A 54,971-nucleotide genomic window follows, 5' to 3' on the forward strand; every position below is an offset into this window, starting at 1 on the left:
CCTGAATAATTCATAAATTTTCGTAACGAAAGGTTAAAATGTGTATCAGATTTGAACTACCACAGATTTTTATTTTTGAGTAATAGCGAGCTATTTTGATGGAATAAAAATTGAGGACGGTCAAAGATGATGTGCAGTTTGAGCTTGTGGTAGAAATATTTATGAATTATTCAGGTTAAGATAGCATTATTTTTAAGTTTTATATTATTGATGCGTCAAACTATCAACAAGATGGTTTGAAAATATGTCTCCAAATCGAAACCATTGTTATCGAAGCTCAGCAGCTTGAATTTATATTAGTCCTAAACCAACTTTTATTTCTTCTGCTCTTTCGAGGTATTGGTAAATTTCTTCTCGTTTCGGATCAATACCTTTTTCTACAGCTTCTTTGCTTCTATTATACTGATTTTTAGTAAAGTTAATAAATCTTTTGGCTCTGGTGAAAGCATCTTTCTGGTCTTGCTCCGAAAATGTTTTCAGTTCGTCTATAACTATTTGTGTGAAGTTGCCTTTGTTAGATTCCCAAAGTTCCAAAACTTCCTTTTTTTCTTTTTTTGTTAGATTATAGTCTAATTTGAAAACTCTATCAACATTTTTAATTTCATTTTTTGAAACATCATCATCAACACCTGCAATTGCAATCATTCCTGCATAAACTGCTTGTTTAAAATTAAATTCTGCCATTTTTTTAGTTTTATTAAATATATTTATTAAGTTTATTTTTATTCAAATATTTTATACATCATTAAGTATCAGTACAATTACTTATATTTATAATTGATTCAATCATGAAAATTTTGCATTATTTTTTTAAATGTAAATATATATATAAAAGTCGGAAACAAAATTTTTATTAAAAAAAAATGCTTTTTGAAGTGTGAAAATTTCATCATTTCAAATTTTGTTTTCAATTTTAAATGAAACTCAGTTCTGTCCATTTATATTTTTTTTGATTTCCATCTTTACAGAAAATTGTCTGTTTTAATAAAAATATACTGGAAAATGTTAGAATTTATGTATTAGCAAGAATTAGGCAAAAAAAAGGAAAGGGATTTTTATCTCTTTCCTTTTTTCTAAAATTTGACTTGTTGAATTATGGAGCTAAATTTGGCAAATATGGATAAATTGCTGGATTTAGGTAATGTGCACAAACATTTGGAGTGAAACTTGAATGCTGTTCAATGTAAAAGTGAGAACAAGCTCTGTATCCTGTTTTTGGTTTATACCAATCTGCAAAATTTGCACCATTGCTTTCTACCCAATCAATAAATTTGAGATGCCCGAGGTTCATTTCAAGAACATTTACTGTTGAATCAACCACATCATTTACATTGATAGGACATCCTGACTCAATTGTATAATCAAAGTATGAACCTACATTTATTCCCCAGGCAAATTGTTTCCTGGAGTCCTGTAATCGTCATCCGGAGTGCTACATGTACCTAAAACTGTGGTGGCATAATCTGGCAAGTGTATTTCTAAACAACGACCAAAGGATGTAAAATTCTAAATAATAAAAGGATTCCTATTAGTAAGATTCAAATCGGTAGTTAAAACTCTTGAAACAAAATCAATATTATTAGTGAATAGTTACAAAATACTTTATACAAATAATTTTCTTTTATTTCAATTTTAATAATCAAAGTGTAAATTTTAAATTATTTTTGTAACTTTTTGTAAAAACTTTAACTATGGATAACTTTAGCTTTAGCTATATCGACATAATTATTCTTGTACCCTTGCTATGGGGCGCATATAAAGGGATAAAAAAAGGTTTAATTATTGAAGCTGCAAGTTTGGCTGCATTACTAATTGGAGTATATGGGGCCTCGATTTTTTCTTCATTGACCAAAGGAATTTTGACAAATACCTTCAATTTTCATTCGGAATATATGAGTATAATTTCGTTTGGAATTACTTTTATTTTGATTGTATTTGTGGTTCATCTTATTGCTAAGGCTATTGACAGATTGGTTAGTGCCGTATCTCTGGGTTTTTTCAATAGAATTGCAGGATTGATTTTTGGTGTTGCGAAATTTGCTTTTTTTATCAGTATAATAATTGCTATTTTCAACAAATTCGATAAAGATTCAAAAATTATTAAACCCGAATTGAAAGAAAAATCTTTTCTTTATGAACCAATTTCGTCTTTAGCTCCTATGATTTTTCCTTATTTGAATTTTGACAATGGTAAATCTGAAAAATCTGTTGAAAAGGAAATTTGATATTTGTTCTTTAAGGGACTTCTAAAAATGCAAATTTCTTCGTTGTTTCAAAATTTCAAAATCCTCATTTACATTAGTAAACTACGGTTTTGAAATTTCTTACGCCTTGAAATTTACTATTTATAGAAGCCCCCCTTTAGAATAAACTTTCCAATTTCAAAAAAATGGAAAAATAATTTCTTATAATTATAAATATATCAGCAGAAATAAACTCGTGTAAATTAATTTGAAAATTTATAACTGTTAGCATTCTTTCCAATCGCCATTTTCTTTTATCAATGCAATGAGTTCTTCAACTGCATTTTCTTCAGGAATATTTTTTTTCACAACCATATGCTCTTTATACAAAGATATTTTGCCTTTTTGGGTACCAACGTATCCGTAGTCTGCATCGGCCATTTCGCCTGGTCCGTTCACAATGCAGCCCATCACTCCAATTTTTAAGCCTTTAAGATGCCCTGCTTTATTGCGAATTTTTGCAGTAGCAGTTTGTAAATCAAAAAGTGTACGCCCGCAAGAAGGGCAAGAAATGTATTCTGTTTTTGTAGTTCTGACTCGGCAAGCTTGCAATATTCCAAAGGAAAATGAATTAATTTTTTCAGGATTGGTATCAGAGTTTTCTTCAATTTTGTTTTGAATGAAAATTCCATCTCCAAATCCGTCAATAAATAGTGCACCTATGTCAGCCGAACTTTTCAGCAATAGCGATTCGAAAGAATTCTCTGAATAAGAGCGATTAATTATTACCGGAATTGGGATGTCTCTTATTTTTAATTCATTGAAAAAAGCGCGTTGGTCGGCAATGCCATTCGTGTTAGTCGTTTGGAGAATAAAAACACTTGTTTTATCCTTTGAGAAATCCTCAAATACTATTTCTGAAAAATCGGAATATTTAAGTTTGACAAAATTTATTTTTGCAGATTTTATTTTTGCCTTGGTAAATTCATCTAAATCGTAAATCGGAAAATAATTTTCATTTTTTTCAAAGGAAGAAAGCCAATGTTTATACGAACAGATGATTTTCAAATTTTCAGGGAGCGTAAAACCTACCTTATTTATATCAATAAAAACATATTCAGCAGCAAAATCATTTTTTGTCCATTGGTTTCTATTTTTATCAAAAAAATATCCAATTTTTTGAAAATCCGATTGTTCGATTTTTATTGAACTAAAATCGGCAAGCACAACTGGCACGTTTTTATTGCCGATATTCTCAATATTTCTACTTAATCTTTTTTGATATTCGTAGGGATTGTATGCTATTTTCGAAATTGGTTTTATGGATTCGTGATTTTTTAAATTTTGAAAATTATCTCGCAATTTTTTCGCAACCGGAATTTCTCTTTCAGGGTCTTCGGTGAGCGATATTCTTATAGTAGCACCTATTCCATCGTTAAGTAAAGTTCCAATTCCGATGGCAGATTTTATCCTACCATCTTCGCCTTCGCCAGCTTCTGTAACTCCAAGATGGAGCGGATAATTCATTCCTTCTGCTTGCATTTGGCTCACTAACAAACGATTCGCCTGAACCATAATTTGTGTGTTGCTGGCTTTCATTGAAATCACGATATTATGAAAATCCGTGTCCCGACAAATTCGTAAAAATTCCATCGTAGATTCTACCATTCCTTTTGGGGTGTCGCCATATTTGCTTAAAATCCTGTCGGATAAAGAGCCATGATTTGTCCCAATGCGAATGGCTGTATTATTTTCTTTGCAAACTTTCAGTAATGGCAATAGGTTTTGATGAATTTTTTCTATTTCAAGTTTATATTCATCGTCTGTAAAATCTAATTTTTTAAAGTTTTTCTTATCAACATAATTTCCAGGATTTATCCTGACTTTATCGACATTTTTTGCAGCAACTAATGCTGCTTTCGGATTAAAATGAATATCGGCAATCAAAGGATTTGTGTATCCTTTTTTGCGTAGTTCAGATTTAATAATTGCCAAATTATCAGCTTCTTTCACTCCTTGAGCAGTGATTCTAACGAAATCGGCACCTTCATTAAATATTTTTATAGTTTGCTGAACTGTCGCTTCTGTATCCATAGTATTTGTGTTTGTCATCGACTGAACACTGACAGGATTATCTCCGCCAATTTCTTTTTGTCCAATTTTTACAATTGAAGATTTTGAGCGGGAAAATTCAGTAATACTATTACAATAATTGTTTTTTAGAGTTGAGTTCATTAGCCTGTAATAACGAAATTGCAAATAATCAATAAAAAATCACTAATCCTTCACTCTCCCAAAAGCAAGAGTTCTAAGCATCCATTTTGGCAGAGCTTTTTCAGGGTTTCTTTTTCTTAAATTTAAATACCAGCCCAATTTTTTCAGGATAGGGATTTTATGGGTTTCAACGAATTCTATCAAAGTGCCATCCGGATCTTCTATGTAGGAAAACTGTCCGGCAGCCTCGCCCATATCAAAACTGTTGCTCGAATCGACTGTGAATTCAAATCCCTTCGAGGCACATTCTTTTTTAATATCCTCAATCCCATTTACATCGAAACATAAATGTATGAATCCTAAATCTCCCCAAAATCTATTTTCAAAGATTTTTCGGGCTTCGTAATCTATTGCTTGAATAAGTTCTATGCTTGTTGCACCCAACAATTCGCTAAATGCGCCTTGTCGTTTTTTGCTATGGCTTAATAAAATGCGCCGAAATTTTTTGTTTCCACCTGGCAAATTTGCAAAGTCAGGAAACACTCCAATCTCGTCGTAAATAATATTGTCGTATTCTAAAATATCGACATACAATTTTTTAGCTTTTTCGATATCTGAAACTCCAATAATTGCTCCTGAACAACCACCTGTGAAATGCTTCGATTTTGAAAACCAATCTTTCGATTCTTCTATTTGAAAAATATTACCTAGAAAATCCCGCAAATAAAAAACTCGTTCTCCTGCCGGATTGATTTCAATTTTGCCAATTATTTCGAGCTTTTGTTGACTAAATTTTTCAAAAGCAATAGAAATATTTCTGGTTTTTATTTTTGCAACATAAATTCCTAAATCTCCGGTTTGTACTTCAAAATCAGGAGCTTCTGCTTTTCGTTTTGTGTATTGCCAAATTTCAAATCCACCACCGCCATTTATATTCATAGCTAAAACTGCATGTCTTTCCTGTGGCTCTCCTCCAGTGTATGGAAGCATTAGGCCGGCAGTTGCAGCTTCGTCAAAAATAGGTATATCCATTCCGAAGGCTTTTCTATACCATTTCCATGTTTTATAAACATCGGGGTTTCCAATGCCAATTTGCTGTATTCCACTTATTATTTTCATTTTACTTTTTGCTGTTATTTATTTTGATAAAAATATTAGAAATTATAAATTGGGAAAAATCTTCTGTAATTTAAAGATTCTTTCAATAAATAATTAAAATTTTCAAAGTAATATTCTTGAATCATAATTCACCTTAAAACTATCGAAATGAAATTTGTAATTCATAATTACTAATTCATAACTCTCTATGTTGATTTAACTTTCAAAGCAATTTTTTCAAATATGGCTGGGAAAAATCTTCGTATATGAACTAATAAAACTTCTTTGCCTCCAATATTTACTTCTTTTTTGTTTTTTTTGATTGCATCAATTATTTGTTGTGCACATAATTCCACCGGAATTCCGTGTTTTTGACCGCCGTCCATTTTTCCATATGGTTTCCCATTGCCCGAGAGTGCATTTTTTGAGATATTTGTTTGCACACGCCCAGGTATCGCAATTGTAACTTTAATATTTTTCTTTTTTAGTTCGAGCCTGGCAGTTTCATAAAATCCATGAAGGGCATGTTTCGATGCAGAATATGCCGAGCGTAGTGGAAATCCAAATTTCCCAACTATGCTACTAATTGCAACAATATGCCCGCTTTTTTGTTTTATCATAGTAGGTAAAACGCTTTTAGTGAGGGTAATGGAAGAGAAAAAATTCACTTCCATTAATTTTCGGTCGTTTTCGATAGGTGTTTCTTCAATATACGATCTCTGGCTCATGCCACCGTTGTTTATCAGCAAATCTATTCTCCCAAACTTTTTTATTAACGAATTTGTAAGCTCATCAATATTTTTTGTGTCAAGTAGATCGAAAGCTGCAATAAATATATTATCTGCATTTTCTGCACAATTATTTTTTACTCTTTCCAATTCGTTTTCCCGGCGTGCCGAAATTATTATTTTAGCTTTTTCTTTGCTAAATAAATATGTTAAAGCCTCGCCAATTCCGGACGAAGCTCCTGTTATCCAAACTATTTTTCCAGTGTAATTCATTATTCTTGCAAAAGTAATTTTTCAAATTAGATATTTTGAAACTTATGGAAAATATTTTGTTGTACTGGTTTAAATATTAGAAAAATGGAATTACTTTGTGAATCATTTATCTTATTAATAATTCTGCAAATTTTGTGAATAAATATAAAATCATAACCAGCGATGATGGTTCAAATACAATTTTTCTGCCTGAGTATAATGAAAGCTACCATTCAACTTTTGGTGCAATTCAAGAATCGATGCATGTTTTCATAAAATCAGGTTTTTTAGAGATAGAGAAGCAAGAAATTTCTGTGTTTGAGCTTGGTTTTGGGACAGGTTTAAATACCCTATTAACATTTATTGAGGCTGAAAAACTTGGGAAAAGTATTGATTATCATGCAATTGAATTGTTTCCTCTAAAAAAAGAATTGGTTAAACAACTTAACTATTGCAAATTGTTAAGTCAAGAATGCGACCAAATTTTCAATAAAATACATGAAGTTGCTTGGAACCAAAGCGTAGCTATTTCTGACAATTTTAGTTTAACAAAAATAATAGCAAATTTCGAGAATTTTGAGTTTGCCGAAAAAATTGATCTTTTTTATTTCGATGCTTTTGCACCGGAAGTTCAACCCGAACTTTGGACAAACTCTATTTTCGAAAGAGTGTTCGATAACATGAATAAGAATGGAATTTTGACTACTTATTCTTGCAAAGGTTCTGTAAAACGAGCTTTAAAATCGGCAGGATTTCAAATAGAGAAAATTCCTGGACCAAAAGGTAAACGTGAAATCTTGAGGGCAAGGAAAATGTGAATTTGTAAATTTAATTGCAACTATTTTTATATCTTGCATCTATAATTTGAATAATTAAAAATATGGTTGTTGATCAACAATTAGTTACTGGCTGTAGAGCTGCTGATGAGAAGTCGCAAAGATTGTTGTACGAACAATTTTCTCCAACTATGTTTGGAATTTGTTTGAGCTATTGCACGAATCGTCAGGAAGCAGAAGATTATTTACAGGAAGGATTTATTACTATTTTTAATAAAATAGATAAATATTCGGGTGAAGGAAGTTTTATTGGTTGGATGCGAAGAATAATGATCAACACCGTTCTTATGGGGTTAAGGGCAAAAAAGATTGAAAATAAAGTTGTAAGCATTGACAAAATCAACGAATTAAATATTGATTCAAAAAGTTTTGACAATTCGGAATATTGCGGCGAAGAAATTAAGTCAACAATATTAGATGCCGAGTTTGACTCAAAAGAGATTCTCGAAATTGCTCACACCTTGCCCGAAGGATATAGAGCTGTTTTTAATCTTTATGTTATTGAAGGATATAAACATAAGGAAATTGCAAAAACTTTGGGTATAAAAGAATCGACATCGAAAAGTAAGCTTTTACGTGCAAGAAAACAACTTCAACAAAAGTTATTTGATATAAGCATGGAAAGGAAGAAAAAAAACAAAAGGAAATTAGTTTACGCATTTGCACCTTTGGCTATGAATGAAAATTTTAAATATATAGACGAAATATTAAAAAAAGCATATACTAACTTGCAAGCTACACCCACGAAAAATTGGTTGGATTTGAAGCAAAAAATGCAATCGTATGGGAATAAAACTTCAAGTATAGAATCTGCCCAATCAGAAATATCTAATTCTGGCATTGAATTACAAAATTCATTTTTAAGTTCAGTAAGTAATGCTGGTTCTACTTTTATTAACTTTTTAAGCACTCATATTATTTCAACTCTTAGCATCGTAACTGTTGCAACTATCGGAATAACTTACCTCTCCTTGGAGAATACCAATGATATTGAAAATAGTAGTATCTCAGTAAAAAATGCTGAAAACAAAAATATTATTGAAACAAAAAACCAAAATATTTTATCTACGGAAAATTCAAGTGTGAGCAATACGGAAAACGATATTATACATACAATAGAGGATAAACCTGAACACTCCACAAATATTGGCTCAATCAATGAAAATATTTTGCCCGATAATGTGATTATCGATACAATAAAAGTTCCAGTCAAAAAAACTATTTATAAGACAAAAACCATTAGAATTACTGATACAATCAGGAAACAAAAACAAATATTTAGAAACAAATAGTGCGATTTAAATACGGATTATGTTTGCAATGTTTTCTGAAAAAAAAACGAAATCTGATATGCAAAAAGCTAATCATTTTTATTTTTTAATATTAATGATTTTTTTATTTGTAATAAATTCAAATGCGTCAAATATTAAGAGTGTTTTTATAGGCTATGAACAATTTGTGATTGAGCCTGATACCATAATAGTTTACGATACAATTTATACATACGATACAGTTTTTACTTATCAAACAATTCATGATACAGTTTTTTACTACGATAGTCTATTTGTAGATGAGATTGAAAAAATGAAAAAAATAGAACATAAAAAAGCTGATTTGCGGGCAAACTGTTACGACAATTTTGATTTTGATTTTAGAAATTCAATAATACAGAAAAATAAAATCGAAAAATCGAATATTGATATCATTTGGGCTTACGGTATTAAAAGCTATAGAGCATCGTTTCCTGAAACAAATGATTTATATAAATTTCGGGAAAAAGCTATTCAATCTGCAAATAGCTTGAATATTGGTTTTAAATATAATTATAATATATGGAAGAAACTGTCGCTTAGTAGCGGATTGTCATACTCATTATCTCATGATAATTTTTCCTTCAGCTACGATAATCTGAACATTGATACATCTTTGGTAGCAGATATTTTTGAAAATATCCATAGCAATGTCGATTCAGTTTATTTCATCAATATTGATTCATTGTTTTCAATGGGCGATACTATTTGGGAAACATTTTACGACACTTCCTATTCATATACTTTTGATACCAATTATGTTGAAAAATATGATACAGTTTTTATAAATCATTCGAAAAATGCAATAAATAAAATAGAATATCTTCAAATTCCATTAATTGCTTCATGGTATTTCAATTTCGGAAATCTTAACTTCTCGTTAAGTAGTGGTATCATTAATGAGTTTTTAATCAGGCATAAAAAATACGAAGTTTATTTCGAAGACGATTTGTATTCAACAAAACTTCAAACAAAGAATGAACTTCAAAGCTATTCATTGTCGCTATATATCTCATGTCTTGCCGAATACAAGTTTTCAACTCAATGGAGTTTTTTAGTTGAACCTTATTTTAAGCAATCAATTTTCAACTTATATAAAAATGACGATTATAAATTAAAAACAAACATATCTGGCTTAAAAACAGGCTTAAGGTATTATTTCTGATATAATTATGAAAAGATTTGTTCTGATATTTGCTTTAACTATAATATTTTTTAAAGTTTTTGCATACCAATTTAAAATTGAGGGATTTGTTACCGACACTTTCGGCAATGATATTAATCATCACGAGGTTTATATCTATTCTTTATCTATGGCAGATGTGGAAAAAGTAGAAACAAATAAATCCGGCTATTATTCAAAAGTTTTTAACATTCCATTTGGCTACTTTCCAAAATTTTATGTTCAGTCATGGTCAAACTGCAATGGAGATTATTACAACCAAACCGAGACTTGTACTGCGTATCATGGTACAATAAATCTTGACTTTGAAGTTTGTAATCAGCATATTCCGCAACATGTCCATATTCCAAATTTTCAAATGGAAAAAATCAATAATCTTTCATACGGATTTATCAATACATCCTTTGGTTTTACTGACTCGGTTTATTGGTCATTTGAGTTCGATACAATTTCAACTGAATTTATGCCAATTATCAATTTTCCTGAAAAAGGGCTCTACGATATTTGTTTACAGATTTTTGATCATAATGATTTTAATGGAGAAATATGTGAAACTCTACCTATTGGCGAATTTGAATCGGCAGTAGGTACTGTTAAACATAATGGTATAAACTTGCAAGTCGGTATCATATATTTGTATCAAAGATGTAAACCCAAAACATTTACCTGGATTTCAAAATACGAAATTGTTAATGGAGAATTTGAAATTCCTCACATATTTTACAATCATTTTTACATTCAGGCAATACCGCAATTTGACATAAATTTCCCATATTTTCCAAAATATCTGCCTACTTATGTCGGAAATTCAGGAATATGGCAGAATGCAGACTCAATTACGATGCAATCGCCAATTCCACCTTTTACTATCGAACTAAATTCTTATGACGAAATGTTTTATGGAAGTGGTTCAATCTCCGGTACAATAATTCGGCATGATTCAGTTGATTTTAGTTTAGTGCCTATTTGGCTTACATATAACCATTTGCCTCCAGTTACAGTTTATTTATTGAATGATAATAATGAGATACTGGATTTTAGGTTTTTGGAAACATCTATGGACTTTGAGTTTTTGCAAATTCCATTAGGAAACTATCGTATAAAAACAGACGTTTTTAATTATATTCCTATTATTCATCAAATTAATTTATCGGAAGAAAACAAAAATTATATAGTCCCTGATATTAGAATTTATCAAGATGAGATATTGCTAAACACAGAAACAAACCTGAGTAATTTTTATTCATTTAATATATTTCCTAATCCTTCTAAGGATTTCATTCGCATAGAAAGTTCAGTTTTTTTACTTAGTGTAAAAGTTTTTGATCTACAATCTGTAGAAATATTTTGTGCTGAATCTATTAATTCGAGAACATATAATCTGGACATAAATGCCTATGAATTTGGCATTTATATTGTTGAATTAGAAACATATAATAATCAAAAATACAGAAAGAAAATAGTTAAAATAAAAAATTAGTGCAACTATTTATTAAACTTGCATCTTAAGGCTATAAACAAAAAATAAACGAATATGAAAAGAACATTTTTTTTACTAGGATTAATTTTTGCTGCAACAATTACCTTTGCACAAATCAACGGTGGACACGGTGGACACGGAAATCATGGAGGAAACGGTGGCGGCGGTAACGGCGGCAATGGCGGAGGTCCTGGTGGACCCGGCTGTGGAGATACCATCATTGTTGTAAGCGATACAATTATTTATTTGCCCGGTGATACAATTTTCACGCATTTTGGCGATACGATTATTGTTACTGATACAATTTTCGGACACGGCAATCATGGTGGACATGGCAATCATGGAGGACACGGTCATAATGTTGGCGATTCTATAATTTACCTACCCGGCGATACAATTTTCTGTCCTTCCGGTGATACTTTAATAGTATCAGACACAATTTTCAGTCATGGTTGGCATGGACATGTTGGTCTAAATGCAACAGATACAATTGTTCATTTACCTGGCGATACTATATTTACGCACTTTGGCGATACAATAATTGTTACTGATACAATTTTCGGACATGGAGGTTATGGAAACCACGGTGGACAAGGCGGACATGGAAATCATGGTGGACAAGGCGGACATGGAAATCATGGCGGACAAGGCGGACATGGAAATCATGGTGGACAAGGCGGACATGGAAATCATGGAGATCATGGTGGAAATGCTCAAATCTCTGATTCTTGTCTTTGTGAATACTACTCATCAATGGTAGAAACAACAAATCAGATGATTGATGAACAAAAAACAGCTTTAAGTATTGTAAACGAGATTACTATAAGCGGATTAAAATCATATCCAAATCCTGTAAGCGACAATCTGAATTTAGAGCTTGTTTCTGATATTTCATCATCAGCAAATATTAAAATATACTCCATCACAGGAAGTGTTTTATATAACGAAAATGTTGAGCTGCACCAAGGTGCAAATTCATTCCATATCAATGTGAAATTTATTCCACAGGGAAGCTATCTTATTACTATATCAACCCAAAATTCTTTGGAAACTTTACGATTTGTAAAATAGATTAATTGTTTAGAGTTATGAAAAAGGCTGTCTTTTATAGGCAGCCTTTTTTTGTATCATTAAATTTGTTTAAATAGTCAGTGTCGGGTACTTGAAGTTAATAATAAGCTTTCTCTGATTTTCGAGTTATTGTACACACGGATTGCAAATCCGCGATAGCTGGGGTTTAGCAAAGGTAAAAATTATTTTTTACAATTAAGGGTGGTTTTGTGTTGTTGGACGCACGGATTACAAATCCGCGATAGCTGGGATGCTTTAAGCTCGCACTAAAGAGAGCTTTCTATTGTTTCAATAACCAGAAAGTGCCATTTCTATCTAACTACTGATTTGATGATGATATTATCAAAAAATGAGAAAACTCATCATTGCTAAATCCTTTAATATTATTCATAGATAAGGAAGAAATATAATATTCGCCACTATTTAAATTCAGACATCGTATTTTAATCGCACAATCTTTTTTATTAGAATATATTTTACATTGGTATACAATATTTCCATCTGAATCGAAAAACAAAACTTTATCTCCTTGCCTAGCATCACAATTCATGACTGTATCTAGGCTTGGATATAGATTAGCAATTTCTTTTTGGGGAATAAAGAAAAAAAGTTTACCAGCATCCATTAATAACTGACGATGATAGTTATCAATTATTTGTTTTTCTTTATCAAATTCAGATTCATAAAAACAACTACAGGATGAAACAAGTAAAACAAAAAAGATCCATATAAACTTTGAAGAAAATTTAATCATTAGTATTATTTTTAGTTGGATTTGAATACATGTCGATATTAAAATTATCTTTTATCCTAAAGAAATTAATAAAACCACCCTGCTAGCGCGGATTTGCAATCCGTTCGTCCAAAATAGATAGAACCCAAAGATTTAAACGTAAGTCTTCAGTTGAGACATTTCTACAATAATTTCTATCAAATTAGGCAATTCCGCATAATTTAGTGCAGAACTAAATAAATAATCCTGCGGTTCTTGTACTATCATTTCTTGCACCGGATTTTGATGAATGTAATTTAGTTTCTCATAAAAAAATCATTAGTATAAATCACCTTTGCATGATTACTATCTTGCCAGAGTTTATACTTCTGCTCACGTTTTAAGTGCTCACAATATTTTTGCATAATGGCAAAAGCCACTCCCTTCTACTTTCCGGTTCGTTCTTTATTTGCCCAATTATCTTTTTCGATGTGAATTTCTTAAAATCTCGCAAAATATCTGAAAGACAAAAGCCTTCTGCTGCACTGCAAATCAAATGTAAGTGGCTGTGCATTAAAACCCATCCATAAATTTCCAGGCCTTTATTTCTCTGACAATATTTAAGTGAATCTACAATTGCCATTTTATGGTTTTTATGAGTAAAAACATATAGCCAGCCAACAGTTGTCATAGTGATAAAATATTCTTTGTCAGGTTCGTACATTTTATATTTATCAGACATTTAGCAAAGATAAATATATTTCTTAACAATTTAGCTTAGCACGTGTTCTTTGACGTATGGATTGCAAATCCGCACGAGCTGGGTTTAGGTAAAAGTCAGAATTACTAAATAGGGACTTTAATTAGGGTAAACCAAAATACTTGAATTGATCATTTTAATTTGGTATGCCTCGCCCGGCTTCATATTTCCAATATTATTAATTGAATAAATAGGCCAATAGACTTCTCCATTTTCATCCTTAGCAATATGAATGTTTGTTGCTATTGAATTGAACATCAAGCTAATTGAAGCTTCCGATTGTCGCAAATAGCCAACAATACTCCAACCCTGATTTAATGAAATTGGAGTGTTTTGCGGCTCCACAGCATTTCCAATAATTATAGTGCTTGTAGTCGCATTCATTTTTATTTGATAGCCTCTGCCAATAATATGATTCCCAATACTATTTACATTAAACTGTGGCCAAAAAACCAAGCCAAACTGGTCTTTTATTATTTCAAGTTCTTGAAGAATATTTCCAAAAATACTATCTAAAGTTGGTTCAAATGGATCAATATATGTTGAAAATAAATTCCAGCCCGAATCTATCTGAACAGATTGAGTTTGGTATGAAAATGCAAGTAGTTCTTCCAATCCACTTAAGCCATTTGTAGCGAAGGTGTTAGAGTTTGGGTAATTGTTTGTATTGTATGTTGCCTGAGCGTCATACTCCATGTTATTATTTGGAGTCCAAATTTTCCATTTGAATTCTTCGTTTTGAGAGTAACCATCATTCCCGAGACTTTCGCCATAAGTGGGTAACACAATTGATGTTCCTGCCCACATAGAAAAACCACCACAAGCCAAAAATCCCAACGAATCATAAAATACACCAATATAATCACCAATCGAAATTTGATTCCCATCAATAGTTAAGGCTGCTGTTTCAGGAATAATAATATTATGAATAATACCTGTATTAGCAAAAAACCAAGGAACTATGTTCGTGTAGGTACATGAACCATCATCGATTGTTGCATTTGGATTATAATTGTCTGCGCTTGAATCGGTGCAACCAAGAACATCGATAGAAATTGTGTCGCCTGTAATTGATAGAGTAAAATCGCCTGATGAATTATTATATCCATAAACTTTCACATAATAAGTTCCTGCAAATAAAGTGTCGAATACAATTTCGGATTGTAGTAAACAAAAGTCATCATTGTGGGCAATGTAATTTGAATCGCTGCAATTCTCCCAAATTTGAAGTTGAGTGTCATAATTGGAGCCACACAAAGAAACCACAACATTTGAATAAATTCCATCTACCGTAAAACTATACCACCATAAATAATAAGGAGATATTGAATTACTAACTGCGGGTTCATTTACATTTCCATAGATAAAAGAATTTGAACAACTTTCTCCTGCTTCAGTAATCCAACAATTGCCATCATCAACATTTGCATTCGGATTATAGTTAAAGGCAATTGGGTTTGTACATCCAAAAATTATTGAGTCGGTATCTAAAGTTAAATTCAAAATAAAATCAGTAGATTGTGGTGCAGGATAGCTTGATACAATAGCATAATACGTTCCCGGAAAAACTGCAATATTCTCGAAAGAGCCACCATTATATCCATATGCAGAGCTAATACAATTGTAATAATTTTCTGGACAATCATCTAATATTACCATCCCCGCCCAATCTCCAACAACAGAGCCACTTAAAGCGCCGGAATCTGATACTACAAATTCATAAACAATATCATCGCCGTTGAGCCAAGTTCCTCCACAATCTAAATTTTCGAAGTCGTCTCCATAATTTTCGGTAGTGCCCTGAAAATTAATTACCGGTAGATTTAAAATATATGGTATTTCGCAAGTTTCGCCTGGCAGATACAAAATGTTTTCTGCAGTAAAGGATAAAGTATCATTATTGTTTATTTGGTCGCCAGGCAATGATGTATAAATTGAAAAATTATAAACTTGATTTACAGAAAGATCGGCAATTGTTGAGAAGTAGAAATCGAGGGTATCCATTGGCAAAATTGTATCGCTGACGGTTTCACTAACTATAATAGTATCGTTGATGGAATATATTACAATAAAATTGCTGGCAGGATTTGAAGCAAAATTTGCTATTTCTACATTCACCATTTCAGAGTTTGTTAAATTATAGCCTGTAGTTGGTGAGTTAGCTGCCACAATGCTAAGGTCGTTAGTTGGTACAGAAACAAAAACAGTATCGCAAACCAAATTGCTTTGACAATTATTCAATGAAGTATAATAAATTGTTCCGTTCCATCGGCGTGGCGAAAATGTCTGCCCAAATGGATATTCTTTCCCTGCACCAGTAGTAATTTGCAAGTTTTCGTCTGCAAAAGTTTCTAAACTTGATAGAGTTGTATAATTCATCTCAATGGAATTGGTCGAACTTATGTATAAAGCATAAGTTTCTCCTGCATTCAAAAACAAGTTGCTTATGTCGATATGAGCCGGAACATCTGTACCAAGACCGGTGATAGCTTGGCTTTCTAAAAAGGTCCATGCTGTGGCATCTGTCTCAAAACCTAAATATGTGCCAGCTTTATAGTATATTTCAATTGTAGTTTCACCTGCATCAATATTTAGATCAAATCCATTAATAATTATGCTATTAATTATCGAAATATCAAACATATTACCATGGTGGTCGTTGTTGGCCGAAAAGATTGTGCTAAGAATGTTGGGAAATGTTCTCGATGCTTGAACAAAATATTCTGTTGTAGATAAAAGTATTGGAGTTTCAAATATGTTTGTAATTTGCAGAAATGAAGTGTCAATGCCGCTATACCATAAATGAGAAATTTCAGGATCGTTTGGCAGCAATTCTATGGTTGCAGTTTGTCCTGAAAAAATATTATAATTTGAGGCTGATGGAGCAGTTGGGTTCAGGTATGAAGTAATTGTTTTTTGTAGGGTATCATTCTGAAAAATTGGATCATTAGCTAAAAAAATAAATGTAGTAATTTCGAAATCTATTTCCGAAATTGTACTCAAATCAATAGATGTGCTAAAAGTATGATAATAAATTTCGCCAGGTAGAACTATGGCAGTTATAGGTTCTATTATTGCAGGAGCACCATCAATACTCATTCCCGCAATGAATCCTCCATTGATTTCCTCTCCATTATTTCTTATTTTAATAATTGTGTTTTCTTGCCCAAGTCCACATCCCGAGGAAGGAAATTCAATTGACAAAAGTTCGGCATCGTAGTGAGGTTGAGCGAAAAAGTCTTTGCAAAATTCATTGTTGTAAAATGCCGAATCGCCTAACATTTCTGCCGAAGCACAAATAGTGTTAAATCCTCCAGGAATCACTAAATTTGGCATTGTGATAGTATCAGAATCTAAACTTGCCAGAATACCTGTCCAATTTTGAGAAACTATTGTTCCATTATTAACTTGATATTTTAGTAAAATGGAACTAACTGTATCTGTTCCAAAATTTGTAATTACAATTTCTACCGGAATAATATCGTCAACAATTTCAATTTCCAGAGGATTAAGAATGGCTGTAATACCAACATCTAAGGCTATATTATCAACAATCTTGATATTGTCTATCGAAATGTCGCTTTGCCAGGTTTCGTTCACACCATCGCCTATTGTAGCCCGAAATCTGATAATTAGATTGTCAATGCCTGCATAATTTGAAAGATCAATTTCGGCGAATTCCCAACTACTTCCCTGGCTGCCAGAAATGTTCCATACATCATTTGTCCATACATCATCATTTATATCGATATGCAGAATTCCCATTCCGGCACCGAGCATATGATAATTGAAGCTAATTTGAGGTGAACTTAATAATGAAAAATCGCACAATGTGAGCAAAGAGGCTTCATCGCCAAAGATACGAGGTGAAGAAGATTCGGTATAAAAATAGAAATTGCCTGAAAATGCAGTATCGGGACCTGTATTTAATGAAGGCGTAGTTCCTGAATTTAATGTCCAATCAAAATCGTCTTCACTTGATTGAAGGAAATTTCCTATTCCGGTTTCGAAACTTTCTGTAAAAGGAAAATTATTTATTTCATCAATAATAATAAAATTCAAAATTTCAGAGAGTGTATCATTCAGCAAATTTTCATCGCTAATACCATTTGGTGAGCTTGTCCAGATTTGAATATTATGTGAAATTGAATTAAAATTATAGGAACCAATATTTATACTATCTTCTTGGTTTCCAGCTGATAGATTCCCATTCCAGTAAAATGGAACGCCTATATTTCCATCTGCTGACCAATTTATTGTTGCTGAATTTAATGTACTTAATCCATAATTCTTTAAAGAAATCAGTATGTCCGAATTGCCAGTAAACATTGGCAAATCTTCTAATGCTGAAACGCCTGCGTCATTTGAAGAAGGGCTATGTATATATAAGGTATAGTCCTCTGTTTCGCCCCAGGAATAATTTCCGCAAGGAGAAATTTCTGAAACTGAGTTGAAATTTGCATTTCCTCCAATTTCTGCCACAACTATGCGCATTCGTAAGGAATCTGAAATTGCCGAAACCGGAACTTCAATATTTTTATTATATGTAGTTGTGGGATTAACCAATTCTAATATTGCGACTTCTTCATTCTGATCATAGAAATTTCCGTTTCCGTTCCAATCAATAAAAACTTTGCCTCCTTTGTTGTAATTTCCGCCACAAGTGCCAATTGTGATATTCAAATTATATTCATTTAATGGAAATAAATCTGTTACCATGTAGGTAAAATCTGAATATGTTGCACAGATTCCGGCAGTATTATTCGATAAAGTATTAAAAACAACTTCATCAATTTCAGAATCTACGGAACTATTTGCCTGAGAATAGCAATATTCGGGATCGAATGATAATTGCACATTGGCAAAATATTCTACTAAATTTCCATCGGGAGGTAAATCGGGATTTGGGTTTGTATTGTCGCTATAATAATATATACTTTGAGCTCCAATGTTAGAAGGACTACATAAAAATTCGTCAGTGTTTAAGTGCCAACCAGTAGTATTTTCATCTATTGCAATAACTAAATTCGACACATTGCTGTAATAAAAAGGACTATCGAAAACAATTTTCATCATATTTTGTGATGTGGAAACAAATCCCGAAAAAACCGGATTTAGGGCAGAAATTGAAATCCAATCAGTATGATTTTCAAATGTGTCTTTTTCTGTAGTCCCCATATAAACATTTATTGAATCAGTCCAAATTGAGCCAGAATATTCGAAAATTATGGAGAAAATTGTACCTGATATTTCTATACTTGTTTGAGGATAAATTATTTGGCTATAAGTATATCCGTAATATGGCTCTATCGGTATATGTTGATTTACAATAGAATCGTTACCAATTGAAACATTTTGCGTAAATGCGGTATTTGATAGAAAAAAGATGAAAGTTGTAATGAAAATTACAATAATGTAATGGTATAATTTTTTCATTTTCTGAATATTTATTTATTCTAATTTTCAGTAATATAGATAGTTCAATATAAAATATTTCATTAGTAAAAGTAGTAATAATTTTAGCATTTCAGTATATTTTTAATTCAGACTTACATTTTAATCTGCATTATATAAGCTTTGAGAATTTTGTTCAATTTTCTTTTTAATAAGTTTAATGTTTTAAATTTGCAGGCAGAAAAAATTACTTCATAGATTTGTTTAATTTTATGAAATAAAAAAATAATTAAATAAAAATTGTTTTAAAAATTAATTTATATACTTTTGCACTCCCAAATTATTATTGAAATTTTATTGAGATGTACGCAATTGTAGAAATATTAGGTCAACAATTTAAAGTTGAAAAAGACAGCAAAATATTTGTTCATAGAATCGATGCGGAAGCAGGCGAGCAAATTGATTTTGAGAAAGTTTTATTGATAGACAACGACGGAGATGTCAAGCTTGGACAACCAACTATTGATGGTGCAAAAGTATCGGCAAAAATTCTTTCGCATATGAAAGGAGACAAAGTTCAAGTTTTCAAGAAAAAGAGAAGAAAAGGATATAAAGTGTTAAACGGGCATCGTCAGTATCTCAGTCATATTCAAATTGCTGAAATTGTATCGTAAGTTTTAAATGTAAAATCTTAAACACAAAATAAAATGGCACATAAGAAAGGAGCTGGTAGTTCAAAAAACGGAAGAGAGTCGGAAAGTAAACGACTTGGTGTAAAAATTTATGGTGGTCAGTTTGCCAGAGCTGGTAACATTATTGTTCGTCAACGAGGAACAAAACACAATCCTGATGTTAATGTTGGAATTGGAAAAGATCATACTCTTTTTGCTTTGACAGATGGTATTGTTGAATTTAGAAAAAGAAGAAATAATAGATCTTATGTTTCAATTGAGCCTATATATTCGACGGTTGAAGGAGAAGTAATTGTAGAAAATGAAATTACCGAAGAAGTTGTTGAAGAAAAAGTTGAAACCCCCGAAAATTAAGAGCAAACAGAATAAAGAATAACTTATTCAGAATAAAAAATCTCCTGTATTGATAATAGACTTGTCATAGCAGGAGATTTTTTTATTTAGGATAATTCTTGTAATTTCTTCAATTATAGAAAAATACATGTCAAATTGTTTAAATTTGAATTTGCAATATTCAGTTTAGAGATTTGTCAAGAATTTAATGAAATAAAATTATGCTTACAGTAAAATTTATCCTCGACAATAAAGAATTATTAATTGAACGACTATCAATCAAAAATTTCGATGCAGAGGGAATTTTTGATGAGGTGATTGCAGCAGATTTGCAAAGAAAATCGACACAACAAAAGTTAGATGAGATTTTATCGAAACTGAATAGCTCATCGAAACAAATTGGTCAATTATTCAAATCAGGTAAAATTGAAGAAGCAAATAAAGCAAAAGCGGAAACTGCTGAATTAAAAGAATTGTCGAAAGATTTGAACAAGCAATTGCCAATTGTTGAAAAAAAACTTCATGATTTTTTAACACTCATCCCCAATATTCCTCACGAAAGCGTCCCAAGAGGCAATAGCGAAGCAGATAACACAGAAATTGCAACTGGTGGGAAAATGCCAGAAATGTGCGAAAATCCTTTAGCTCATTGGGATTTGGCAAAAAAATATGATATAATAGATTTTGAATTAGGAAATAAAATTACCGGTGCAGGTTTCCCTGTTTATAAAGGAAAAGGAGCAAAATTGCAAAGAGCTCTAATCAATTTTTTTCTTGACGAAGCACAAAATAATGGATATGCCGAAATTCAACCTCCAGTTTTAGTAAATGAAGATTCTGGTTTTGGGACAGGCCAATTGCCCGACAAAGAAGGTCAAATGTATCATGTTGGAGCCGATAATCTTTATTTAATTCCAACCGCCGAAGTTCCTATTACAAATATTTACAGAAATGTAATTTTGAGTGCAAATGATTTTCCGATAAAAAATACTGCATATTCGCCATGTTTCAGACGCGAAGCGGGTTCGTATGGAAAAGATGTGAGAGGGCTAAATCGTTTGCACCAGTTCGATAAAGTAGAGATTGTAACTATTGCTCATCCTGAAAAGTCGTACGAAATTCTTAAAGATATGGTGAAATATGTTTCCAAATTGATTGAGAAATTAGAACTTCCATACAGACTGCTAAAACTTTGCGGAGGCGACCTAAGTTTTACCTCGGCACTTACGTTCGATTTTGAAGTTTTTGCAGCAGCACAAAAAAAATGGCTAGAGGTAAGTTCTGTTTCAAATTTTGAAAACTATCAGGCAAATCGGCTAAAACTCAGATTCAAAGAAGAAGGCGGAAAGAAAACAAAATTGGCACATACTCTTAATGGAAGTGCTTTGGCATTGCCCAGAATAGTTGCCGCCCTTCTGGAGAACAATCAAACAACCGAAGGAATAAAAATCCCAAAAGTCTTGCAAAAATATACCGGATTTGAGATTATTTCGTAGAATTATTAGTCTGAAAAATCAGATTGAAATTTGAATTTTATTGAATAAAAATTTGGTTTATAGCAACATTTACAATGAATGTTGATACTCTCGAAAATGCCTATTGTTTCATTGGAATGTTCCAGGATTGTTTCTTTGTAAAATCGAATAATTTTGGTATCTAATCAGTGTGTTTAAAGTGCTGAATTTATGATTATTGAAGTTTATTTTAACCGCAAAGAACGCTAAGTTATTGAATATTTTTTCTTTGCGAAAAATTACGATTTACATAGCGACCTTTGCGCTTATATTATTTATTTTGCTTTAGTTTAGCATGATACAATTTATTGTCATACACTGATTAGTTACTAATTTAGAAATATTTTTATCGTAAACTCAGAAGTGCTATTTTTAAGAAATACTGCCATTTCGCTCATAAACTTTTAAAAAGACAACTCATTGTATAAAATATTATTCACACAAGTTGCTACATATTTTAAATTATTTTGGCTACACTCATAGGTTTGCATTTTGTGGTAATCCAGAATTAATTTGACTTATTCTATTGGATTAATTTCCTTAAAGTCTAATCCGACTGTTGAAATTTTCAAATATTTTAGTATTTTCCCATTTTTAAATGAAAAATTATGAAATGGAGTTTATATATAGTACTGATGATTTTTGGAATATCTTGTACGAATAGTAATAAAAAAAATACTGTAGATTTTTCCGAAGTAAATGCCACAGAGTCAGATACAACTGTCATAGGTTCAAAATCTGTTTATATCGCAATAGCATCGATGACATCGCCAAAAGAAACACATATCTACTATAGCGATTTAATGAAATATATCTCAAAAAAAGTTGGATTTCCAATCTATATAAAGCAAAAAAAAACATACGAAGAAGTAAATTCTCTTTTAGAAAATTCTGAAGTAGATTTTGCATTTATTTGTTCGGGTGCCTATGTCGAAGAATACAAAAAGAGTGAAATCAGACTGTTAGTTGCACCTGAAATTGAGAATAAAACCTTTTACAATGCCTATATAATTGCTCACAAAGATTCTAAAATTGAAAAGTTCAAAGATTTCGAGGGCAAAAGTTTTGCTTTTACTGATCCGCTATCGAACACAGGCAGACTGTACCCAAAAAAGAAACTATTTGAGCTAAAGAAAAAGGAAGAAAGTTTTTTTCAGAAGACAATTTTCACATATGGACATGATATTTCAATTCAAATGGTAAATCGTGGGATTATAGATGGAGCATCTGTTCATGGTTTGATTTTTGATTATCTCTCATCTCATAATCCCGATAGAGTAAAAAATATTATGATAATTGAAAAATCTGAGGAATTTGGAATGCCGCCCATAGTAAGCCCAAAATCGATTACAAATAGCTGTTTCGATAGATATCAGCAGGTTTTTCTTGATATGCACAAAGATAGTATAGGAAATGCAATTTTGGAAAAGCTTAATATTAATAGATATGTTACAGTTGACGATTCTATATATAATAGTGTTTTTCAATTAAAAGAATATATTGAAAATGCTTCGTCAGAAAAAAGTAATTAGCATTCCACTTTTTTGGAAATTTGCTATAATATCGACCCTCATAATTGTTGTTTTTGGATCAACCAACATATATCTGTTGTGGTCTTCTGTCTATACTTCATTCGAAAAAGAAATAGACAAACGATGCAAGGTGTTAGCCAGAATTGTTTCTGAAAAGGCTTTAACACCAATTGTTTACGATGACAGATTGAGCTTGTATAAAATATTTGATGATATTACACAGAGCGATCCAAGCATATCTTATATTTTTATTTTAAATAATTCTGGAGAATTAGTCGCACAATCGTATGGCACAAAAATTCCGGGAAGTTTGCTAAAAATAAATTCATTGAAATCGGGCGAGTATAATATAAAGGTTATAAAAACTCAAAATTATAAATATCCGGTAATTCGAGATATTGCTTATCCAATCTTAAATGGCGAGGTAGGAGTTGTAAGAATTGGAATAGCCGAAGAACACATTCAGCAAGAAATGATAAAAGCATCGAACAAATTGCTTATCATGATAATTTCATTTTTCGTTTTTGGACTATTAGGAGCATTTTTCTTTTCATATATAATAACTTCTCCAATAAAAAAAATTAGTCAAAAAGCTCAGGTAATTGATTTGGGACATATAGATTCGGAAGATTACAATATTCAATTATCTAAAGTAAAAATTCCATTCAATTATACAATTGATGATGAATTAGATATGTTAGTCGAAAAATTTTCTGAAATGCTTATCCGATTGAAAAATAGTTATTTAGAGATAAAAGAAACAGAAATAGCATTGATTCAGGCAGAGAAACTTGCTTCTCTTGGAACTCTTTCGGCCGGTGTTGCTCACGAAATAAATAATCCAATTTCAGGAATAAAAAACTGTATTAACAGAATCATTAAAAACCCAAAGAATATTGAGCAAAATGCCAAATATATTGTACTTATAAATGAAGCTATTGAAAAAATAGAAAAAGTAGTGAAGCACTTATTGAGCTTTAGTCGAAAGCAAGAAATTGTGCTCGAAAAAGTAAATTTAAATTTGATTATTGAAAAAGCCATTCTACTTACAAAATTTAAATTACAAACTAGCAATATTCCTATAAAGATAGTATCAGACAAAGAAAATTTTGTTAAAGGAAGTTCTAACCACTTAGAACAAGTATTTGTTAATTTAATATTTAATAGTGTAGATGCTATTACTGAAAGAAAGGAGAAAGATCCATCTATTGATGGGAAAATTGAAATAGAAATCAAAAATATTTCCGACAAATGTTTTGTGCATGTTATGGATAATGGCAATGGAATCCCTAAAGATATTCAAAAGAAAATTTTTGATCCGTTTTATACCTCAAAAAGTGTAGGAAAAGGTACTGGCTTGGGTTTGTCTGTAACTTTCAATCTGATAAAAGAACATGGCGGAGAAATTCGATTTAGGAGCACAGTAGGCTTGGGCACTGAATTTGTAATTGAATTGAATAGTCATTCAAATTAATTAATTTATGAAGATATATGTTGTAGATGATGAACGAATTATAAGAGTTTCTCTTGCCGACGAATTACGAGATTTCGGCTTTGAAGTTTACGAGTTTGCAAACGCTAATTCAGCACTCATGCAAATGCAAAATGTGTTGCCAGACATTGTCATAACCGACCTAAACATGCCAGAGGTTAATGGTATAGAATTTCTGAAAAGAATAAAAAAATATAATCAAAATATCTATGTAGTTTTAATGACTGCATATTCCACAGTTTCTACAGCTATTGATGCAATGAAACTTGGAGCCTACGATTATATAGAAAAGCCTTTCGACAATAAAAAAATGCTCATGATTTTAGAACATATCAATGAGCTTAAACAGGTAAAAGATGAGAATAGAACACTAAAAATAAAGTTGAAGCGCGACTACGATTTTTCATCATTTATCGGAGCCAGCCAACATATTTTAGATGTTTTTAATTTGGTTAAGATAGTTGCACAAAAATCAACAAGTGTGCTGCTCGTTGGCGAAACCGGAACAGGAAAGGAATTGCTTACAAATATTATTCATTATAATAGTGATAGAAGCAAAAAGCCATTGATAAAGGTAAGTTGTGCTATTTTAAGCCGAGAAATATTTGAGTCGGAGCTTTTCGGGCATGAAAAAGGTGCATTTACCGGTGCTATTGCCGATAAGGCTGGAAAATTTGAAATAGCAAATGGAGGAGTACTCTATCTCGATGATATTGATGATGTTCCTTTAGATTTGCAAGTCAAGCTATTAAGGGCTCTTGAAGAAAGAGAAATTGAAAGGGTAGGAGGGAATAAGATTATAAAAATTGATATTAGGCTTATTGCATCAACAAAAAGGGACCTTAGAAAAATGGTTGATGATGGGGAATTCAGAGAAGACTTATTCTATAGATTGAATGTTTTTCCAATAAACTTGCCACCATTACGTGAAAGACCCGGCGATATTGTTAAATTGACAAAGCATTTTGTTTCCATTTTTTCTAACGATAGTGAGAAACAAATTGATAACGAAGTGTTTGAGGTTTTGAAAAAGTATCCTTTTCCGGGTAATGTGAGAGAATTACGTAATCTAGCCGAACGTTTGACACTTTTAAGTATGGAAAATAAAATTGATGATAGTATAATTCCATATGAAATTAAATTTCCGGGATTCAAGCCCACTTATTTCACTTTCAACGAAAAGTCATTAAATGATATTCTTGAAGAAGTTGAAAAAAGTGCTATTCTCAGTGCATTAGACAAATCTCGTTGGAACAAATCGAAAGCTGCAGATTTATTAGGGCTTCCTGCATCAACACTTAAATCGAAGATAACTAAATTTGATTTGTAATTTTCCCTTTTGAAGTTTTTAATTTTGAACTGTTTTGGAAATTGTACAGTGTGAATAGAATTCTATTTTCAGTACCCTTAAATTGGAATATTTGAGCGACAAAAACTCGTCAATATCGACGAAATTTAGTCGCTTTTTTGTTTCTTTTAATTCCGTAAAAAAAAATAATATAAAAGAATAAATTATTTTTTCCTTTCATACCGAAACATTGAGCTTATCATGCCATTGCTCTATTTTTTTTATCTTTTGTAGGCATATTATTTGAATGCAGGCATGCAATTAAATTTTTAATAAACTAAATTATTAAGTATGAAAAAGTATTATGTGTTTTTAACAACCATTCTTTTTTTGAGTGCCTCATTGTTTATAACAAGCTGCTCTGATGATGATGATGACCCAGTAGTTGATCCGGGTGAAAGTTCAACAGAACTTCTTGTGAAAAAGTTTTCTGAAGCTCCAACCTTAGATGGTACTGTAGATGATATGTGGGCTGAAGCTCAAAAATTGGTTGGAACTACTGAAGTTCCAAACTTAGCAGCAAGAGGAACTTATTTGAATGGCGATGGTGAAGGTATTGAGGAAGATCTAGGATTGTTTGATCCATATACAGGAGAAACTTATGACTATACAATGCGTGCAGGCTATTCAGGAACTGACATTTATTTTTTATTAGAATGGGAAGATGCTGATGATAGTAAAGACAGACAATCTTGGTATTTCGATGCTGATGATAATTTGTGGAAAGGTGAACATAAATATGCTAACCACGATAATGACAAATTTTACGAAGATAAATTTGCATTTTTATTCCCTATTGGTGAAGTATCTGGTTTCAATGCTTCAACTTGCTATGCAGTCTGTCATCAAAATTTGACTCTGGAGAATCCAAAAGACAAACATACAAGACATTATACTCTTGTTGATGGTGAAAAAATTGATATGTGGCATTGGAAACGTGTAAGAGGAACGTATCTTGGACAGGTTGATGATCAAATGATGAACTATGCTGATCCTACCGGATCTTCTGCAAATGGAAGACATGGAGATGGAACCGGACAAGGTGGATATTCTGGAAATTCACAAACTTTAAATAATGGTGTTGCTGACGTAAGTGTACCATTGTATATTATACCTGATAAAACTGATTACTACTGGATTAGCCAAGATGATATAGACGATGGAACGGCAAAAATGGTAACTGCCGTTGATAACTTTGGTGTATTAACTTATGATGGTGGTACAATAGATCCTTCAACAGGTGGATATGAACAAGGAACTGGTGTAAAACGTTTCCCAAGTGTTACAACAAGAGCATTCACTTTGGGCCGAGCTGATATTGATATTCGTGCAATCCATACAGGAACTGGCTGGGTTTGCGAATTCACTCGAAAATTAGACACAGGCGATGAGGACGATGTAGTATTTAATATTGAAGAAGAAATAGCTTTTGGTTTAGCTATTTTTAATAATGCAGCAATTGCTCATGCTGTTAAGCCAAATTTAAATATGAAATTTGAGCAATAGTTTGTTAATTAGTTAATGAAAAAAAGAACCTGCGAGGAGGGCATTATTTATCAATCGCAGGGTCTTTTTTGAAAATACAAATTTGCCGATCTATTTTAAAGAGAGCTTTTCATTTATAGTCATGATAAGATCGCAGAATTTATATACACAGTTTAATAAGTTAGTTAATTCAAGTTTCGCACTTTCAAAATTGCAAAAAATGCTAATTTCAATGGTTTGTAAATCTACCAATTCTATTGGTTAAAACTCTTTTAAAATGAACTTTACTCCAGGAATTCCAATTGTTGATATAATATTGTTTTTTCTTTAATTTTTTAATGATAAAAAAGTAACGAGTCCAATAGCTATCGGAATTGTTTCGATTGAAACAACTAAAGGAATAACTATTTAAACTGAATTTAATTATGAAGAGGAAAAATGTACTATGTGAAAAAATCTTATTATTTGCACAGAGTTATCCAAAACGGCTTACTTTTTCAAGCATATCTATATCTAATATCTCAAATTCATTGCCATTAGATTTAATTATTCCATCATCTTTAAATGTTTTTAGAATTCTTATCATACAAGCTTTTGAAGTAACAGTGAAATCTGCCAGTTCCTGCCTCGACAATAATGCATCAAACGATTTTTCTTTAAAGATAGTTCTCGATAAATACAACAGACCATCTGCTACTCTGCCAATGGCTTTTTTTTGCGATAGTTCGTAAAAACGATTCAAGGTATTGGTTGCTCTTCTTGAGAACTCTTTTATAAATCCGTCCGAAAAATCACGATTGTTGAAAACCAAGGATTTAAAATCGTTTTTGTTGATATAACATACCTTCATATTAGAAAGAGCTGAAACAGAGTAGCGTGAAACTTCTCCGTAATACAGACCCGGTCCGTTTAACATTGTTACAGGTTTTGAAATTGCATGGACTAATTCTTTCCCACTATTTCCTTCAATGTAGATTTTTGCAAAGCCGCTTACTAAAAATGCAACATATGAAATTGGCGAACCTTGTTTTATAATTGTATCTCCTGCCCGATAATTAGTTTCAAATCTATTTTTATTAACCAAATTAAGTTCATTTTCAGATAGATGCTTGAAAATATCACATTTCAGATCACAATCTATGCAATTAGTTGAAATCATATCTTCCATACAATAATGTAATAGTTAAGGATGTAATATTCAAAAAAATTAAAAAACCTTATATGGTGTCTCATTTTATTAGTTCATTACAACATTAATAATTTATAAATTTTAAGTACAAATATATATAATAATTTATTCTCATTGATATATATCAACAAAAATATGATAAAAAATATTAATATTACAAAATAAAATATGTAATACACATATTATTATCATTATTAATGTGATAATTGTCAACTAATTTTCTTGCTTCATGAGGTTTTTATGATTAACATTGACATCGTTTTGTTTAATAAAAACTGCACTATAAATGCAGGTAGAGTATATTGATTTTAAATTATTATTAACTAAAAATTAGATTATGAAAAAGTTTAAAAGTTATTATTTCTTCAGTTTTTTAGCTATTACATTTTTTAGCTTATACATTGTAGGCTGTACTGGAGATGATGGACCAGCTGGACAAGCTGGAATGGATGGTGAGGATGGTACTGCAAACTGTCTTACATGCCACAACGAAACAATGGACCTGAAAACCAAAATTTTACAGTGGACAGAATCTGGGCATGGTAGCGGAGATTCTTATGCAAGAGGTTCAAGCTCAAGTTGTGCAGAATGTCATGCTCATGAAGGTTTTATGCAACTTATTGCTGGCGAGGAAGTAACAGGTGCTGCTTTTCCAACCCCTGTTGGATGTAGAACATGCCATCCTATTCACCAAGCATTCACAATGGATGATTATGCTATTAATACTGTTGAGGCGGTTACACTTAGTGGAGAATATAGTGTTGGAGTTGAAGTTAATATAGGAACCGGTAATCTTTGTGTTAACTGTCACCAATCCAGACTTCGTGAATACGGAATAGAAATTGATGGAACTGGCGACCTTACAATAGCAAGTCATTTTGGCCCACACCACGGACCTCAAACTAATGTTTACGTTGGTGCTGGATTATTCGAAATTCCAGGTTCTGTAGCTTATACCAACTCAGTACATGCTAGTACTATCGACAACGGTTGTGTAACTTGTCATACAAACGAAGGAAATCATACTTTTGAAGCAAGCGAGGACGCATGTGCTGTATGTCATACCGATTTTGATGATGATTTTGATTACCGAGGTGTTCAAACTGATTATCATACAATATATGATACCTTAACAAGCTTATTATTAGCAGAAGGATTGATAGAGTGGGTTGAAGAGGATGAAATGTACGAAGCTATTTCAGGTGAAGTTACTACTCATAACAAAGCTGGTGCTCTGTTCAACTGGGTAGCTCTTGGAGCAGAAGACGGCAGTTTCGGAATTCACAATACCGCATATTCAATGGCTGCTCTACAAAATTCAATTGAAGTATTTAATTAATCTATGGCAACTGTATATTTTTGGATTACAGTATAAATGTTTTAACATACATAGATAATTTTGCATTGGCAAGGAGTAAAATCCTTGTCTATGTATTTTTAAAGCAAAAATTTTGTATCCTTTTAAGGATTTTCAAATAATAAATATGTAGATATAAACCTGTATAAATAATGTAATAATCAATTGAAATTTATTATGAAAAAAAATTATTTAATCAATGGATTTGTTTATGCAATAATTTGCTTTGCTTTGTATTCTTGCGAATATGAAACTGTTCAACCAATGGACCTTCAGCAAACCGATCCAGTTAGTTTTTCAGAACAAATAGCTCCTATTTTCGAAAACGCATCATGCACTAGTTGCCACAGCGGTGCAGTATCGCCTGATTTGACAATTGGAAATTCATACAACAGCATCAGCAGTGGAAATTTAGTTGATGTAGACAATCCTTCGGAAAGTATAATTGTTATGAAAATAAATGAAGGACATGGTACAGCAAACGACGTTTCGCCACCTGACAGAGCATTAATTCTACAATGGATTGAAGAAGGTGCACTGGATAATTAAATAAGCTTTAATTAAAATCTATTAGAAATGAAAAAAAAAATAGCTAACAGTATAAGTATTTTGTTGATTTTAAGTATATTATTTTCTGTATCAACATTTGCCCAAGGTGAAAAACCAAAGAAAAAACCTGTGGATGATAAACCTGTACGCTTTGCTTGGAACGGTGAATTATTGATAGATAATCAAACACCATTAATGCAAAATCCAAAAACATTGCAACTCATTATTCATCACCGTTTCGGAACATTTGGAAATGGCATGTCTGACCTGTATGGAATATATGCACCCTCGAATATCAGGCTTGGTCTGAATTATGGTATAAGCGATTGGCTGACCGTGGGTTTTGGTACTGAAAAGAACAATAAAATGCAGGAACTTAATTGGAAAGTCAAGCTTTTGAAACAAACCAAATCTGGCCGGATTCCTGTTGATATAACATACTTCGGTAATGCGGTAATTGATGGCAGGGATGAAACTTTTTTCGGTGCTACCTATTCTTTCACAAATCGGTTTAGCTATTTTAATGAATTAATTGTATCAAGAAAAGTTACAGATAAAATATCCATATTGCTTGCAGGCTCATACTCACATTTCAATATGGTTGATACTGCTACAACTAATGGAATAGGAAATGATAAAGCCGGTTTGACGTTTGGTGGTCGATACAATTTCCTTAATGATTTGTCATTTATTTTCGAATATGATTATCCATTTGATATTAAGGGAACTGAAGAATATCCGGCAAAACCTAACCTTGGTTTTGGACTGGAAGTTAGTACCAGCACGCATATTTTTCAGATTTTTGCAGCACAATATGATAATATCATCAATCAGAAAAATTTTGTTTTTAATCAAAATGATATGACTGATGAAGGATGGTTGTTAGGTTTCAATATCATAGTCAGGTTTTGATGAATTAAATTTTTTGGAACAGAACAAACTAATAGGTTTTAATATGAACAAAAAGCAGAAAGCTAATGAATCGTCAAGAAGGAAATTCCTTAAAATTGGAATTGGAATTGGTGCAGGTTTAGCAACAGGATTAGGCAGCAGAGAATTGCTGGCTTCAGATTCAGAAATAGAAAAAAAAACAGGGAAGAAAGTTAAATTGTTAACAGCGGAAGGTAAGCTGGTTGAAGCTGATGAATCTTCAATAAGTTATAAAACTGTAAAACCTGCTCTTGGTGAAGAAGCGAAAGAAGGATTGCCTAATAGGAAATTTGTAATGGTAATAGATCTGGCAAGGTGCAAAAATGCCAGAAAATGTGTTGATGCCTGCCAAGAAGGCCATCATTTACCCAAGGATCATGAGTGGATAAAATTATATCTTTTACAGGATTCTGAAGCTACTGCACCATATTGGTTTCCTCGTCCTTGTTTTCATTGCGACAGTCCTTTGTGTGTTAGTGTTTGCCCTGTGGGTGCAACATACAAACGAAGCGACGGAATTGTGCTTGTAGATAATCAAAGGTGTATAGGATGCAAGTTCTGTATGACAGGATGTCCATATTCAGCACGTGTATTCAATTGGACTGAGCCACATGTTGAAGAAAAAACAAAAGAAGAAATAGGGCCTTACTCGCCGGAAACAAATTTTCCTCCTGTTGAAGGTACAGTTGGGAAATGTGTTTTTTGTGCCGATAATCTCAGAAATAATAAATTGCCACGTTGCGTTACTGCATGTCCTATGGGTGTTATTTATTTCGGAGATGTACTTGAAGATACGGTTACAAACGGCTCAGATACTATACGTTTAAGTACATTACTAAAAGACAAAAGTGGCTATAGGTATCTTGAAGAATTAGGTACTCAACCCTCAGTTTATTATCTGCCTCCGGTAAATCGTAAATTCCCGGTTGAAAGAGGTTTTAAAGGTCTTGAGCCGGAAGTAAAGGAAAGGTATTCAAATACTCAGTATATGAACAAACAAAAAGACAATGAATAATTCGAAAGTTGATCAGTTATTGAAGGAGTTTACACCTGAGCTTGAGAACACATCTAAATCATGGTACTTTATTTTCCTAATTTGCATATTGATTTTTGCTTTTGGAATATATGGACTTGTTACTCAAATTACCGAAGGCCATATTGTTACTGGTATGCGCGATCATGTAGTTTGGGGAGTTTATATAGTTAATTTCATTTTCTTCATGGGATTAAGTTATGCTGGAGCACTCATTTCCGGTGTTTTACATTTGTTTAAATCAGAATGGAGAAAACCAATTATAAGGATGTCAGAACTAATTACAGTTATTTCACTGGTGATTGGTCCGGTATTTATCCTCTTTTGTATCGGACGTCTCGATAGGTTACATTATCTGATTATTTATCCTCGAATTCAGTCTCCTATTACCTGGGACGTAATTGCTATTTCTACAGATATTATCGGGTGTTTTATATTTCTCTATTTGTCATTTATTGAAGATTTTGCTTATCTTAGAGATTATAAAAACCTGAATGTTAAACCATGGAGAAAGAAGATTTATAGAATTCTTTCTTTAGGCTATAAAGGTACTATCATACAAAAAGCACGCATAAAAAGATCTAAAAATATAATGGCTGCTATGATCATTGCAATTGCAATTATTGTATATTCGGTATTAGCCTGGATTTTTGGTGTTACACTTCAGCCAGGCTGGCATAGTACTATTTTCGGACCTTATTTCGTTATTGCAGCAGTTTATTCAGGGACAGGGCTGTTAATTATAATTATGTGGATATATCGTGAAATTTATCACTTAGAAGAGTATATAACCCTGAAACACTTCGTTAATATTGGCACTCTGTTGCTTATTGTTGGTGCATTTTACGGATATTTTACTTTTAGCGATTATCTGACCAAATGGTACGGTTCAGTAAAAATGGACAAAAAATTAATTGATGCTCTTTTTACAAACTACTATGGGTTGTTTATATTAGCAAATTATGTAGGAGTTTTAGTACCTATAGTTGTAGTTGGTTTCCGTCGCTTTCGCAACATACGTAATATTACTATTAGTGCAGTAATAACTGTAATTGCACTTTGGGTTAACCGTTTTCTAATTGTGGTGCCAACACTTGAAACTCCTTACATTCCAATTCAGGATACAAGGTCTGAATGGCTAACTTATTCATCTACATGGGTGGAATGGTCATTAACAATGGCCGGAGTTGCGGTATTTTGTATGTTATTTATGCTGGCAACTAAACTGGTTCCAATAGTTTCTATATCGGAGCTTGCCGAAGAAAATGAGCGTGGATTAATGCGTGAATAAGCAAAAAAAAGAAAAAATGAGAAATCAATATTATATATCACAATTGTTCTTTATTCTGTGTTTTTTTACAACAATTGTTATGGTAGCTGAGACAGAGGCTGAGGAAGTTGAAATACTTGAAATATATTCAGATATGTCTTATCTAAAGCAAAGTGACGGAAACATGCAGTTTACTGTAGTGTTTACATTTGATGGAGAAGAAGATACTGAAGCTGTATCGAATGTACCTGTAAGTTTTTATACAAATGAAGATGAACCAGTTAAAATTGCTGAGGTATATACAGATATGACTGGTACAGCAGTTCTTCGAATTGCTCCTGATTATAAATTTCCTTTAAATTATGATGGCTATTTTTATATTAAAGCTGTATTTGATGGAAACGAGAAATTTGAAGGTAGTGAAAGCGAGATTAGCTATATTGATATTTCCTTGGATTTAAGTTTTGATGAAATAGAAGGAAAGAAGTATATAGTTGCAAAAGCGTATAAGCTGAACAAGAGTGGAGGAATTGAAGAAATTAATGACGAAGATGTATTTTTTTATGTGCCCCGCATGTTTACCCGATTACCAATTGGCAGTGGCTATTTGGAAGAAGGAAAGGCTTTGTTGGAATTTCCTACAGAACTACCTGGAGATACAATCGGAAAAGTTACAGTAGTAGCAAGAATTGAAGACCATTCCGTTTTTGGAAATGTAGAGAAAATATCTTCAGTAAAGTGGGGTATTGAAAAAATTAATACCTATTCTGAAGACCATCGTGCTCTGTGGACAGAGATAGCTCCTAAATGGATGATGATTACGCTAATGATCATGCTTTCAGGAGTTTGGGGGCATTACATTTATACAATTGGTCAGTTATTTAAGTTAAAGAAAGATGCTTAATGCTATATAAATATTATTAAACTTTAATTAATGGAGGTAATTATGAAATCTAAACTTAGAATTATGTTAGTGAGTACTTTTGTACTGGCTTTGTTTGTTGTGATGCAATCTTTTATTGTATTACAGGAAAAACCGAAAGAGTGGAAAGTTCCGACTAAATATCAGAAAATGGAAAATCCTACAAAAGGGGATGCTGATCTTAAAGTTGGGAAAATGCTTTACAATAAAAATTGCAAGTCATGCCACGGTAATAAGGGACTGGGTGATGGCCCTAAAGCAAAAAAACTTGATACTTTCCCAGGTAACTTTTCTAAAGACCTGAAAGGGCAAGCTGATGGATCGATATTTTATAAGTCATTATTTGGCAGGGATGAAATGCCCAATTATGAAAAAGATATTCCTGATGAAAATGATATGTGGAATATCATTAATTATATGAGAACTTTTGAGAAGTAATTAAAAACTGTCTTATCAAATGGAGTTGCATGGTTTTGCAACTCCATTTCTCTTTTATTATTAAAATCTAAACTAGTGTTAAGTATGAGAATCTTTCTTTATAAACACATCCTAATTATATTTGTGTTAGGTGCATTAGTTGCAGTTGCCCAAGATGCTGAAACTTCGACAGAAGTGCCTGACTATGTTATTGAAAACGAAGGATGCCTTAAATGCCATGGGGAGCCAAAGTTTAACATGTACAACAGTGATTCTTCCTTGGTTTTTAAGAAACAAATGCACCACATAATTAACAAGGAATTGTATTATGATTCCTTAGCTGTTCATCGTGAATTTAAGTGTATTGATTGCCATTCAGACGAATTTTACGACTTTCCTCATTCGTTAGATGTCAGGTTTGAACCTCCATATACATGTATGGATTGCCATGAAGGTGATGAAGATTATATTCAATTTAATTTTGAAGGAATTGCTGATGAATATATGGCCAGTATACATCATACCACTTATAATGATGATTTTAGCTGCTGGAAATGCCATAATCCACATGGTTATATACTACATGCCAGGAATGATAAGAATGTAAAAGAAATAGTTAAATATAACAATAATGTTTGCCTTAGCTGTCATACTAATGTTGACAGGTTTGAACTGATTTCAGATCATAAAACAATGGATATAATAAGCAATCATCAGTGGCTTCCAAATCAAGTTGCGCATTTCGAAAGTGTAAGATGTATTGATTGTCATACAAAAGTAAGTGATACTACATTGATTGCACATGAGATACAGGGAAAGGATAAAGCAGTAAAAAATTGTGTTGAATGCCATCAACAAAATTCGCATTTGATGGCCAGTCTTTATAAGTTTAGATTAAAAGAGAATAGAATGCAGAACGGTTTTATGAATGCTGTTATTCTAACTGATTCTTATGTGATCGGTGCAAATAGAAATCTGTCACTAAATAAGGTAAGTATCCTGATTTTTATTTTTACACTCGGAGGAATTTTATTACATGTAATTTTAAGGGTTTTTACATCAAAAAAATAAGAAATCATGGCAGATGAAAAAATATATTTATATCCTGTATGGATCAGGATATGGCATTGGTTTAATGCTTTGTCGTTTATTACACTTACAATATCAGGTTTGAGCATGCAATATTCAAATATTGATTTCACAATATTACCTTTTGAATTATCAGTTACACTACATAATTTTTCAGGTATTGCTGTAATTATTCTGACTACTTTTTTTATTGTTGTAAATCGTTTCACCCGAAATGGTGATTATTATAATATAAAGTTAAAATCTCTGGCTACAAGACTTACAAATCAGTCGAAATATTATTTATTTGGAATATTTAAAGGAGAGTCATGCCCATATCCTGTTAGTTTGGAAAGGAAGTTTAATCCTTTACAACGGCTAGCATATGTATTGGTTATGTATATATTCTATCCTGTTTTAATAATTTCGGGAATAGGATTATTTTATCCGGAATTAATACCTATGAACTTCTTAGGATTGAACGGCATATTATTGACAGCAATCTTACATGCAACATTGGGATTTATATGTTCATTGTTCCTTATTGTACATGTATATTTATGTACTATGGGTAAAAAACCAGGTTCGCTTTATAAAGGTATGATTACTGGATACCATCAGTAGTATTCATTTTATTAACTACTCCCGGACCAAATAAACAATTCCAGGAATTTCAATTGGATTATCATTTAGGTCTTTGCCAGAAATTATGTAATAGTACATTCCGTTTGAGGCTGGCGTACCATCGTAAATATTTCCATCCCAACCTTTATTTGTATCTGCCCATTCATATATTTTTTCACTTCTTTTGTTAAGAATTATACAACGAAAGCCGGAAATTGAGTTTGTTTTTACTGAAAATACATCATTTTTGCCATCACCATTTGGTGTGAAAATGTTTGAAACTTCTGCAATTTTGCCATTTCCTGCAATAATTTCACTTATTTCAAGCGAATCGGTACAACCTGCGTTGTCTGATATTTTTAGTTTCACAATATATTTTCCTGCATTCAAATATAAATTTTCAGGATTTTTATTGTTGGAATAATTTCCGTCTCCAAACTTCCATTCATAATTAATTTTCCAGTTACCCGAAATAGCCTCTCCGTTTATAGTTGATTTATTTCTAAAATATACAATTGTTGGAATTGTTTTTTCGTAATTAGAAATCTCGAAATCGGCTTTTAGTTTTGGTGGCTCAGTCAGTTTTTTAGAATTGGATGAACTACAACCATTTTGGTTTTTCGTAGTTAAAGAAATAGTGTGTTCGTTGCTATTTTCCCAAAACAAACTAATTGTATCTTTAAAAATGTCGCTAAGTCTATTTCCCGTAAGGATGCCATCGTCAAAGTCCCATGAGTAGTTTCGTATCTTTGGGTCTTTTATCAAAATTTTTGCAATTCCACCAAAGCATTTTATTTTTTCGACTATAATAAATTCGGAATTAGGAATATCCAAAAAATCAATTATCACAGGATTTTCTGTACTGCAAGCAGAATTCGTTTCAGTCCAAATGATTTCTTTTTTGCCAAATTCTGCTGAACTGAATTTTGTTTTCGTGCTGGTATGATTTTGAGCTACAATGTTTTCGGGGAATTTCCAAAATCCGGATTTGCCTTGAGAATTAAGCGTAATTTCAAGTCCGCAAATTTCCTGCGATTCAATTTTTTGAACTTCAGGAATTTCTACAAATTCAATTTCAACTTTTGCAGAAACAGATTTTTCATTCAGGTTTTCAGTCCAAATAAATTGATAAACACCATATGAGTTTGCCTGAATTTTTGCATTTGGGTCGCTATTTGCATTTTTATATTTGTCTGAATTGAATTGTATATTTTTTGAACTACAAGTCCAAATTGCTTTGGAATTTTTATTTGTAAGAATTGCATTCAACTGAAAATCTTGCCCGCAAATTATTTCATTTTCTCCGGCAGAGGTTTTCAGAAGTTTTGTTTTTTTCTGGTTTTCAGAAGTTTGAGTAGGAGATTTTTCAGTATCCGGTTTTTTCGATATAGTAGATTTAATATTTGGTTCATATATTCTATTTTCCACTGCAACATTTTGGTTTTTCAATGGTCTTGAATTTGTAATTTTATTTTCCTCAGAAAAATTGCTATAAAAAAACATCGAAGAAACTATAGCTATTGCGGAAATTCCTAAGATTAAAAACCGATATTTTGAAACAAAACCAGCCTTAGGCTTTATTCCTCTTGTAGCCTTTATTTTGTCTAAAACACGATTGGGAGCTTCAGGAGAATAATTCTCGAATTTGTCTCTAATCGTTTTTTCAAATCTATTTTCAGTAATGTCTTCCATTTTTCAAATCAATATTATTGCTTGTTGGCAATCTTTAGTTCTTCCAAGATTTTTACTTGAAGGTGTTTTCTTGCCTTTGCAAATTGTGTTTTCGAAGTACTCTCAGAAATATTCATTATTTCGGCAATTTCACGATGTTTGTATCCTTCAATTGCAAAAAGATTGAACACCATTTTGTATCCTTGAGGCATGCTTTGAACAATTTGCATTAGCTCGTTTGTCGATATTTTCGAGATTATTTCGTTTTCGAAAATCAAACTGTCGCCAAAATTTTCTAAATCGTAATCGTCTGAGTGGCGTTTATTTTTCTTATAAAAATTTATTGCTGTGGTAACCATAATTCGCCTTAGCCAACCCTCGAAAACTCCTTCGAATCTAAAGTGCTTCAAATTGTCGAGTACTCGTATAAACCCATCGTGTAAAAGATCTTCTGCTTCCATTTTGTTTTTGGCATATCGCAGACAAATACCAAATAATTTAGATGAAAAGCGTTTGTATAATTCATCTAAAGCTTTTTCGTCATTTTTTAAACATCCTTTTATTAATTCTTTTTCCTTTAGCATTTTTCAGCTTTACCAATTGACAATTTGCTATTGTAAATAGTTGTACGTGATTATGGAAAGAAATTGGAAATTCGAAACTAAAAATCTTAATAATTGTAAATTTCTATATCTTTAGATTATTGAAAATCTGAAAATTAGCAAAATATCTAAGTCAAATAAATTAAGCATTATTTCCGAAGCCCACTAAAATCCCAAATCCCCAATTTCTAATTTCCAATTTCAATTTCAACACTAACCGGACAATGGTCTGAATGAAAAACCTGAGGCAAAATTGAAGCCGATTTTATTCTATCTTTAATTGTTTCAGAAAGCATAAAATAATCGATTCTCCAACCAAGATTTTTCTGTCTGGCAGCGGCGCGATAGCTCCACCACGAATAATTGTGAGGCTCTGAATTAAATAATCTGAAACTGTCGAGAAATCCGTTTCCAAGAAATTTGCTAAGCCATGCTCGTTCTTCAGGCAAAAATCCGGAAGTTTTTTGTTGTCTTTTTGGGTTGTGAATATCGATTTCTGTATGGCAAATGTTAAAATCGCCGCATACAATAAGATTTGGCCTTGTGGTTTTAAGTTCGTTGATGTAATTGTAAATATCGTCGAGAAACTCCATTTTAAATTTCTGCCGAATATCTCCGCTTGAACCGGAAGGAAAATAAATATTTAATAAGGTCGTATCTCCATAATCGCAGCGGATAACACGACCTTCGTTATCATATTTTGGATTTTTCATTCCGTACTCGTGAAAATCCGCTTGAGTTTTTGTAAAGATTGCAACTCCGCTGTATCCCTTTTTTTGTGCTGAAAAACAGAAACATTTATAGCCAAGTTGTTCAAATTCAAGTTGTGGTATTTGCGAAATTTGTGCTTTGCTTTCCTGAATGCAGAGAATATCGGGATTTTCGGTTTTTACCCAATCTATCAATCCTTTCTTTACCGCTGCTCTAATTCCGTTTACATTATACGATATTATTTTTGCCATGTCTAATTGTTTTAATTCAATATTATAGACAAAAATAGATTTTTCAATTAGAATATAATGTTATTTCTTTTCCGGAAATTTTCTGAAAATTGAATGAATTCTAAAAGATAGGTTCAACGCACAAATGGTAAATGTTTTTATCTATGATCAGGATTTCTTTTCCCAACCGTGAAGTATAATAGACGAAGGAAAAAGTAAATGTCAACACAAAAGATTAGGTAAAGATTAAACATATAGTTTTCTCTGTAATGCGATTCGAAAATTCCACTTCCGTTTAAAAATGAAATGGCAATAATCACAACTGCCAAAATTCTAATAATAGTAGTAGAAATCTTTGTAATATTTAATTTTCCAAAATATTTTTTATTTCGTACCAGAGCAGCAATGTTATAGCTTACCATTACAAAACAATGCAAAGCCGAAGCAGACCGAAAGGTTGTATCTTCATCAAAATATCCTTTTAAGACAACTGGAATGACACAAAAAACTGCAACTATACATGCTAATTCAACCATCATGTAAAATCGAACCAAATTCACTTTGTCAAGGTCTGTCCATTTTTCAACTTTTGGATTCAATATGGAAAAAAGTGCAGCAAAACCCGCTATTGTAACAGATAATTCACTTAATGTTAAAAGTTCTTCCATAAGTTTTTGGGCACTTTTGTTTGTAAATAATTAATTTGTCAAGTCTTTCAATGAATTGTTTTTTATATTTTTAGTTGACTTTTTTTATTCCAATAGAGAAATAAAGCAGGCGTAGGAAAAAGTATATATCAACTACAAAAATTAAGTACATATTAAACATGTAACTCTCTCTATAATACGATTTAAAAGTACCCAAACCATTTAAGAGGGCTATTACAATAATTACAATTGCCAGGATTCTGATGACAACTGTAGAAAATCCTGCAATGTTCAATTTCCGTAAATGTTTTTTGTTACGTACAAGTGCAGCATAATTGTAAACTATCATTGTGAAAAAATGCAGCACAGAAACAGAGCGAAATGTTGTTTCCGGCTCAAGATACCCTTTTAAAACTACGGGTATGATACAAAAAACTGCAACGATACATGCTAATTCAACCATCATGTAAAATCGAATCAAATTCACTTTGTCAAGTTCCGTCCATTTTTCAATTTTAGGATTTAATATCGAAAAAAGTGCGGCAAAACCGGCTATTGTAACAGATAATTCACTTAGTGTTAAAAGTTCATCCATGAATATAAATGCAATTTTTTACATCAATAATTAAACTTGTAAAATTTTTCTTCCAAATCTTTTTTCAATGATACAGTTTTTTGTAATATTCTCCAAATAGTGAGGATATAATAATTCATATACGTGACAAAAATGTGGGATTCTGCCACTTATTGTAACAAGTTTTTGCAAATTTATGTCTCCCAATTGTTCGCTTGTTCATTTGCATATTTGTCAATAATTGACTTCAATCTTTCATTTCAGAATTTCAATTTATCCATGAAGCTGGTGAAATTTCTGCCAAATATTTTGCTATTGTCCTTCAGAAAAATTGATAAATTTATAAAATAATTCTAACAAATTACTATTAACTAATTTGCAAATGAGTATTACAAATTATTGGTTTTTTGACAAATAAACTCTTTTATGACTTTGCTGAAGTTTTACTTAATAATAGGAAATCTCTATAAGCCTTAAGTAAATTGATTGCAAAAAGAAGCATGTTTTTGGTTTCGTACAAAATACCGAAATATAGCATGCTATTTTTAGTTCCTGTATCTTCACTTTTGATTTTATTAATTTGTTCTTTTCTATAATCATCAAGAAGTTCAAGAATTTCTTGCTGTTTTGAAATTGCAGTTTCAACTTCCGAGAATTCTTCGCTTTCAATTATTTTAAGCATTTTTTGAACAAATTCATTCAAGTCAAGTTTTACTTTTATTAGATTATCAATTTGGTATTGTGCCAATCCGGGATGATTATTGTCGATATGCATAAAGCTAGGATTCGATATAAATGTCATGCAGTGTGCCATTTCTCGAACATAGTCCAAAATCTGAACATAAAAAGGTCCGGATTCTATCGAATCGTCGCGGAAATTTTTGAGTGTTTTAAAAATGTTGTCTTTCAGTTTTTTGGCATTCGTATTCAATTGATTCACTTCGTTTTTTACACTAAGAAGTTGCTTGCGGTCTTCGTTTATCAATCCTACTATTGTTTTGTTGTATAAGTCAGAAAACTGGTTTATATTATAAATAATTTTTGAAGAACTTTTCTGTAATACTTTACTTTTTTCATAAACAATATTTTCTTCTTCAAGTTCTTTTTCTTTTTTGCTTTCTTTTTTGCTGTGAATTAGATGAGTTCTGTAAATAACCAAAGCGGCAAGAGCTATTAACAAAGTAATTGCAACAATTCCGCCCCAATTGATGATTAGTGCAACAACAAATGATACAGTAAATGCAATTAATGCAGTAAAGAACCAACCTCCAATAATGGTTAAAACGCCGGTTACTCTATAAACTGCACTTTCTCTGCCCCAGGCACGATCGGCAAGCGAGGTTCCCATTGCAACCATAAATGTTACATATGTTGTAGATAATGGAAGTTTCAATGATGTTGCAAAAGAAATCAAAATACTTGCTACCACAAGATTTACTGAGGCTCTCACTAAATCGAAAGAGATTTTATCATCATCTGATTTTTCCTGCAAATAACTTGATTGGTCAAATTGCTTATCAATTTTTTGGGAAACCGTAGCCGGAATCAATTTAGTTACATATTTATTCAAATTTAGTCCACCTCTCACAACCGATCGTGCGAAAATACTTGAGCCAAATCTTTCTTCCCCTTCATCTTGTCGGCTTAAATCGAGAGAAGTTTTTACAACCGATCGTGCTTTTTTTGATAGCCACAATGTAATTACCATAATCAAACCCGCGATTATAAGATATTCTGTAGGTGTTTTAATTTTCCCTGTGAGCATGGACATCGAAAAAGTATCAGGATTTCCAGCATCTGCAATCCATGCTTTATACGACTCGAATCCTGCAAGTGGAACTCCAATGAAATTTACTAAGTCGTTTCCAGCAAATGCCATAGCTAAAGCAAATGTTCCAACTAAGACGATGGTTTTCAAAACATTTAGGCTGAAAATCCATGAAAATAATTGCAAAAGAACAGTCCAAATAATAAAACTATAGAGTAATATTAATAAGGTATTTTCACTTATCCAGGCTTTCATTTCACTTGTCATGAAAGAAGTCCCTTTGGCTCCTTTTATCAAAATGAAATATGTAATAGCAGAAATTGCAATGCCTCCCCAAATTGAGCCATATCGTTTCACATTTTTCTTAAAATTAAAAGAGAATATCAACCTAGTAAAATACTGAACAATAGCACCCACCGAAAATGCCACAACAACAGATAACAATATGCCGGAAATAATAGCCATAGCTTTACCTGTATTGATATATTCGGTAATCTCAAGGGCATTTGGGTCGTTCGTAATTTTGATGATTGAAACTGCTACAGCTGCACCAAGAAGTTCGAAAACAATCGAAACCGTAGTTGAAGTTGGCAAACCAAAAGTATTGAACATATCTAATAATATGACATCAGTTATCATGACTGCAAGAAATATTATCATTATTTCGGAGAAGTAAAAATGCTGTGGATGGAAAATTCCCTTTCGTGCAATTTCCATCATGCCGCTCGAAAATGTAGCTCCCACAACTATTCCAAGACTCGCCACTATCATTAGAACCCAAAATGGAGCCGATTTAGACCCAATAGCAGAGTTCAAAAAATTTACCGCATCGTTGCTAACTCCTACAATCAAATCGGAAATTGCAAGTGCAAATAAGACTACAACCAAAATAATGTAAAATGTCGTCATAATAATTACTATTTAATATTTTTTGCAAAAGTAAATAGTTGAAAATTACGTATGTTAATTTAATGTTAGCATTTTATTAAATCTTTTTGTGATAAAATTCAAACTCTGTATATAATTGAAAGTTAGGGATATATGATTTTGGTTCAAAAAATGAGGATTGATTTACTCAGAAAATGGTATCAATACTTTATTTTTGATTTCAGTTTTTTCACTTTTCTTTATCTGCCGAAAATGTATATTTGTAAGCAAATTGTAATTACAAATTCATTATGAAGTTTTCATCGCCAAAGCAATTATCGATTTTCATTTCTGTTTTAATATCCGTTGCATTTCTAATATTAGTTAGTGTTTCTCATTTCTTAGAAATTTCTCTTTGGGTGTATTTGATATTAATTTCACTTTTTGTCTTTATACTATTCTATGTTTTACTCTTATTTTTATTCAAAGATTTTATTACAAATAAGATAAAGCCTATTTATAAAATAATTCATAAAATAAAGGATAGTAGCTATTTATCCAATGAAAAGCTTGAAAGTGGAGACATTATTTCGGCAGTAGAAAAAGAAGTAAAAGAGTGGGAACATCTAAAAACCAAAGAAATAGATAGTTTAAAAGCAAATGAAAAATACAGAAAAGAATTTCTTGGTAATGTTTCTCACGAACTGAAAACGCCAATTTTTAATATTCAGGGATATATTTTTACACTTTTAGATGGCGGACTTGAAGACAAATCGATAAATCGGAAATATCTTGAACGAGCAGAGAAAAGTGTAAATCGATTGGTCAATATTGTTGAAGATCTTGTTACAATTTCTTTCATAGAATCGGACGAGATAAAACTTAAATTCGAAAGATTCAACCTAATTTCTGTTATTGAAGAGATTTTTGAAATGCAGGAAGTGAGGGCTTCTGAAAAAAATATTTCCTTGAAATTCTCCAACAAACTTACAAAGCCGGTTTCTGTATTTGCTGATAAAAAAGGAATATTTGAGCTTATCAGTAATTTGATTATTAATTCGATAAAATACGGAAACACAAACGGAAACACAGAAATTGAAATATTTGACATGGATAAAGTTGTGGTAGTCGAGGTTAAGGACGATGGAATTGGAATAGCCGAAAAATATCATCATAGAATATTCGAAAGATTTTTCAGAATTGAAAAAAGCCGTTCAAGAAATGAAGGCGGAACAGGGCTTGGCCTTGCAATTGTAAAACATATTATCGAAGCACACAATCAAACAATTAGTATGAATAGTGCTGTTAATCAAGGCACTTCATTTACTTTTACTTTACAAAAAGCTATTTGATTACTTATATATCTCAAAGCATTTTTCTCCAAAAAGCCAATTTAATAAAGCAAATTAATTTCTTATTTTCGCAAATTGATTTGTTGAATAGAAAAAATAATTTTATTGATATGAAAAACACAGATAATCTGACACTTGTAAAAGAGAAAGCACAACAATGGTTGGAAGGAAGTTATGACGAAAAAACAAAAGAACAAGTAAAATATTTGCTTCAAAATGATGAGAAAGACTTAGTCGAATCTTTCTATAAAGACCTTGAATTTGGAACTGGTGGTTTGCGAGGAATAATGGGAGTTGGAACAAACCGCATGAATATTTATACTGTTGGAATGGCAACTCAGGGATTGTGTAACTATTTGAAACAAAATTTCAAAGACAGGGAGCAAATAAAAGTTGCAGTAGCATACGATTGCCGCAATAATAGTCCTCTATTTGCCGAAACTACAGCCAATATTTTTTCTGCAAATGGAATAAAAGCATACCTTTTTGAATCTTTGCGACCAACTCCTGAACTTTCGTTTGCAATTCGTCATTTCGGATGCCAAAGTGGGGTGGTAATTACAGCTTCTCACAACCCAAAAGAATATAATGGTTTCAAGGCATATTGGGACGATGGTGGGCAATTAATAAATCCGCACGATGTGAATGTTGTTGAAGAAGCACGTAAAATTACTGATATAAATGAAGTTAAATTTTCCGGAAATAATGACCTTATAGAAATTATTGGAAATGAAATTGACGAACTTTATCTCGAAAATGTAAAATCGCTTTCATTGTCGCCCGAAGTGATTGAACAACAAAAAGATATGAAAATAGTTTACACTCCAATTCATGGAACTGGGGTTAAATTAGTCCCCGAAATTTTGCGAAAATATGGCTTCACTAATATTTTTAATATCAAAGAGCAAGATAAAGTTGATGGTAATTTTCCAACAGTAGTTTCGCCGAATCCAGAAGAACCAGCAGCTCTGAAAATGGCTATTGAGCGAGCACAAGAAGTTGATGCAGAAATTGTTATGGCAACAGATCCCGATGCCGACAGAGTGGGAATTGCTGTGAAAGACCTAAACAATAATTTCACTTTGCTAAATGGAAATCAGACTGCTGCAATTTTGATTTATTATCTGCTCAGAAAATGGTCGGAGAACGGAAAAATTAAGGGTAAGGAATACATTATCAAAACAATAGTTACAACAGAGCTATTAGTCGATATTGCCAAAAAGTATAAAGTTGAATATTTCGATACTCTTACCGGATTTAAATTTTTTGCCGATATTATGAAAAAATTGGAAGGCAAAAAAACTTATATCGGAGGCGGTGAAGAAAGTTACGGTTACCTTGCCGGCGAATTTGTTCGCGACAAAGATGCAGTTATGGCATGTGCATTAATTGCAGAAGCCACAGCATGGGCTAAAAATCAAGGCAAAAAGTTAATCGAATTATTGATAGAGATTTACATCGAATTTGGTTTTTATAAAGAAAACTTAATCTCAATTGTTAAAAAAGGAAAAGAAGGAACAGAAGAAATTAAAAAAATCATGGATAATTTCAGAAATAATCCTCCTTCACATATTAACAATTCGAAAATTGTACTTATCAAAGATTATCTTTTACAAGAAGAAAAAGACCTTAATCTAAATACTTCAAAAGCAATAGAATTGTCAAAATCAAATGTTCTACAATTTTTCTTAGAAGATGGATCTAAAATATCAATTCGTCCTTCGGGAACAGAACCTAAAATAAAATTCTATTTCGGAGTGAAAGAAAAACTTGAACGAAAAGAGGATTTTGAGACAGTGAATAGAATTTTAGATGAGAAAATTGAAAGTGTAATTAAATCGCTGAAACTAAGGTAGTTTATGAAACTTCATGGGTTTGCAAAATTGTTTTTTTGATATAGAAATTTAACAATAAAAATCTGATTCATTGTCAAACTAAAACGATAAACATAGCAATTTGAAAAAAATAATAGAAATATTCACAGGTTGGAGAAATTTGTTTTTTGGCAATCCGGAAACCAAAGAAATGGCTGAAGCCAGAATGAAAATCTGTACGAGTTGCGATCATGCCAGCGAAAAAATATATTTACATTGCAGTGCCTGTGGGTGCTATATTCCTGCAAAAGCAAATAGCAAAGAATCGGATTGCCCAATGAATTATTGGGATAACGAAGAATACAATAACTAATATTTACGACATGAAATCATTTAGAAAAGAGCTTTGGTATAATACATCAAAAAGAAGAGAGTTGATAAATATAACTCCTGAAATTGATAGTTGTGTTTATGAAAGCGGCATTCAGGAAGGCTTTGTGCTTGTGAATGCAATGCACATAACAGCAAGCGTTTTTATAAACGATGACGAATCGGGTTTGCATCAGGATTATGAAAACTGGTTAGAAAAACTAGCTCCTGAAAAACCATATTCGCAATATCATCACAATGGATTTGAAGACAATGGCGATGCACATTTGAAGCGTACAATAATGGGGCGAGAGGTTGTTGTTGCCATTACTAATGGAAAATTAGATCTTGGCCCATGGGAGCAAATTTTTTATGGAGAATTTGATGGAAAAAGACGAAAAAGGGTCTTGGTGAAAATTATTGGTGAATAGCAAATTGTGAAATTCTTTTTCATTACAACAGTTTTATCTTTACGAAAAGATTAATGAAATATTAGTCAAACTTATTTCAGCTTATAAATTGAAGATTCCTTCAATCAAAACTTCGTAATCATAAAATTTGTTGAATGGTTTTTAGAATGCATCATCATCGAAGTCATCATCTTCATCAAAGTCGTCATCTTCTTCAAAAAACTCCTCATCTAATAAATGATCGTTTAAAGCTGCCATTTTGATGGCTGAAATTGCTGCTTCAGAACCTTTGTTCCCAAATTTCCCACCGGCACGGTCTTGGGCTTGCTCAAGATTATTGGTCGTTAAAACTCCAAAAATTACAGGGATATCAGCATCTATATTTACTTGGGTGATTCCGTTTGCTACTGCTTGACAAATATAATCGAAATGAGGAGTTTCGCCTTTGATAACGCAAGCTAAAACTATAATTGCATCAAATAGTCTGTTTTCTACAAGGGCTTTTGCTGCATATGAAAGTTCAAATGCTCCAGGAACTGAATATTTTTCTATTGCTTCTTCCGTCGCGCCATATTGGATGAGTGTATTGCAGGCTCCTTCATAAAGTGCTTCGGTTATTTCTTTATTCCATTCAGCTACAACAATCCCAAACGAAAAGTTTTCGGCTGATGGTATTAAATTAAAATCGTTATTAGTACCATTACTTTTGTTTGTCTGCATAATTTATTTCCCTTTTTTTAAGATAATGATTTATTAGAACAAAAAAAAAGTACCAAAATTGTCTTGATACTTTTTTTTCAGAAAATTAATTCAATTATTTCATTTTAGCTCTTTGAATATATTTTTTAATATATCTTCCTTCGTTAGATTTTTCGTATTCTATATCAATTCTTTCATACAATTGCAGGGCTTTCTCGTAGTCGCCAAGTTTCTCGTAAACCAAACCTGCTTTCATTAAATAAAGTGGAGTTGTAAATTCGTTCTCAAACTTTGAAGCTTTCAGGTAATAATCTAAGGCTTCGTCAGTATTTTCGAGTTCCATATTTGCATCGCCAATTGCACCGAGCGAAACGGGCTCTAAAATATAATCGTCAGAATCAAAAGTTTGTAAGTGCTCAATTGCCGATTCGTAATCTCCGAGTCTTAGGTAAGAAATTCCAGCATAGTAATTTGCTAAATTCCCAACTTTAGTAACTCCAAATTCATCTATAATATCAAGAAAACCAAGATTATTTCCGTCTCCATTTAAAGCCAAATTAAAAGAGTCTTTCTCGAAATATTGTTCTGCAAAGAAAACATTTGCTAATGCTTCTTCTTGCAATGGTTTGATATACAATTTGTTGTATGCTAAATAGCCTCCAACTATAATTACAATAGCAGCTACAATAATCGATAAACTTTTCTGATTATCCTCAATGTACTGTTCCGTCTTACTTAATGCATCCTCTACTATTTCAAAGTTGCCGTCCGTTTTTTTCTTCGCCATTTCAATATTATTTTTCTTAAAAAGTTCGCAAATATAATTCTTTTATTTCTAACAAATAATTTTTAGTTTAATTTTAAAAAATATTTTAGCTCAAAGCAAGAAATTGTGATTGTGTAAATAGTTTTTTATTTGAGAATTCGACATGGTTTTATTACAAATATTGTTTATTTTTCTGGGATATTTCACTAAATTGTAGTTTTCGATAAATTCGTAATTCTTATTTAGATAGTTTATATTTTTGAATTCGAACCTTTTGCAAACAATTTTCTCTGATATAATAAATATTAATAATTTTACCATTTTAAGAAGACTAATTTTAGTTCGGTTTTATAGAAAAGTTAATAAAAGTTAGAGAGTGTTTTATGTTTTTACAAAATCTATCATTAATAAATTTCAAAAATTACGATATTGTCGAAACCCAATTTTCGCAACGAATAAATTGTTTCATTGGAAACAATGGTGTTGGAAAAACCAATATTTTAGATTCTATTTTTTATCTGTCGTTTTGTAAAAGTTGTTTCAATTTTTCGGATTCGAGCAATATTAAACATAAAAGAGATTTTTTTGTAATTCAGGGAACTTATAACAAAAATGAGAAATTAGAAAAAATCTATTGTGGTGTTAAATTAAACCAGAAAAAACAATTTAAACGAAACGACAAAGAATACTCAAGGCTTTCGGAGCATATTGGGGTTATCCCTCTTGTGATAATTTCGCCAATGGATAGCAACCTTATTGTTGGAGGCAGCGACGAAAGACGGCGATTTGTCGATACTGTTATTTCGCAATTCGATATTAATTATTTGCGCAATTTGATAAAATACAACAAAGCTTTAACTCAACGAAATGCCTTTTTAAAATCTATATCGCAAAAACCAAATTTCGATAGCGATTCAATTGAAATTTGGAACGAACAACTTGTGTTTTATGGTGAGAAAATACATGAAAAAAGGGTCGATTTTATAAATAGATTAATTCCTCTTTTTCAGAAATATTACGATATTATTTCTGAAAATAGCGAGATTGTCGATTTAGAATATTCATCGCAGTTGAACGACAGTGGCTTAGAAAAACTTTTGATTGAATCGTTAGAAAAGGATAAAATTCTTCAATACACGACTAAAGGTACCCATAAAGACGATTTGGTTTTTAAACTCAAAAATTTTCCTCTAAAAAGAAATGGCTCACAAGGACAACAAAAAACATTTATTGTGGCTCTGAAACTCGCACAATACGATTTTATGAAAATGACAAATGATTATAAACCAATACTTTTGTTAGATGATATTTTCGACAAGTTCGATGCAAAAAGAGTTAAACAGATTGTAAAATTACTTTCGGGAAACAATTTTGGGCAAATTTTTATTTCCGATACCAGCCAGGATAGATTGCATAAAATACTTTCTGAAATTGATATTGAAAATATAATATTTAATATCGAAAATGGAATTATTACACAGGCTGACAGTTTCGCAAACCAATGAGTCTAAAATCACATTCTGTTTGCATTCAATGTTATTATAATTACTAAAACATTGAATTTTAAATAAATACATAGTTGAAAAAATAAATGAGAAGAAACAATACAGTAGCTGTAAAATCAATTGTTGAAGAAATACTTCAAAAAAACAAATTAGATAATAAACTGAAAGAAGTTAGGCTAATTAAAAATTGGGAATTTATAGTTGGAAAAATTGTTGCAAATGCTACTACAAATCTATATATAAAAAATCGTTGTCTTTTTATTCATCTCAGTTCATCGGTTGTTAGGAGCGAACTTCAAATGTTGCAGACAACTGTAATTGAGGCTGTAAACAAATATGCCGGAGAAAAAATTGTTGAAAAAGTTGTTTTACGTTGAAAAAGGATGAACCAGGGATTTAAGAATTTGAAGATTTAGGGAGACTTCTAAAAATACAAATTTCTTCGTTGTTTCTAAATTTTAAAATCCTCATTTACAATAGCAAACTGCGGTATTACAATTTCTTACGCCTTGAACTTTACTATTTTTAGAACTCCCCTTAGAAATGAATAAAATCAAATCTCCAATTCTCAAAACTATTTCGGAGCAATTCGATAAGAAATATATCCTACAAAAACAAATATTATATTTGGTAGCCAAACAGCAACAAGCGGATTAAGGCTGCCATTTATAGCAAATTGAGACGAAAACCTCATAAATAAAATGTAGCTAAAACTTATTGCAATTCCTAAACCGATGTGTAGTCCAATACCTCCTTTCACTTTTCTTGATGCAATAGTTACGCCTATTAAGGTCAAAATAAATGTAGAAAAAGGGTAAGCAATTCTATTATATTTTTCAATCAAATAACTTTCAATATTGCTTGCACCTCGCACTTTTTGTTGTTCAATAAAACTGTTCAGCTCGTGAATGTTCATTGTTTCAACAATGTTGAGCCGGCTGCTGAAATCTTTTGGTTTAACCGTAAGGCTTGTGTCAATTTTTTTCCCTTTTTCAAAACGCTCATCTAAGCCATCAATATGCCTGATAAAGTAATTATAAATATCCCATTTTTTTGTTTCCTTATTCCATTTTATATAGTCGGAAGTAAGTTTTGAAACTAATTTTTTATCTTCAAATTTTTCGAGCGAAAAAAGTTGCCCGGTGTGAGTAGTAGTGCTGTAACTTTCCATATACATATAAACACCAGGCAAGATTTGTTTGTGAATATGCTTATCGTAGTTTCGGTACGGATTTTTCAAATATTTTTCAGCAAATTCGAGCCTGTTTTTATTTGCAGGAGGAATAATATAGCTATTCAAAATAAAAGAAAACAATGCAATAATAATTGCCGAAAGCAAATATGGAAGCATTAATCGCAGAAAGCTTACACCACTGCTTAAAATTGCAATAATCTCGGTATTGTATGCCATTTTCGATGTGAAAAAAATTACTGCAATAAAAGTAAATAGAGCACTGTACAAATTCACAAAGTAGGGCACAAAATTCATGTAATAATCAAAAATGATTTCAGACAATGGAGCTTCTTTTTCTATAAAATCATCAATTCGTTCAGTGATATCAAAAACAATGGCGATGCTGATTATTAAAATTATTGCGAAAAAGAATGTCCCAATAAATTTTTTAATTATATAAATGTCTATTTTTTTTAACATAAAAAAGATAACAGTTTGTTGTGTCTTTTATTTTTTCAATTCTTGTTGTAGCCAATTTCTAATTTCAACTAATTCGTTTGGTGTAATTGCATGATCTGCATCATACTCTTTATATTCCGTTTTTATTCCAAGCTTTTTCAAAGATTTATGAACTTCTCTGGCATCTTCAATGAGTACAATTTTATCGTTTTTGCCATGACCAACAAATGCAGACAGATGAGAGTATTTTTCAGATGTTGAAATTTTTTCACTTAAATCTTCGCCAAGCTTGCCACTCAAAGCTACTATGCCATTTATTATTTCGGGAAACAAAATCATAAATTCGAGCGACATCATTGCACCCTGACTGAATCCCAAAATATATACTTTGTCGGGATTACAATTATTTTTTTCAATATAGTCCTGAACAAAATTTTTCAAAGCATACAAACTTTCTGCTGCTTGCTGTTTGTCGTAATCGTGAACTACACCATCCTTAAAAATCAATTCGTACCACGCAAATTTGCCTTTTGATAACTCAATTGGGGCTTGCATGCTTACAATTGTAAAATTGGAATCGATGTCTGAAAATACCTTAGAAAAATTTCTTTCATTGCTTCCAAAACCATGAAGCAAAAGTAGCAATGGTTTTTTCGCTTCATTTTTTGCTTTGGCTGGAAAAACATCATATACAAATGGGTGATGTATTATCGACTTTTGAGGCTGTCCACAGGAAATTCCAAAGATTATAATCCCAATAAGAAAAACTACAAACAGTTGATTTTTCCACAACTTTAAATTACAGACTGTTTTCATTATGTTTTTTTAACATTAAATTTTTATCGGTAATTGAAATTGAATATTCAAATAGAAACTGAAATTTTCTTTAGATTATTAAGTAATTTATTTCAAAGTCTAAACTTTACAGCATTTGTCATGTTTTTTTTCCATTCATGAAATTCGCCCGAATTAATTTTTTCTCTCGCTTCCTTTACTAACCACAAATAAAAAGCAAGATTGTGAATACTTGCAATTTGTGCTCCGAGAATTTCTTTAGAAACTATCAAATGTCGCAAATATGCCTTCGAATATTGAGTATCCACAAAACAATTGTTTGCCGGATCGATAGCTGAAAAATCGTTTTCCCACTTTTTATTTCTAATATTTATGATTCCTTCGCTGGTGAAAAGCATTCCATTTCTGCCATTTCTGGTTGGCATAACACAATCGAACATATCTATTCCCAGTGAAATAGCTTCCAGAATATTTTCAGGAGTCCCAACACCCATCAAGTAGCGTGGTTTTTCTTCGGGAAGAATGTTGTTCACAAGCTCAATCATTGAATACATGTCTTCTGCCGGCTCGCCTACCGACAATCCTCCTATTGCGTTTCCTTCGCAATTGAAAGAGGCAATTTTTTCGGCAGATTGTTTTCGTAAATCTTTGAAAACACTTCCCTGAACTATAGGAAAAAATGTCTGTGAATGAGCATATTTTGGCTCAGTTTTGTCGAAATGTTCAATGCCTTGCTTCAACCATTTGTGAGTTAGCTCCATAGACTTTTTCGCATATGAATATTCGCAAGGGTAAGGTGTGCATTCGTCAAATGCCATAATTATATCTGCACCAATAATTCGTTGAATATCTACGACATTTTCAGGTGTGAAATTATGTTTTGAACCATCGATATGCGATTGGAAAATTACTCCTTTTTCGCTAAGTTTTCTCCTTTCGGCTAAGGAAAAAACCTGATAACCACCACTATCGGTCAGTAGTGGTTTTTTCCAATTTATGAATTTATGTAGCCCGCCTGCTTTTTCAATAATATCTATTCCAGGTCGCAAATAAAGGTGATAGGTATTTCCAAGAATTATTTGCGATTTAATATCATTTATCAACTCTCGCTGATGAACTGCTTTTACAGTTCCGGCTGTCCCGACAGGCATAAAAATTGGAGTCTCAATTTTTCCATGATCAGTTTCTATTAAACCCGTTCGTGCCTTCGAATTATTATCTTTATTTAAAATATTAAATTTCATTTCTATATTTTTTCGGGAGGCAAAGATACAGCATTTTTTTTGTGATTTTTTTGTATTTATATTGATATCTGATATGGGAAAATATGGATATGATCTCTAAACAGCAAGTTTGAAAATTTTAGCAATTTACTGAAGAATGAAAAAAAATAAAACTTTTTTCTCTCACATAATCAGGCATATACAATCATTTTCTGAAAATACGCTCAAAAAACATGAAAGATATTTTGGCTTTTTGTTATTACTATATGAAAGGCATTAGTTTTTTGAAAAAACATTGAATGAAAAAATTAGAAAAAAGAATAAATACTATTCAAAAGATTATAGAATTTCTTGCAAAC

The 54,971-nt window shown here is 31.9% G+C and carries 47 protein-coding genes and 1 pseudogene; 28 read left to right on the forward strand and 20 right to left on the reverse strand.

Annotated features, from left to right (window positions below):
- Positions 1–291: 291 nt before the first annotated feature.
- A complete protein-coding gene (locus HN894_13865; protein ID MBT7144411.1) occupies positions 292–684 on the reverse strand; it encodes a hypothetical protein in 393 nt (130 codons plus the stop codon).
- Between the two features lie 409 nt (positions 685–1,093).
- Complete coding sequence (locus HN894_13870; GenBank protein ID MBT7144412.1) at positions 1,094–1,321, reverse strand: hypothetical protein; 228 nt, start codon at positions 1,319–1,321, stop codon at positions 1,094–1,096.
- 370 nt (positions 1,322–1,691) lie between these two features.
- On the opposite strand from HN894_13870, the gene HN894_13875 reads away from it, so the two are divergent.
- The gene (locus HN894_13875; GenBank protein MBT7144413.1) at positions 1,692–2,225 is read left to right on the forward strand and encodes a CvpA family protein; all 534 of its coding nucleotides are present in this window, start codon (positions 1,692–1,694) and stop codon (positions 2,223–2,225) included.
- Between the two features lie 243 nt (positions 2,226–2,468).
- Here the strand turns inward: HN894_13875 and ispG are convergent, their stop codons facing one another.
- From ispG to HN894_13890, 3 genes are all read right to left on the reverse strand, one after another.
- Complete coding sequence (ispG, locus tag HN894_13880) at positions 2,469–4,418, reverse strand: (E)-4-hydroxy-3-methylbut-2-enyl-diphosphate synthase (GenBank protein ID MBT7144414.1); 1,950 nt, start codon at positions 4,416–4,418, stop codon at positions 2,469–2,471.
- Positions 4,419–4,460: 42 nt separating this feature from the next.
- Complete coding sequence (locus tag HN894_13885) at positions 4,461–5,516, reverse strand: VOC family protein (protein ID MBT7144415.1); 1,056 nt, start codon at positions 5,514–5,516, stop codon at positions 4,461–4,463.
- A 185-nt stretch (positions 5,517–5,701) separates the two neighbouring features.
- Positions 5,702–6,496, reverse strand: coding sequence for an SDR family oxidoreductase (locus tag HN894_13890; protein MBT7144416.1), 795 nt, complete (start codon positions 6,494–6,496; stop codon positions 5,702–5,704).
- A gap of 134 nt (positions 6,497–6,630) precedes the next feature.
- On the opposite strand from HN894_13890, the gene mnmD reads away from it, so the two are divergent.
- The 5 genes from mnmD (at position 6,631) to HN894_13915 (ending at position 12,355) form a co-directional block, all read left to right on the forward strand.
- Entirely contained in the window at positions 6,631–7,293 is a 663-nt protein-coding gene (gene mnmD, locus HN894_13895) for a tRNA (5-methylaminomethyl-2-thiouridine)(34)-methyltransferase MnmD (GenBank protein ID MBT7144417.1), read from the forward strand.
- Positions 7,294–7,355: 62 nt separating this feature from the next.
- The gene (locus HN894_13900; GenBank protein ID MBT7144418.1) at positions 7,356–8,603 is read left to right on the forward strand and encodes a sigma-70 family RNA polymerase sigma factor; all 1,248 of its coding nucleotides are present in this window, start codon (positions 7,356–7,358) and stop codon (positions 8,601–8,603) included.
- A gap of 94 nt (positions 8,604–8,697) precedes the next feature.
- Positions 8,698–9,786, forward strand: coding sequence for a hypothetical protein (locus HN894_13905; GenBank protein MBT7144419.1), 1,089 nt, complete (start codon positions 8,698–8,700; stop codon positions 9,784–9,786).
- 7 nt (positions 9,787–9,793) lie between these two features.
- Positions 9,794–11,284, forward strand: a complete 1,491-nt coding sequence (locus HN894_13910) for a T9SS type A sorting domain-containing protein (protein MBT7144420.1) — start codon at positions 9,794–9,796, stop codon at positions 11,282–11,284.
- Positions 11,285–11,338: 54 nt separating this feature from the next.
- A complete protein-coding gene (locus tag HN894_13915; protein MBT7144421.1) occupies positions 11,339–12,355 on the forward strand; it encodes a T9SS type A sorting domain-containing protein in 1,017 nt (338 codons plus the stop codon).
- 319 nt (positions 12,356–12,674) lie between these two features.
- Here HN894_13915 and HN894_13920 read toward each other — a convergent pair whose 3' ends face one another.
- The 3 genes and pseudogenes from HN894_13920 to HN894_13930 all read right to left on the reverse strand — a co-directional run bounded on the left by HN894_13920 (position 12,675) and on the right by HN894_13930 (position 19,263).
- Entirely contained in the window at positions 12,675–13,109 is a 435-nt protein-coding gene (locus tag HN894_13920) for a hypothetical protein (GenBank protein MBT7144422.1), read from the reverse strand.
- A 132-nt stretch (positions 13,110–13,241) separates the two neighbouring features.
- Positions 13,242–13,809, reverse strand: a pseudogene (locus HN894_13925) (transposase).
- 117 nt (positions 13,810–13,926) lie between these two features.
- Positions 13,927–19,263 carry a hypothetical protein gene (locus HN894_13930; protein MBT7144423.1) on the reverse strand — a complete coding sequence of 1,779 codons (5,337 nt, stop codon included), beginning with the start codon at positions 19,261–19,263 and terminating at the stop codon, positions 13,927–13,929.
- A gap of 320 nt (positions 19,264–19,583) precedes the next feature.
- Here HN894_13930 and rplU point away from each other — a divergent pair, with 320 nt between their 5' ends.
- From rplU to HN894_13965, 7 genes are all read left to right on the forward strand, one after another.
- On the forward strand, positions 19,584–19,895 hold the full coding sequence (gene rplU, locus HN894_13935; GenBank protein MBT7144424.1) for a 50S ribosomal protein L21: 312 nt from the start codon (positions 19,584–19,586) through the stop codon (positions 19,893–19,895).
- A gap of 33 nt (positions 19,896–19,928) precedes the next feature.
- Entirely contained in the window at positions 19,929–20,267 is a 339-nt protein-coding gene (rpmA, locus tag HN894_13940) for a 50S ribosomal protein L27 (protein ID MBT7144425.1), read from the forward strand.
- 200 nt (positions 20,268–20,467) lie between these two features.
- Positions 20,468–21,742 carry a serine--tRNA ligase gene (serS, locus tag HN894_13945; protein ID MBT7144426.1) on the forward strand — a complete coding sequence of 425 codons (1,275 nt, stop codon included), beginning with the start codon at positions 20,468–20,470 and terminating at the stop codon, positions 21,740–21,742.
- 626 nt (positions 21,743–22,368) lie between these two features.
- Positions 22,369–23,292, forward strand: coding sequence for a phosphate/phosphite/phosphonate ABC transporter substrate-binding protein (gene phnD, locus HN894_13950; protein ID MBT7144427.1), 924 nt, complete (start codon positions 22,369–22,371; stop codon positions 23,290–23,292).
- Entirely contained in the window at positions 23,267–24,766 is a 1,500-nt protein-coding gene (locus HN894_13955; GenBank protein ID MBT7144428.1) for a two-component sensor histidine kinase, read from the forward strand. The genes phnD and HN894_13955 overlap by 26 nt, the downstream gene beginning before the upstream one ends.
- A gap of 7 nt (positions 24,767–24,773) precedes the next feature.
- Complete coding sequence (locus HN894_13960; protein ID MBT7144429.1) at positions 24,774–26,114, forward strand: sigma-54-dependent Fis family transcriptional regulator; 1,341 nt, start codon at positions 24,774–24,776, stop codon at positions 26,112–26,114.
- Positions 26,115–26,423: 309 nt separating this feature from the next.
- The gene (locus HN894_13965; protein MBT7144430.1) at positions 26,424–27,638 is read left to right on the forward strand and encodes a hypothetical protein; all 1,215 of its coding nucleotides are present in this window, start codon (positions 26,424–26,426) and stop codon (positions 27,636–27,638) included.
- Positions 27,639–28,092: 454 nt separating this feature from the next.
- Here HN894_13965 and HN894_13970 read toward each other — a convergent pair whose 3' ends face one another.
- Positions 28,093–28,785 (reverse strand): Crp/Fnr family transcriptional regulator, encoded by a 693-nt coding sequence (locus HN894_13970; protein ID MBT7144431.1) that lies wholly within the window; start codon positions 28,783–28,785, stop codon positions 28,093–28,095.
- A gap of 358 nt (positions 28,786–29,143) precedes the next feature.
- Between HN894_13970 and HN894_13975 the strand changes: the two genes are divergently transcribed.
- The 9 genes from HN894_13975 to HN894_14015 all read left to right on the forward strand — a co-directional run bounded on the left by HN894_13975 (position 29,144) and on the right by HN894_14015 (position 36,976).
- Positions 29,144–30,145, forward strand: coding sequence for a hypothetical protein (locus HN894_13975; GenBank protein ID MBT7144432.1), 1,002 nt, complete (start codon positions 29,144–29,146; stop codon positions 30,143–30,145).
- A 195-nt stretch (positions 30,146–30,340) separates the two neighbouring features.
- Complete coding sequence (locus HN894_13980) at positions 30,341–30,712, forward strand: hypothetical protein (GenBank protein ID MBT7144433.1); 372 nt, start codon at positions 30,341–30,343, stop codon at positions 30,710–30,712.
- A gap of 27 nt (positions 30,713–30,739) precedes the next feature.
- Entirely contained in the window at positions 30,740–31,624 is an 885-nt protein-coding gene (locus tag HN894_13985; GenBank protein ID MBT7144434.1) for a hypothetical protein, read from the forward strand.
- Positions 31,625–31,667: 43 nt separating this feature from the next.
- Entirely contained in the window at positions 31,668–32,657 is a 990-nt protein-coding gene (locus HN894_13990; protein MBT7144435.1) for a 4Fe-4S dicluster domain-containing protein, read from the forward strand.
- Positions 32,650–33,966: a polysulfide reductase NrfD gene (gene nrfD, locus HN894_13995; GenBank protein MBT7144436.1), complete on the forward strand. Its 1,317-nt coding sequence runs from the start codon at positions 32,650–32,652 to the stop codon at positions 33,964–33,966. Before HN894_13990 ends, nrfD begins: the two co-directional genes overlap by 8 nt.
- A 79-nt stretch (positions 33,967–34,045) precedes the next feature.
- A complete protein-coding gene (locus tag HN894_14000) occupies positions 34,046–34,849 on the forward strand; it encodes a hypothetical protein (GenBank protein MBT7144437.1) in 804 nt (267 codons plus the stop codon).
- Positions 34,850–34,951: 102 nt separating this feature from the next.
- Positions 34,952–35,305, forward strand: coding sequence for a cytochrome c (locus tag HN894_14005; GenBank protein MBT7144438.1), 354 nt, complete (start codon positions 34,952–34,954; stop codon positions 35,303–35,305).
- Between the two features lie 84 nt (positions 35,306–35,389).
- Positions 35,390–36,355 carry a hypothetical protein gene (locus tag HN894_14010; protein MBT7144439.1) on the forward strand — a complete coding sequence of 322 codons (966 nt, stop codon included), beginning with the start codon at positions 35,390–35,392 and terminating at the stop codon, positions 36,353–36,355.
- A gap of 6 nt (positions 36,356–36,361) precedes the next feature.
- On the forward strand, positions 36,362–36,976 hold the full coding sequence (locus tag HN894_14015; protein ID MBT7144440.1) for a cytochrome B: 615 nt from the start codon (positions 36,362–36,364) through the stop codon (positions 36,974–36,976).
- Between the two features lie 15 nt (positions 36,977–36,991).
- Here the strand turns inward: HN894_14015 and HN894_14020 are convergent, their stop codons facing one another.
- The 6 genes from HN894_14020 to HN894_14045 form a co-directional block, all read right to left on the reverse strand.
- Positions 36,992–38,668 (reverse strand): hypothetical protein, encoded by a 1,677-nt coding sequence (locus HN894_14020; protein ID MBT7144441.1) that lies wholly within the window; start codon positions 38,666–38,668, stop codon positions 36,992–36,994.
- A 14-nt stretch (positions 38,669–38,682) separates the two neighbouring features.
- Entirely contained in the window at positions 38,683–39,231 is a 549-nt protein-coding gene (locus HN894_14025) for a sigma-70 family RNA polymerase sigma factor (protein ID MBT7144442.1), read from the reverse strand.
- Between the two features lie 206 nt (positions 39,232–39,437).
- Positions 39,438–40,211, reverse strand: coding sequence for an exodeoxyribonuclease III (xth, locus tag HN894_14030; GenBank protein MBT7144443.1), 774 nt, complete (start codon positions 40,209–40,211; stop codon positions 39,438–39,440).
- 137 nt (positions 40,212–40,348) lie between these two features.
- A complete protein-coding gene (locus HN894_14035; GenBank protein MBT7144444.1) occupies positions 40,349–40,858 on the reverse strand; it encodes a hypothetical protein in 510 nt (169 codons plus the stop codon).
- 70 nt (positions 40,859–40,928) lie between these two features.
- Positions 40,929–41,432 carry a hypothetical protein gene (locus HN894_14040; GenBank protein MBT7144445.1) on the reverse strand — a complete coding sequence of 168 codons (504 nt, stop codon included), beginning with the start codon at positions 41,430–41,432 and terminating at the stop codon, positions 40,929–40,931.
- Positions 41,433–41,835: 403 nt separating this feature from the next.
- Positions 41,836–44,088 carry an inorganic phosphate transporter gene (locus HN894_14045; GenBank protein ID MBT7144446.1) on the reverse strand — a complete coding sequence of 751 codons (2,253 nt, stop codon included), beginning with the start codon at positions 44,086–44,088 and terminating at the stop codon, positions 41,836–41,838.
- Positions 44,089–44,357: 269 nt separating this feature from the next.
- Between HN894_14045 and HN894_14050 the strand changes: the two genes are divergently transcribed.
- The 4 genes from HN894_14050 to HN894_14065 all read left to right on the forward strand — a co-directional run bounded on the left by HN894_14050 (position 44,358) and on the right by HN894_14065 (position 48,012).
- The gene (locus tag HN894_14050) at positions 44,358–45,398 is read left to right on the forward strand and encodes a sensor histidine kinase (protein MBT7144447.1); all 1,041 of its coding nucleotides are present in this window, start codon (positions 44,358–44,360) and stop codon (positions 45,396–45,398) included.
- 110 nt (positions 45,399–45,508) lie between these two features.
- The gene (locus HN894_14055; protein ID MBT7144448.1) at positions 45,509–47,254 is read left to right on the forward strand and encodes a phospho-sugar mutase; all 1,746 of its coding nucleotides are present in this window, start codon (positions 45,509–45,511) and stop codon (positions 47,252–47,254) included.
- A 100-nt stretch (positions 47,255–47,354) separates the two neighbouring features.
- The gene (locus tag HN894_14060) at positions 47,355–47,585 is read left to right on the forward strand and encodes a hypothetical protein (GenBank protein ID MBT7144449.1); all 231 of its coding nucleotides are present in this window, start codon (positions 47,355–47,357) and stop codon (positions 47,583–47,585) included.
- 10 nt (positions 47,586–47,595) lie between these two features.
- On the forward strand, positions 47,596–48,012 hold the full coding sequence (locus HN894_14065; GenBank protein ID MBT7144450.1) for a YjbQ family protein: 417 nt from the start codon (positions 47,596–47,598) through the stop codon (positions 48,010–48,012).
- A gap of 141 nt (positions 48,013–48,153) precedes the next feature.
- On the opposite strand, the gene HN894_14070 is transcribed toward HN894_14065, so the two are convergent.
- On the reverse strand, positions 48,154–48,711 hold the full coding sequence (locus HN894_14070; protein ID MBT7144451.1) for a 6,7-dimethyl-8-ribityllumazine synthase: 558 nt from the start codon (positions 48,709–48,711) through the stop codon (positions 48,154–48,156).
- 94 nt (positions 48,712–48,805) lie between these two features.
- Entirely contained in the window at positions 48,806–49,477 is a 672-nt protein-coding gene (locus HN894_14075; GenBank protein ID MBT7144452.1) for a tetratricopeptide repeat protein, read from the reverse strand.
- A gap of 362 nt (positions 49,478–49,839) precedes the next feature.
- On the opposite strand from HN894_14075, the gene recF reads away from it, so the two are divergent.
- Together recF and HN894_14085 are read left to right on the forward strand one after the other, a co-directional pair.
- A complete protein-coding gene (gene recF / locus HN894_14080) occupies positions 49,840–50,961 on the forward strand; it encodes a DNA replication and repair protein RecF (protein ID MBT7144453.1) in 1,122 nt (373 codons plus the stop codon).
- 86 nt (positions 50,962–51,047) lie between these two features.
- Positions 51,048–51,338: a DUF721 domain-containing protein gene (locus HN894_14085; GenBank protein MBT7144454.1), complete on the forward strand. Its 291-nt coding sequence runs from the start codon at positions 51,048–51,050 to the stop codon at positions 51,336–51,338.
- 197 nt (positions 51,339–51,535) lie between these two features.
- On the opposite strand, the gene HN894_14090 is transcribed toward HN894_14085, so the two are convergent.
- From HN894_14090 to tgt, 3 genes are all read right to left on the reverse strand, one after another.
- Positions 51,536–52,624: a YjgP/YjgQ family permease gene (locus tag HN894_14090; GenBank protein ID MBT7144455.1), complete on the reverse strand. Its 1,089-nt coding sequence runs from the start codon at positions 52,622–52,624 to the stop codon at positions 51,536–51,538.
- 18 nt (positions 52,625–52,642) lie between these two features.
- The gene (locus tag HN894_14095; GenBank protein MBT7144456.1) at positions 52,643–53,410 is read right to left on the reverse strand and encodes an alpha/beta fold hydrolase; all 768 of its coding nucleotides are present in this window, start codon (positions 53,408–53,410) and stop codon (positions 52,643–52,645) included.
- A 92-nt stretch (positions 53,411–53,502) separates the two neighbouring features.
- On the reverse strand, positions 53,503–54,633 hold the full coding sequence (tgt, locus tag HN894_14100; GenBank protein MBT7144457.1) for a tRNA guanosine(34) transglycosylase Tgt: 1,131 nt from the start codon (positions 54,631–54,633) through the stop codon (positions 53,503–53,505).
- Positions 54,634–54,971 lie beyond the last annotated feature (338 nt).

The organism is Bacteroidota bacterium (assembly GCA_018692315.1).
Taxonomy (GTDB): domain Bacteria; phylum Bacteroidota; class Bacteroidia; order Bacteroidales; family JABHKC01; genus JABHKC01.

Coding starts and splice junctions, on each gene's coding strand:
- HN894_13865 (MBT7144411.1), bottom strand. CDS start 684: ATGGCAGAATTTAATTTTAAACAAGCAGTTTATGCAGGAATGATTGCA.
- HN894_13875 (MBT7144413.1), top strand. CDS start 1,692: ATGGATAACTTTAGCTTTAGCTATATCGACATAATTATTCTTGTACCC.
- ispG (MBT7144414.1), bottom strand. CDS start 4,418: ATGAACTCAACTCTAAAAAACAATTATTGTAATAGTATTACTGAATTT.
- HN894_13885 (MBT7144415.1), bottom strand. CDS start 5,516: ATGAAAATAATAAGTGGAATACAGCAAATTGGCATTGGAAACCCCGAT.
- HN894_13890 (MBT7144416.1), bottom strand. CDS start 6,496: ATGAATTACACTGGAAAAATAGTTTGGATAACAGGAGCTTCGTCCGGA.
- HN894_13900 (MBT7144418.1), top strand. CDS start 7,356: ATGGTTGTTGATCAACAATTAGTTACTGGCTGTAGAGCTGCTGATGAG.
- HN894_13905 (MBT7144419.1), top strand. CDS start 8,698: ATGATTTTTTTATTTGTAATAAATTCAAATGCGTCAAATATTAAGAGT.
- HN894_13910 (MBT7144420.1), top strand. CDS start 9,794: ATGAAAAGATTTGTTCTGATATTTGCTTTAACTATAATATTTTTTAAA.
- HN894_13915 (MBT7144421.1), top strand. CDS start 11,339: ATGAAAAGAACATTTTTTTTACTAGGATTAATTTTTGCTGCAACAATT.
- HN894_13920 (MBT7144422.1), bottom strand. CDS start 13,109: ATGATTAAATTTTCTTCAAAGTTTATATGGATCTTTTTTGTTTTACTT.
- HN894_13930 (MBT7144423.1), bottom strand. CDS start 19,263: ATGAAAAAATTATACCATTACATTATTGTAATTTTCATTACAACTTTC.
- rplU (MBT7144424.1), top strand. CDS start 19,584: ATGTACGCAATTGTAGAAATATTAGGTCAACAATTTAAAGTTGAAAAA.
- rpmA (MBT7144425.1), top strand. CDS start 19,929: ATGGCACATAAGAAAGGAGCTGGTAGTTCAAAAAACGGAAGAGAGTCG.
- serS (MBT7144426.1), top strand. CDS start 20,468: ATGCTTACAGTAAAATTTATCCTCGACAATAAAGAATTATTAATTGAA.
- phnD (MBT7144427.1), top strand. CDS start 22,369: ATGAAATGGAGTTTATATATAGTACTGATGATTTTTGGAATATCTTGT.
- HN894_13955 (MBT7144428.1), top strand. CDS start 23,267: ATGCTTCGTCAGAAAAAAGTAATTAGCATTCCACTTTTTTGGAAATTT.
- HN894_13960 (MBT7144429.1), top strand. CDS start 24,774: ATGAAGATATATGTTGTAGATGATGAACGAATTATAAGAGTTTCTCTT.
- HN894_13965 (MBT7144430.1), top strand. CDS start 26,424: ATGAAAAAGTATTATGTGTTTTTAACAACCATTCTTTTTTTGAGTGCC.
- HN894_13970 (MBT7144431.1), bottom strand. CDS start 28,785: ATGGAAGATATGATTTCAACTAATTGCATAGATTGTGATCTGAAATGT.
- HN894_13975 (MBT7144432.1), top strand. CDS start 29,144: ATGAAAAAGTTTAAAAGTTATTATTTCTTCAGTTTTTTAGCTATTACA.
- HN894_13980 (MBT7144433.1), top strand. CDS start 30,341: ATGAAAAAAAATTATTTAATCAATGGATTTGTTTATGCAATAATTTGC.
- HN894_13985 (MBT7144434.1), top strand. CDS start 30,740: ATGAAAAAAAAAATAGCTAACAGTATAAGTATTTTGTTGATTTTAAGT.
- HN894_13990 (MBT7144435.1), top strand. CDS start 31,668: ATGAACAAAAAGCAGAAAGCTAATGAATCGTCAAGAAGGAAATTCCTT.
- nrfD (MBT7144436.1), top strand. CDS start 32,650: ATGAATAATTCGAAAGTTGATCAGTTATTGAAGGAGTTTACACCTGAG.
- HN894_14000 (MBT7144437.1), top strand. CDS start 34,046: ATGGTAGCTGAGACAGAGGCTGAGGAAGTTGAAATACTTGAAATATAT.
- HN894_14005 (MBT7144438.1), top strand. CDS start 34,952: ATGCAATCTTTTATTGTATTACAGGAAAAACCGAAAGAGTGGAAAGTT.
- HN894_14010 (MBT7144439.1), top strand. CDS start 35,390: ATGAGAATCTTTCTTTATAAACACATCCTAATTATATTTGTGTTAGGT.
- HN894_14015 (MBT7144440.1), top strand. CDS start 36,362: ATGGCAGATGAAAAAATATATTTATATCCTGTATGGATCAGGATATGG.
- HN894_14020 (MBT7144441.1), bottom strand. CDS start 38,668: ATGGAAGACATTACTGAAAATAGATTTGAAAAAACGATTAGAGACAAA.
- HN894_14025 (MBT7144442.1), bottom strand. CDS start 39,231: ATGCTAAAGGAAAAAGAATTAATAAAAGGATGTTTAAAAAATGACGAA.
- xth (MBT7144443.1), bottom strand. CDS start 40,211: ATGGCAAAAATAATATCGTATAATGTAAACGGAATTAGAGCAGCGGTA.
- HN894_14035 (MBT7144444.1), bottom strand. CDS start 40,858: ATGGAAGAACTTTTAACATTAAGTGAATTATCTGTTACAATAGCGGGT.
- HN894_14040 (MBT7144445.1), bottom strand. CDS start 41,432: ATGGATGAACTTTTAACACTAAGTGAATTATCTGTTACAATAGCCGGT.
- HN894_14045 (MBT7144446.1), bottom strand. CDS start 44,088: ATGACGACATTTTACATTATTTTGGTTGTAGTCTTATTTGCACTTGCA.
- HN894_14050 (MBT7144447.1), top strand. CDS start 44,358: ATGAAGTTTTCATCGCCAAAGCAATTATCGATTTTCATTTCTGTTTTA.
- HN894_14055 (MBT7144448.1), top strand. CDS start 45,509: ATGAAAAACACAGATAATCTGACACTTGTAAAAGAGAAAGCACAACAA.
- HN894_14065 (MBT7144450.1), top strand. CDS start 47,596: ATGAAATCATTTAGAAAAGAGCTTTGGTATAATACATCAAAAAGAAGA.
- HN894_14070 (MBT7144451.1), bottom strand. CDS start 48,711: ATGCAGACAAACAAAAGTAATGGTACTAATAACGATTTTAATTTAATA.
- HN894_14075 (MBT7144452.1), bottom strand. CDS start 49,477: ATGGCGAAGAAAAAAACGGACGGCAACTTTGAAATAGTAGAGGATGCA.
- recF (MBT7144453.1), top strand. CDS start 49,840: ATGTTTTTACAAAATCTATCATTAATAAATTTCAAAAATTACGATATT.
- HN894_14085 (MBT7144454.1), top strand. CDS start 51,048: ATGAGAAGAAACAATACAGTAGCTGTAAAATCAATTGTTGAAGAAATA.
- HN894_14095 (MBT7144456.1), bottom strand. CDS start 53,410: ATGAAAACAGTCTGTAATTTAAAGTTGTGGAAAAATCAACTGTTTGTA.
- tgt (MBT7144457.1), bottom strand. CDS start 54,633: ATGAAATTTAATATTTTAAATAAAGATAATAATTCGAAGGCACGAACG.